Annotated in this window: 56 protein-coding genes, 1 tRNA gene, 1 other RNA gene and 1 riboswitch (1 of these 59 only partly in view); of the genes, 32 read left to right on the forward strand and 26 right to left on the reverse strand. The window is 42.0% G+C overall.

The window, feature by feature from the left end; translation table 11 throughout:
• The first annotated feature begins 382 nt into the window (after positions 1-382).
• The 4 genes from ACM0OR_RS01845 (at position 383) to ACM0OR_RS01860 (ending at position 2380) form a co-directional block, all read left to right on the forward strand.
• The gene (locus ACM0OR_RS01845; RefSeq protein ID WP_190702710.1) at positions 383-655 is read left to right on the forward strand and encodes a hypothetical protein; all 273 of its coding nucleotides are present in this window, start codon (positions 383-385) and stop codon (positions 653-655) included.
• Between the two features lie 14 nt (positions 656-669).
• Positions 670-1341, forward strand: coding sequence for an ABC transporter ATP-binding protein (locus tag ACM0OR_RS01850; protein WP_190702713.1), 672 nt, complete (start codon positions 670-672; stop codon positions 1339-1341).
• 262 nt (positions 1342-1603) lie between these two features.
• Complete coding sequence (locus ACM0OR_RS01855) at positions 1604-2152, forward strand: NYN domain-containing protein (protein WP_414574778.1); 549 nt, start codon at positions 1604-1606, stop codon at positions 2150-2152.
• A 156-nt stretch (positions 2153-2308) separates the two neighbouring features.
• Positions 2309-2380: transfer RNA gene (locus tag ACM0OR_RS01860), tRNA-Asn, on the forward strand.
• Positions 2381-2685: 305 nt separating this feature from the next.
• On the opposite strand, the gene ACM0OR_RS01865 is transcribed toward ACM0OR_RS01860, so the two are convergent.
• A complete protein-coding gene (locus ACM0OR_RS01865) occupies positions 2686-2985 on the reverse strand; it encodes a YkvA family protein (RefSeq protein ID WP_414574779.1) in 300 nt (99 codons plus the stop codon).
• A 214-nt stretch (positions 2986-3199) separates the two neighbouring features.
• On the opposite strand from ACM0OR_RS01865, the gene ACM0OR_RS01870 reads away from it, so the two are divergent.
• The 3 genes from ACM0OR_RS01870 to ACM0OR_RS01880 all read left to right on the forward strand — a co-directional run bounded on the left by ACM0OR_RS01870 (position 3200) and on the right by ACM0OR_RS01880 (position 5711).
• Complete coding sequence (locus tag ACM0OR_RS01870; protein ID WP_190702720.1) at positions 3200-3937, forward strand: MotA/TolQ/ExbB proton channel family protein; 738 nt, start codon at positions 3200-3202, stop codon at positions 3935-3937.
• Positions 3938-4161: 224 nt separating this feature from the next.
• Positions 4162-4815 (forward strand): biopolymer transporter ExbD, encoded by a 654-nt coding sequence (locus ACM0OR_RS01875; protein WP_414574780.1) that lies wholly within the window; start codon positions 4162-4164, stop codon positions 4813-4815.
• A 527-nt stretch (positions 4816-5342) separates the two neighbouring features.
• Positions 5343-5711 carry a phage holin family protein gene (locus ACM0OR_RS01880; protein WP_323265385.1) on the forward strand — a complete coding sequence of 123 codons (369 nt, stop codon included), beginning with the start codon at positions 5343-5345 and terminating at the stop codon, positions 5709-5711.
• 102 nt (positions 5712-5813) lie between these two features.
• On the opposite strand, the gene psb29 is transcribed toward ACM0OR_RS01880, so the two are convergent.
• Positions 5814-6521 (reverse strand): photosystem II biogenesis protein Psp29, encoded by a 708-nt coding sequence (gene psb29, locus ACM0OR_RS01885; protein WP_323265384.1) that lies wholly within the window; start codon positions 6519-6521, stop codon positions 5814-5816.
• Between the two features lie 223 nt (positions 6522-6744).
• Between psb29 and ACM0OR_RS01890 the strand changes: the two genes are divergently transcribed.
• The 3 genes from ACM0OR_RS01890 (at position 6745) to ACM0OR_RS01900 (ending at position 9466) form a co-directional block, all read left to right on the forward strand.
• Positions 6745-8202, forward strand: a complete 1458-nt coding sequence (locus ACM0OR_RS01890) for a GTP-binding protein (RefSeq protein WP_414574781.1) — start codon at positions 6745-6747, stop codon at positions 8200-8202.
• An 83-nt stretch (positions 8203-8285) separates the two neighbouring features.
• Positions 8286-9254: an N-acetyl-gamma-glutamyl-phosphate reductase gene (gene argC, locus ACM0OR_RS01895; RefSeq protein WP_414574782.1), complete on the forward strand. Its 969-nt coding sequence runs from the start codon at positions 8286-8288 to the stop codon at positions 9252-9254.
• Positions 9251-9466 carry a hypothetical protein gene (locus ACM0OR_RS01900; protein WP_414574783.1) on the forward strand — a complete coding sequence of 72 codons (216 nt, stop codon included), beginning with the start codon at positions 9251-9253 and terminating at the stop codon, positions 9464-9466. The genes argC and ACM0OR_RS01900 overlap by 4 nt, the downstream gene beginning before the upstream one ends.
• Here ACM0OR_RS01900 and ACM0OR_RS01905 read toward each other — a convergent pair.
• The gene (locus ACM0OR_RS01905; RefSeq protein WP_414574784.1) at positions 9463-11118 is read right to left on the reverse strand and encodes a mechanosensitive ion channel; all 1656 of its coding nucleotides are present in this window, start codon (positions 11116-11118) and stop codon (positions 9463-9465) included. The genes ACM0OR_RS01900 and ACM0OR_RS01905 overlap by 4 nt on opposite strands.
• Positions 11119-11551: 433 nt before the next feature.
• Between ACM0OR_RS01905 and ACM0OR_RS01910 the strand changes: the two genes are divergently transcribed.
• Positions 11552-12004 (forward strand): SRPBCC family protein, encoded by a 453-nt coding sequence (locus ACM0OR_RS01910; RefSeq protein WP_414574785.1) that lies wholly within the window; start codon positions 11552-11554, stop codon positions 12002-12004.
• 35 nt (positions 12005-12039) lie between these two features.
• Here ACM0OR_RS01910 and ACM0OR_RS01915 read toward each other — a convergent pair whose 3' ends face one another.
• The 7 genes from ACM0OR_RS01915 to mutS all read right to left on the reverse strand — a co-directional run bounded on the left by ACM0OR_RS01915 (position 12040) and on the right by mutS (position 22322).
• Positions 12040-13083, reverse strand: coding sequence for an ABC transporter ATP-binding protein (locus ACM0OR_RS01915; RefSeq protein WP_414574786.1), 1044 nt, complete (start codon positions 13081-13083; stop codon positions 12040-12042).
• A 73-nt stretch (positions 13084-13156) separates the two neighbouring features.
• Positions 13157-14224 (reverse strand): iron chelate uptake ABC transporter family permease subunit, encoded by a 1068-nt coding sequence (locus tag ACM0OR_RS01920; protein WP_414574787.1) that lies wholly within the window; start codon positions 14222-14224, stop codon positions 13157-13159.
• A complete protein-coding gene (locus ACM0OR_RS01925; protein WP_414574788.1) occupies positions 14224-15432 on the reverse strand; it encodes an ABC transporter substrate-binding protein in 1209 nt (402 codons plus the stop codon). The genes ACM0OR_RS01920 and ACM0OR_RS01925 overlap by 1 nt, the downstream gene beginning before the upstream one ends.
• An 87-nt stretch (positions 15433-15519) precedes the next feature.
• The gene (locus ACM0OR_RS01930; protein WP_414574789.1) at positions 15520-16392 is read right to left on the reverse strand and encodes a (2Fe-2S) ferredoxin domain-containing protein; all 873 of its coding nucleotides are present in this window, start codon (positions 16390-16392) and stop codon (positions 15520-15522) included.
• A 75-nt stretch (positions 16393-16467) separates the two neighbouring features.
• Positions 16468-18519: a TonB-dependent receptor plug domain-containing protein gene (locus ACM0OR_RS01935; RefSeq protein WP_414574790.1), complete on the reverse strand. Its 2052-nt coding sequence runs from the start codon at positions 18517-18519 to the stop codon at positions 16468-16470.
• 234 nt (positions 18520-18753) lie between these two features.
• Positions 18754-19164, reverse strand: coding sequence for a DUF1636 family protein (locus ACM0OR_RS01940; protein WP_414574791.1), 411 nt, complete (start codon positions 19162-19164; stop codon positions 18754-18756).
• Positions 19165-19458: 294 nt separating this feature from the next.
• Positions 19459-19603: riboswitch (cobalamin riboswitch) on the reverse strand.
• 145 nt (positions 19604-19748) lie between these two features.
• Positions 19749-22322, reverse strand: coding sequence for a DNA mismatch repair protein MutS (mutS, locus tag ACM0OR_RS01945; RefSeq protein ID WP_414574792.1), 2574 nt, complete (start codon positions 22320-22322; stop codon positions 19749-19751).
• A gap of 11 nt (positions 22323-22333) precedes the next feature.
• On the opposite strand from mutS, the gene ACM0OR_RS01950 reads away from it, so the two are divergent.
• The 3 genes from ACM0OR_RS01950 to ACM0OR_RS01960 all read left to right on the forward strand — a co-directional run bounded on the left by ACM0OR_RS01950 (position 22334) and on the right by ACM0OR_RS01960 (position 25335).
• Entirely contained in the window at positions 22334-22501 is a 168-nt protein-coding gene (locus ACM0OR_RS01950; protein ID WP_414574793.1) for a hypothetical protein, read from the forward strand.
• Positions 22502-22672: 171 nt separating this feature from the next.
• Entirely contained in the window at positions 22673-23275 is a 603-nt protein-coding gene (locus ACM0OR_RS01955; protein ID WP_414574870.1) for a Uma2 family endonuclease, read from the forward strand.
• A 152-nt stretch (positions 23276-23427) separates the two neighbouring features.
• Positions 23428-25335: a GTPase gene (locus ACM0OR_RS01960; protein WP_414574794.1), complete on the forward strand. Its 1908-nt coding sequence runs from the start codon at positions 23428-23430 to the stop codon at positions 25333-25335.
• A gap of 450 nt (positions 25336-25785) precedes the next feature.
• Here ACM0OR_RS01960 and ACM0OR_RS01965 read toward each other — a convergent pair whose 3' ends face one another.
• From ACM0OR_RS01965 to ACM0OR_RS01985, 5 genes are all read right to left on the reverse strand, one after another.
• Positions 25786-26898, reverse strand: coding sequence for an aldo/keto reductase (locus ACM0OR_RS01965; protein ID WP_414574795.1), 1113 nt, complete (start codon positions 26896-26898; stop codon positions 25786-25788).
• Between the two features lie 124 nt (positions 26899-27022).
• A complete protein-coding gene (locus ACM0OR_RS01970; protein WP_414574796.1) occupies positions 27023-27877 on the reverse strand; it encodes a helix-turn-helix domain-containing protein in 855 nt (284 codons plus the stop codon).
• Positions 27878-28007: 130 nt separating this feature from the next.
• On the reverse strand, positions 28008-29600 hold the full coding sequence (locus tag ACM0OR_RS01975) for an alkaline phosphatase (RefSeq protein ID WP_323265375.1): 1593 nt from the start codon (positions 29598-29600) through the stop codon (positions 28008-28010).
• Between the two features lie 369 nt (positions 29601-29969).
• Complete coding sequence (locus ACM0OR_RS01980) at positions 29970-30509, reverse strand: PEP-CTERM sorting domain-containing protein (protein WP_414574797.1); 540 nt, start codon at positions 30507-30509, stop codon at positions 29970-29972.
• Positions 30510-31015: 506 nt separating this feature from the next.
• Positions 31016-31336 carry a hypothetical protein gene (locus ACM0OR_RS01985; RefSeq protein ID WP_323265373.1) on the reverse strand — a complete coding sequence of 107 codons (321 nt, stop codon included), beginning with the start codon at positions 31334-31336 and terminating at the stop codon, positions 31016-31018.
• 580 nt (positions 31337-31916) lie between these two features.
• Between ACM0OR_RS01985 and ACM0OR_RS01990 the strand changes: the two genes are divergently transcribed.
• From ACM0OR_RS01990 to ACM0OR_RS02025, 8 genes are all read left to right on the forward strand, one after another.
• Positions 31917-32408, forward strand: coding sequence for a pentapeptide repeat-containing protein (locus tag ACM0OR_RS01990; RefSeq protein ID WP_414574871.1), 492 nt, complete (start codon positions 31917-31919; stop codon positions 32406-32408).
• Positions 32405-33571, forward strand: a complete 1167-nt coding sequence (locus ACM0OR_RS01995; protein ID WP_414574798.1) for a 5-(carboxyamino)imidazole ribonucleotide synthase — start codon at positions 32405-32407, stop codon at positions 33569-33571. The genes ACM0OR_RS01990 and ACM0OR_RS01995 overlap by 4 nt, the downstream gene beginning before the upstream one ends.
• Before the next feature lie 64 nt (positions 33572-33635).
• Positions 33636-33819: non-coding RNA, 6S RNA (gene ssrS / locus ACM0OR_RS02000), on the forward strand.
• Positions 33820-33995: 176 nt separating this feature from the next.
• Complete coding sequence (locus ACM0OR_RS02005) at positions 33996-35264, forward strand: M16 family metallopeptidase (RefSeq protein WP_414574799.1); 1269 nt, start codon at positions 33996-33998, stop codon at positions 35262-35264.
• 116 nt (positions 35265-35380) lie between these two features.
• Entirely contained in the window at positions 35381-36679 is a 1299-nt protein-coding gene (locus ACM0OR_RS02010; protein WP_414574800.1) for a M16 family metallopeptidase, read from the forward strand.
• A 57-nt stretch (positions 36680-36736) separates the two neighbouring features.
• On the forward strand, positions 36737-36919 hold the full coding sequence (locus ACM0OR_RS02015) for a hypothetical protein (protein ID WP_414574801.1): 183 nt from the start codon (positions 36737-36739) through the stop codon (positions 36917-36919).
• Between the two features lie 41 nt (positions 36920-36960).
• Positions 36961-37905, forward strand: coding sequence for a peptidoglycan-binding domain-containing protein (locus tag ACM0OR_RS02020; RefSeq protein ID WP_414574802.1), 945 nt, complete (start codon positions 36961-36963; stop codon positions 37903-37905).
• A 247-nt stretch (positions 37906-38152) separates the two neighbouring features.
• The gene (locus tag ACM0OR_RS02025) at positions 38153-38506 is read left to right on the forward strand and encodes a phage holin family protein (RefSeq protein WP_190702787.1); all 354 of its coding nucleotides are present in this window, start codon (positions 38153-38155) and stop codon (positions 38504-38506) included.
• Between the two features lie 19 nt (positions 38507-38525).
• Here the strand turns inward: ACM0OR_RS02025 and ACM0OR_RS02030 are convergent, their stop codons facing one another.
• The gene (locus ACM0OR_RS02030) at positions 38526-38972 is read right to left on the reverse strand and encodes a cobalamin biosynthesis protein (RefSeq protein WP_414574803.1); all 447 of its coding nucleotides are present in this window, start codon (positions 38970-38972) and stop codon (positions 38526-38528) included.
• Between the two features lie 640 nt (positions 38973-39612).
• On the reverse strand, positions 39613-40896 hold the full coding sequence (locus tag ACM0OR_RS02035) for an ankyrin repeat domain-containing protein (RefSeq protein ID WP_414574804.1): 1284 nt from the start codon (positions 40894-40896) through the stop codon (positions 39613-39615).
• A 186-nt stretch (positions 40897-41082) separates the two neighbouring features.
• Here ACM0OR_RS02035 and ACM0OR_RS02040 point away from each other — a divergent pair, with 186 nt between their 5' ends.
• Complete coding sequence (locus tag ACM0OR_RS02040; RefSeq protein WP_414574805.1) at positions 41083-41553, forward strand: DUF4079 domain-containing protein; 471 nt, start codon at positions 41083-41085, stop codon at positions 41551-41553.
• A 77-nt stretch (positions 41554-41630) separates the two neighbouring features.
• On the opposite strand, the gene ACM0OR_RS02045 is transcribed toward ACM0OR_RS02040, so the two are convergent.
• Positions 41631-42290 (reverse strand): DUF1997 domain-containing protein, encoded by a 660-nt coding sequence (locus ACM0OR_RS02045; protein WP_414574807.1) that lies wholly within the window; start codon positions 42288-42290, stop codon positions 41631-41633.
• Between the two features lie 179 nt (positions 42291-42469).
• Here ACM0OR_RS02045 and ACM0OR_RS02050 point away from each other — a divergent pair, with 179 nt between their 5' ends.
• Both ACM0OR_RS02050 and ACM0OR_RS02055 read left to right on the forward strand, forming a co-directional pair.
• Complete coding sequence (locus ACM0OR_RS02050) at positions 42470-43126, forward strand: NAD(P)H-binding protein (RefSeq protein WP_323265365.1); 657 nt, start codon at positions 42470-42472, stop codon at positions 43124-43126.
• Between the two features lie 206 nt (positions 43127-43332).
• Entirely contained in the window at positions 43333-44022 is a 690-nt protein-coding gene (locus ACM0OR_RS02055) for a glycoside hydrolase family protein (RefSeq protein WP_190703133.1), read from the forward strand.
• 31 nt (positions 44023-44053) lie between these two features.
• Here ACM0OR_RS02055 and ACM0OR_RS02060 read toward each other — a convergent pair whose 3' ends face one another.
• From ACM0OR_RS02060 to ACM0OR_RS02070, 3 genes are read right to left on the reverse strand one after another with little or no spacing between them, the layout of a single operon-like run.
• Positions 44054-44776, reverse strand: coding sequence for a hypothetical protein (locus ACM0OR_RS02060; RefSeq protein WP_323265364.1), 723 nt, complete (start codon positions 44774-44776; stop codon positions 44054-44056).
• Between the two features lie 57 nt (positions 44777-44833).
• Complete coding sequence (locus ACM0OR_RS02065) at positions 44834-44989, reverse strand: hypothetical protein (protein WP_414574808.1); 156 nt, start codon at positions 44987-44989, stop codon at positions 44834-44836.
• Between the two features lie 7 nt (positions 44990-44996).
• Positions 44997-46118 (reverse strand): Gfo/Idh/MocA family protein, encoded by a 1122-nt coding sequence (locus ACM0OR_RS02070; protein WP_414574809.1) that lies wholly within the window; start codon positions 46116-46118, stop codon positions 44997-44999.
• Positions 46119-46333: 215 nt separating this feature from the next.
• Here ACM0OR_RS02070 and ACM0OR_RS02075 point away from each other — a divergent pair, with 215 nt between their 5' ends.
• On the forward strand, positions 46334-46609 hold the full coding sequence (locus ACM0OR_RS02075; RefSeq protein ID WP_323265359.1) for a DUF5132 domain-containing protein: 276 nt from the start codon (positions 46334-46336) through the stop codon (positions 46607-46609).
• On the opposite strand, the gene ACM0OR_RS02080 is transcribed toward ACM0OR_RS02075, so the two are convergent.
• The 3 genes from ACM0OR_RS02080 to glyA all read right to left on the reverse strand — a co-directional run bounded on the left by ACM0OR_RS02080 (position 46596) and on the right by glyA (position 50399).
• The gene (locus ACM0OR_RS02080; protein WP_414574810.1) at positions 46596-47861 is read right to left on the reverse strand and encodes a competence/damage-inducible protein A; all 1266 of its coding nucleotides are present in this window, start codon (positions 47859-47861) and stop codon (positions 46596-46598) included. The two genes, ACM0OR_RS02075 and ACM0OR_RS02080, sit on opposite strands and share 14 nt — an antisense overlap.
• A gap of 16 nt (positions 47862-47877) precedes the next feature.
• Positions 47878-48924, reverse strand: a complete 1047-nt coding sequence (locus ACM0OR_RS02085) for a glycosyltransferase family 4 protein (protein ID WP_190702817.1) — start codon at positions 48922-48924, stop codon at positions 47878-47880.
• Positions 48925-49115: 191 nt separating this feature from the next.
• Complete coding sequence (glyA, locus tag ACM0OR_RS02090) at positions 49116-50399, reverse strand: serine hydroxymethyltransferase (protein WP_190702819.1); 1284 nt, start codon at positions 50397-50399, stop codon at positions 49116-49118.
• A 550-nt stretch (positions 50400-50949) separates the two neighbouring features.
• Here glyA and ACM0OR_RS02095 point away from each other — a divergent pair.
• Positions 50950-51147 carry a hypothetical protein gene (locus ACM0OR_RS02095; protein WP_323265356.1) on the forward strand — a complete coding sequence of 66 codons (198 nt, stop codon included), beginning with the start codon at positions 50950-50952 and terminating at the stop codon, positions 51145-51147.
• An 82-nt stretch (positions 51148-51229) separates the two neighbouring features.
• Positions 51230-51709 carry a Tic20 family protein gene (locus ACM0OR_RS02100; protein ID WP_190702824.1) on the forward strand — a complete coding sequence of 160 codons (480 nt, stop codon included), beginning with the start codon at positions 51230-51232 and terminating at the stop codon, positions 51707-51709.
• Positions 51710-51712: 3 nt separating this feature from the next.
• Here ACM0OR_RS02100 and ACM0OR_RS02105 read toward each other — a convergent pair whose 3' ends face one another.
• Positions 51713-52486: a fumarylacetoacetate hydrolase family protein gene (locus ACM0OR_RS02105; protein WP_323265355.1), complete on the reverse strand. Its 774-nt coding sequence runs from the start codon at positions 52484-52486 to the stop codon at positions 51713-51715.
• Between the two features lie 419 nt (positions 52487-52905).
• On the opposite strand from ACM0OR_RS02105, the gene rpsF reads away from it, so the two are divergent.
• From rpsF to ACM0OR_RS02125, 4 genes are all read left to right on the forward strand, one after another.
• Positions 52906-53232, forward strand: a complete 327-nt coding sequence (gene rpsF, locus ACM0OR_RS02110; protein WP_190702831.1) for a 30S ribosomal protein S6 — start codon at positions 52906-52908, stop codon at positions 53230-53232.
• A gap of 398 nt (positions 53233-53630) precedes the next feature.
• A complete protein-coding gene (locus tag ACM0OR_RS02115; RefSeq protein WP_190702834.1) occupies positions 53631-54191 on the forward strand; it encodes an Npun_F5560 family protein in 561 nt (186 codons plus the stop codon).
• A 410-nt stretch (positions 54192-54601) separates the two neighbouring features.
• Positions 54602-55300 (forward strand): conjugal transfer protein TrbI, encoded by a 699-nt coding sequence (locus ACM0OR_RS02120; protein WP_414574872.1) that lies wholly within the window; start codon positions 54602-54604, stop codon positions 55298-55300.
• Between the two features lie 337 nt (positions 55301-55637).
• Positions 55638-56879 (forward strand): S-layer homology domain-containing protein, encoded by a 1242-nt coding sequence (locus tag ACM0OR_RS02125; protein ID WP_414574811.1) that lies wholly within the window; start codon positions 55638-55640, stop codon positions 56877-56879.
• Positions 56880-57036: 157 nt separating this feature from the next.
• Here ACM0OR_RS02125 and ACM0OR_RS02130 read toward each other — a convergent pair whose 3' ends face one another.
• Positions 57037-57510: the final stretch of a sensor histidine kinase gene (locus ACM0OR_RS02130; protein WP_414574812.1), read on the reverse strand. 858 nt of this gene lie beyond the right edge of the window; the window shows 474 of its 1332 coding nt (coding positions 859-1332); its start codon lies off the right edge, out of view; its stop codon occupies positions 57037-57039.

A 57510-nucleotide genomic window follows, 5' to 3' on the forward strand; every position in this document is an offset into this window, starting at 1 on the left:
CGTCTAGTACGTCAAACCACCCTCTACTGGGGGCGCGTCCTACTGCGATGGTCATGAAAACAAATCTCCAAATCTTTATAAGTACGGTTTTGTCTGTAGATTTGCATGAGTTAGCTATCTACAACAGAAATGTTACCAGATTGTCAATCTAGTTTACAATTTTTTACTGACTCTAATAATTCTAGGTGCAAATCGCTAATTTTTCCAGTGGCTAATGGGAATAATTTTATTTTTGATACAGAAATTATGAGAGATTAGGTGCTGGAGGGGGAAAAAAGAGCAAAGGTGAACAACTAAATTGCCAATGCCCAATGCCCAATTCCCCATTCTCAATTCCCATAACGCTAAAATGAGTCCTACAGTTATATATAGTTACTGCTAAATGCTTACCATTGACTTAACCATCAGAAATACGCCTTTTCCTGTAACAGTGCAACGTAAGACAGCAGAAGACGCTGAAGCCGTTTATCAGCTAATTTTAGCGGCTATGCGTTCTGGGAATCCTGACATTGTAGAACTTAAGTGTGAAGGCAAAACAGAGAAGAAAATCGCTGTTCGTGCCACTGAAATTACCGGAGTCCAGATTACCGAAAAAGATGGTGTCAGCACCAGTAGTGGCAGAGCTCCAGGATTTTTTGCCTTAGCTGGTGAGTAACCCAAGGTGTACTCATGGCGGAAGCGGGCATTCTAGTTAAAGATTTACAGTTCAGTTGGCCTAATGGTGAGACAGCAATTCAATCTTGCTCTTTGGAAGTACCCAGAGGCGAATTTTGGATGCTGTTGGGTACAAATGGCAGTGGCAAATCCACATTACTCCGTCTGCTGGCGGGACTTTTAGCTCCCAAATCTGGAGATATTCGGGTTTTACATCCTGTTGGTTTTGTCTTCCAAAATCCCGACCATCAACTAGTGATGCCAACTGTGGGTGCGGATGTAGCTTTTGGTTTGGTTGAAGAAAAACTGCCAACAACTGCGGTGAGAGCAAGGGTCAAAGAGGCATTAGGGGCAGTAAACTTGAGTGCTTTTCAACTACGCCCAATTTATGCCCTCAGTGGGGGACAAAAACAACGGGTAGCCATAGCAGGAGCGATCGCCCGTCATTGTGAAATCTTATTATTAGATGAACCTACAGCGTTACTCGATCCAGATAGCCAATTGGACTTAGTAGCTAGTGTCCGCAACCTAGTGAAAAGTAGGGGTATCACTGCTTTATGGGTGACACACAGATTAGATGAGTTGAATTACTGTGATGGTGCTTTCTTACTAGAAAAAGGCCAACTTATAGATAGTGGTGAACCTCAGCGTCTTAAACAACGGTTGATGAATATAAATGGGGAATAGGGAATAAAAAGTCAAAAGATTCTTTTCGCTTGCCTTTTTACGAACCTAACTCTTCCCAGTCCCCAATTCGTCAATAATTTCTAACAACTGCGACGCGCCCTTAAAAGACGCGTCGCAGTTGTTAGAACAGGTTTTTTAGGCAACCTTTGCAATTAAATTACATTATTTTGTTCTTTGTAACATAGTGTTACAAGCAATGCTTCTATTACTATAAAAGTTATGAATGGATCTTGTTAACTCTAGAATATTGTGATTAAAAACCATGCCCCGTTCCCTATCCCCAGCCGTCTTGTTAGTAGACGGCTACAACATAATTGGTGCTTGGCATTGCCTTAAAAAAACCCGTGACACTGCTGGACTAGAGGCGGCTCGCTGGGAACTTGTAGAAGCGATGACAAGTTACAGCGCATTTCAAGGTTATGAAACTCAAATAGTTTTTGATGCCCACTATCAAAATACCTCTAGTAATAGGGAAGTGATCACCCAACTTTTATCGGTTTATTACACTGATTTTGGGCAAACAGCAGACTCGTATATAGAAAAAACTTGTGCATCTTTACGTCCCCAATTTGCACAAGCTCGGATTTCTCGTGTAATTGTTGCCACGTCAGACCGCGCACAGCAGTTGACAGTACAGGGATATGGGGCTGAATGGTTATCAGCACTGCAATTGTGTGGGGAAGTACAAACTACGGTTTGTCGAGTTAAACAAAGGTCTCAAGCACGCACACAATCTAAGAGTAGGTTTTTAGCGAGTAGTATTGATCCTCAAGCAAGACAAAAGCTTGCTCAATTGCGGATGGGATTGTGAAGTAAATCGACGCATTCCGACGGCTCTAGTCTGTCTCTAGAGGGGGTTTTGCCTGCGAAGAATTTGTAACTTCAGCATGAGCCAAAAATTTTTTATGAAAGTACTTGCCATCTCTTAAAGACTACGATAATATTATAAATCGTGAGAGCTAATCATTCCTCAGTAGCTCAGTGGTAGAGCGATCGACTGTTAATCGATTGGTCGCTGGTTCGAATCCGGCCTGGGGAGTTTAAAAAAATAATAAAAACAAGGGCAATCTGTAAAGTTAAACTGCTAACTTCAGACTCTTAACCTTTGATTTGCAGAAATAATCGCTACCAAATCCAAAAATAATCTTTTAGATTCGTCTTTTTTGTGTCTTTATCTCTCCGCCGTGAAAAAATCACTTTTTTAACACCAAATAAAAATATCCCCTACTTTGAGAATACAGATGCGAGCAATTGCCTAGACTGGGGCGTAGTCCATCGCCTAGGTTGAAACGGAGCATCGTCGCACAAGTGGAGCAGGGGTTAAGTTTAGTTTCCTATTGAAAGTTACTTGACAGATACAGCATCAACATCAACGGTGTTGTCACTTGGGTTAGAATCTGTTGAAGTATTAGTTTCACCCTTACGAGCTTTCCAACCGTCAATCACTAGCCCAGATAACTCAGTAACTAGTATTGTCAAAACTAAAACATCATCCAGTTGACCCACAACTGGCAAGAAATCCGGTGCAATATCGACGGGGCTGAGAATATAAACAATCGTACCTAAAATTACCCACCAACGGTATTTGGGGTTACGCAGTAAACCGCGATACCAGTTATATAGAGATTGGATTGAGAAGTTCATGGTTTAACCCTCCAGTTAACTTTCATTTTGACAAATTATGCTATAAACTCCCGGTGGGAATAACCGTCCTAGTTAGTTGGGAAGATGCTAATGCTTATATTGGCAAATACGTAACCGACGATTCTGTACAGGAGTATAGTAATTGTGCATTAATCTTTAAAATTAAAATGCTTTGGGATAGTTGTTTCAGGAATGGAGGGAGGAAATTTAAACAGTGGATATTTTAAATTTGTTTCAAGAAGGCGGGCCAGCCATGTGGCCTTTACTAGCTCTGTCGATTTTAGCTTTGAGTGTCATTTTTGAGAGGCTTTGGTTTTGGTCGCGAATTTTGACACAAGAAAAGGAAATAGTAGAGCGTGTACTGGATGCAGCCCAAGATAATTGGGAAGTAGCGGCAGACATTGCTCAAAGGGCGACAGATCAACCCATTGGGCGTTTTCTCTATGCTCCCTTAAATTTACAAAAAAGTGATACAGAAACATTTCGCCTAGCACTGGAATCTAGCGCAGAAGACGAAATAGCAGGGATGAGGCGTGGGGAAAAACTTTTAGAAGCTGTCATTGCTCTTGCGCCATTGTTGGGACTGTTGGGTACGGTTTTGGGTTTAATCGATTCTTTGAAGTCGATTAACATTGGCGATATTGCCACAGGGGGAGGTGCAACAGCAACTAGAGGTATTGGACAATCCTTAATTAGTACGGCGACAGGTCTAGTTGTGGCGATCGTTAGCTTGGTATTCTACCGTTTATTTCAAAGTTTTGTAGTTAATCAAGTCAAGGTGTTTCGTAAAGCGGGTAATGAATTGGAATTATTCTACCGCCAGTTTCCGGCGCATTTTAGCAACAAGACCTCAGCACTTGTCTCAGAAACTTCACGGGATAGTTTAACTCCACCCAGCAAGCCAACTACCAGCAGATTTCCTCAACCACCAGAACCACCCAATCAAATTTGAATGATGTATTGGGTATTGGGTATGGGGAATAAGTTAAATTTCTCCCTCTGCCCCATCCTGCGGGTTTCGTCTCCGTGGTACTTGCGGCTCTGCGCCCCTATTTCTTTCTAGTTTCCAGTCCCTAGGAGTTGCCAGGAGTTCTTTAAATTTTGACCCTTCACTTCGTTCGAGTCCAAGATGCAAGAATTTTGAATTGAGATGTCCCTAGTTCCTACGCAAAAAAGATGAAAGTTAATCTACATACTCAAATTGAAGAAGCTCAAGTTCAGATTATTCCCTTAATTGATGTCATTTTTTGCATCTTGACATTTTTTCTATTGGCAGCTTTGCAATTTACTAGACAACAAGCCATAAATGTGGATTTACCACAAGCCAGCACAACTACGGCGGCTGGAATAAATTCAGCAGGTGGTAGCCAAATTGTGACAATTGATGCTATCGGTAATATTTACATAGAACAAGAAATGGTACAAAAAGCAGAATTAGAGCAAAAGTTAAGGGAGTTTTTGCAAGCTAACCCTAATGGTGTTTTGATTCTGAATGCTTCACGCACAGCAACTTACAATGATGTCATTGAAACATTAGATTTGTTACGGCAAGTGGGAGGCGATCGCGTGTCCTTGGGAATTATACCTAATTCCTCTTCTACACCCAGCACTATTTCCCCTTATTTCCCTGCAAATCCCAATTTCCCAGTTGCGCCTACAGTACCAATACCAGAAATTAACCCCAACGCCCCAACTAGCCCTAATCAATTTTCTATACCCACAACCCCCAATCAACCACCAACAGGTCAAGATATTTCACCTGTAGTGCCGAATGTACCAGCACCTGAAGTCCCTGCTGCAACACCTGTAGCACCTGAGAATACTAATTAGGGAGTAGGTGACAGGTGATAGGTGACAGGTGACAGGTGACAGGTGAGACAATTGTCTAATCCCCAATTCTCAACCTTTCAATTTTGGATTTTAGGGGATGTTTGAAAAGTTGCAAGGGGTATAAAAATGTCATTCTGACTGGAGCGGAGCGTAAGGAGGAATCTAGGCTTTGTGGCACATACGCCAGATGTTTCTCTACGTTCCCTGCGGGACGCTCCGCGTAGCAAAGCAAGCTACAACATGACAAAGAAACACGCTTTTCAAACAACCTCTTAGATTATTCAATCCAAAATCCGTCTTGAAAAGTTTCCTACGGCGGGAAACCCGCCTACAGAACTTTCCGCAAAATCTAAAATTCTTACTTCCCAATCCCCTGAAACCTAAAGATATCCAAAATAAATTCTGAATAGAGAAAAAAGTCTGGTAACTTACAAATAATCTGCCGATGTGAGTTTTCTCTATCGATAGACTCCATAGACTAACTAATTTATCGCCAAGCACCATTTACGTTTCAGGGGTTAACGGCAATGAATCAAATTGTGACACTGTTAATTGTTTGGGTAGTCACATCTATCAGCTTGTTAATTATCAGTAAGTTGCCTTTAGGCGTTGAAGTAGACACTCCACAGAAAGCAGTTATTTCCGCAGCTGTTTTAGGTATTGTAACGGCAATAGTCAGACCAATTTTAAGTTTGATATTTGTTGTACCCGATATACTCACTTTTAACTTTTTATCGGGTGTTTTTACATTTATGATTGCCGTTGTTTGTTTTAGTATTGCTGCTTGGTTAGTAGAGGGTTTCAGCCTGCGCTTCGGTATGTGGAGTGCTGTGCTAGGGGCGTTTGCACTCACTATCATTAACAGCTTGATTTACAAGTTATTAGGTATTTTCTAGAAATAGAAGTCAAAAGTCTATAGTCCACAGTCCATAGCCAAAAGTTACTTATATCCACATAATTTAACTAATGACTACTGACTATTGACTATTGACTATTAATTACTCATTAGAAGTTGGGGGAGTGACTGGGGTATTCAATTGTTGTTGACGTTGTTCGCGCTTTTTGCGATCGGCTGAAAGCATATCGGCCATCACAATTAGTGCTTGCGTCATTTTGTCTAAATTGGAACGGTATAAGTCTAAATCCTTACTAAGTTTTTCGTCCGAAAGATGCAAGCCTTCAGCAATTGTTTTGAGAGCTTCATTGCGTTGCTTTTCGTCTTTAACTAGCTCAGGGTCTGAAATTTCTAGCAAAGAAAATAAACCGATCGCAAACAACCGACTGTATTTAAAGTTAGAATTGTTGGCGATCGCTTGCAGTTGCGCTTGCAATTGGGCATCTTGCTGTGCATGATTAGTTTGATTAAGCCACGCCACTAAATCATTAGCTGATAAGTTTTGGACTATAGCTTTTAACCTTTCAGCATCCTGTCTGTAGCGTTGTGGGTCTTGCTCTACAGCCTGACATATGGCATTAAAAATTGATTCTTTATCCCGTTCGGGTGTATAGCCTTCCATGAAGCGGTCAAAGGTAGTGACAACGCCCAAGGCATATATAGGATTGTAGCTAAAATCTACATTTACTAACAGTAGGTGCATTTCTACCATCAATTCCTCTACCACCCGACGATAAATTGTGTTAATCGGTCGGGTATGCAGAGAGTAGAAAGTTCGCTTTGTATCAGAGACAGTACGGACGTTATTCACAAAGAAAATATTAAGGGCGACGTTATCTTATTTTCTACTTTAAAGGATACTTTGCCAAGTTAGCTAGGGAGTGGGGTTTTAGCTAAACTTTCTGCTTAAACTTTATTTTTCTCGGCACTCCTATACCTTTGCACCCTCATACCCCTGTCTTCTTACACTAGGATCAAAGGGAAAGGTAATTATTAATTTTGAATTTTGAATTTTGAATTCGGAGTGCAGTGACGTGACTTCCATATTGCCCGAACCGCATCAAAGCAACTCACCCAACTGGGAGGAAGAACTAGATAGTGCCATTTTTAGCTTTGAAGATATTCAAGCGGAACTGAACTATAAGCAAGCACAAACGGCACTACGTAACTTAGTAGCTAGTCTCGACCTCAGACCCCAAGAAAAAGCGGGTTTAGAGTCGGAAATCGCTGATTTGGAAACTATGCTGGGTAAGTTAGACAGTATGGTAGTCCAGATTGCGGCTTTTGGCATGGTGGGACGGGGTAAGTCTTCCTTATTGAATGCTTTGGTAGGACAATCGGTGTTTGAAACTGGCCCTTTGCATGGTGTCACCCGTGCAGCTCAAAGTGTGAATTGGAGTATTAGCGAAGAAGCTATTGGAGAAACAGAACGGGCTTTAAGGGTAACTTTACCTGCTGTTGGTAAATCCCAGGTGGAATTAATTGACACCCCAGGCTTAGACGAAATCGATGGGGAAACTCGTACAGTCTTAGCGGAAAAAATAGCTAAACAGGCGGATTTGATTCTGTTTGTGATTGCGGGTGATATGACCAAGGTTGAGCATGAAGCTTTATCTCAATTGCGGGAAGCAGGTAAACCCATCATCTTGGTATTTAATAAAGTAGACCAATATCCAGAAACCGATCGCCTGACAATTTACCAGAAAATCCGGGATGAGAGGGTGCGGGAATTACTCACACCCCTAGAAATTGTCATGTCCGCAGCATCCCCACTGGTAAAAACGGCGGTATATCGTGCTGATGGGAGTAGGGGTGTACAATTGCGTGCAGGTGCGGCTCAAGTTGAAGAGTTAAAGCTGAAAATTTTAGAGATTTTGCAGCGTGAGGGCAAAGCTCTAGTGGCGTTGAACACTATGCTGTATGCCGACACCGTGAATGAGCAATTGGTGCAGCGTAAGTTGATAATTCGCGAACAGAACGCCAATCAGTTGATTTGGAAGGCTGTCATGACTAAAGCTGTGGCGATCGCTCTTAATCCAGTTACGGTAGTAGATATACTGAGCAGTATAGTTATTGATATTGCGCTAATTTTAGGTTTGTCTAAACTTTATGGCATCCCCATGACCGAAGCTGGGGCTGTGCAATTACTGCAAAAAATCGCCATCAGTATGGGTGGTATCGGTGTCAGTGAATTATTGGCAAACTTAGGTTTAAGTGGGCTAAAAACCTTATTAGGTATCTCTGCATCAGCTACAGCCGGTATTGCCCTTGGCCCCTATATCTCAGTAGCTGTTACTCAAGCTGGAGTAGCTGGTGTATCGTCCTATGGTATTGGTCAAGTTACCAAGGTGTATTTAGTCAATGGGGCAACTTGGGGGCCAGATGGGCCTAAAGCTGTAATTAATCGGATTTTGTCAACCCTTGATGAAACTTCAATTCTCAATCGGATCAAAGATGAATTACTTCACAAGGTAAAATTCAAAGGAAAATAATGTAGTAGCGATGCTACGTCTCTACAAGGTTTCTAGATGTTTAATGAGTAAATATCTAAACAGATGACAAATCCATCATATTTATGAATAAACCTAAAATTTTCATTGACGGGGAATCAGGAACTACAGGCTTACAAATTTACTCGCGCCTCAACCAAAGGAATGACATTGAGTTAGTGAGCATTGAGGCATCTAAGCGGAAAGAGTCTACTGAGCGAGCAAAAATCATCAATTCCGTCGATGTAGTAATTCTTTGTCTTCCTGATGATGCAGCCCGCGAAGCAGTTGGCTTGGTGATTAATAATAAAGTTAAAATCCTGGATGCTAGTACCGCCTACCGCACAGATGCGGATTGGGTTTATGGTTTTCCAGAACTGAACCCAGGACAGCGAGAAAAAATCGCAAATGCTCAGTTTGTCAGTAATCCTGGCTGTTATGCTACAGGATTTTTGGCTTGTGTTCGTCCGTTAATAGCTCAGGGAATTATCCCTAATAATTTTCCCCTCACGATTAATGCCGTATCTGGCTACTCTGGTGGCGGTAAGAGTTTAATCCAAAAGTACGATACCTTTCATGAGCAGCAAAAGGGATCAACTCCAATTTATCCCTACGGTATTTATGGTTTGCAGTTTGGGCATAAACACGTCAAAGAAATGCACCAGCACGCTGGTTTAGCATCGCCACCGTTGTTTGTTCCCGCAGTGGGGGATTTTGAGCAGGGGATGTTAGTACAAATACCTTTGCCTTTATGGACTTTAGAGAATCCCCCAACAGGTGAAGCGATTTATCATGCGATCGCAGAATACTATGCAGGTGAAAAGTTTGTCCAGGTAGCCCCATTTAAAGATTCAGCTTTGCTCAGAGAAGGAACTTTCTTGGATGCAATGGCGATGAACAACACTAATATTGTGCAGGTGTTCGTTTTCGCCAATGACGCGACCCAAGAAGCCTTATTAGTGGCGCGTCTCGATAACCTAGGCAAAGGTGCATCAGGTGCAGCTGTACAAAATCTTAATATTATGTTGGGTGTTCCAGAAGATTTGGGACTTTGAGGGGACTGGGGACTGGGGAAAAGAAAGCAGGGGAAGCAGGGGAAGCAGGGGAAGCAGGGGGAGAAAAATACAATGGCCACTCAGCACTCACTACTCATCACTCACCACTCATTACTTATTACTCATTACTCAGCACTCCCCACTCAGCACTTAGCACTCCCCACTCCCCACTCCCCACTCAGCACTCAGCACTCAGCACTCAGCACTCTTAACTCTTCTCTTTGAAAGAAGAGAGCCACTCTTGGACTTGTTCGCGGGCGATATCTCGACCACCAAGACCAAAGGCTAAAGCAATAGCAACTGCGATCGCACCTAATAGCAATCCAAATGCTAAATTGACAATATCGCTGGCAATGCCAATCTGTTGCAATGCCATTGCAGAAACTAGGGTAATAATGGAAATCCGCGCTGCTTGACCCAAAATTTGGGCTTGGCGATTGCCGGAACTGGTAATGATGTTAAAGGCGAGATTGGCGAGGAATAAGCCAATAGCAAAGACTACTAAGCCAGATAAAATTCGCCCAATAATTACCAGAATGCCAGTTACAAGCGTCGTTAGTGCTGGAATATTCAGGATATTAACTGCTGCTACTGTAGCAAACAATAAAATCCCGACTAAAACCACAATACCTGCAACTTCCGATGGGGTGCGAGCAGTAATCTTAGGTGTAGGTGTACTTTCAGCATCGGAGACTGTTTGTGCTGTGGGTACAGGTAGACCGAGGATGGTGAAAATGTTATTGAAGCCTAAACTGGTGAGGATGCTCGTGACTAAATCGGCAACAAACCGCCCTAAGAAATAGGCTAGGATTAAAATTGCTATGGCTGTGAAGACAGCAGGTAAGACATTGAGAATCTGCTGTAACATTGCGATCGCAGGTAAAGAAATCGCCTCAATTTTTAAAGCATTGAGAGCAGCGATCGCCACAGGAATTAAAATTAAAATGTAGACTATCGTACCTGTGAGGGCAGATAAAGGCTGCATTCCCGAAGCAGAAGATAGTCCAAACCTACTACCTAAATGATCAACACCAGTTGTTGCTAGCAGGTTAACGACAATTCGCCGCACCACATTAGCTAAAAACCAACCAACGGCTGCAATTAACGTTGCTGCCAAGATATTGGGCAGAATTGACAGAATTTGTGTAATTAGAGCCTGTACTGGTTGTAGAGCTTCCTTGAGTCCCAGGGTGTCTAAAACTGGAACTAGAAATAGCAGAAAGATAAACCAATATAAGGCATTACCAATTGTCTGACTCAAAGACAAGCGATCAAGGCTAAGATTATCGTTCGGTTCATCTTGACTCAAACGCTCATCCAGTCTAAGTGCTTGCAACCCGCGTATTGTCACAACCTTAACGATGGACGCTAAGAACCAAGCTACCCCTAACAGAATTCCTGCGCCAACAATCTTGGGCAAAAAGCCAATCAGTTGTTCCAGAAAGCTATTAAGTGGTCGAGAAGCTACCTCTAAACCCAGAGTTTGCAAGACAGCTACGACTGTTAAGAGAATAATGCTCCAAAAGACTAAGTTGGAGATTAATTTCTCTACCTGGGGGACATCCTCACGACCTGTTATCCCAGCCGCAATCTTATTATCTATTTTTGTGCGATTAAGGATTTGCCGCGTCACGACCCCAGCCGCAGCAGCAATCAACCAACCCACCAACAAAAGAGCTGTTGCTCCCAGCAGACGGGGTGTAAACTGAATCACTTGTTGAAAAATTCCTTGCACATCAGCGATTCCTTGGTTCACTCCTGGTTGGTTTAGGGGTAAGCTGGGCGATTGCGCTAACAATGGCTGCATCTTTTGTGACCAATCTACTCCTGCTACCTGGAATATTCCTTGCCAAGCTGTGTTCATGGTTTTTCGGAATGAATAGTGTGCATGACAACACTGGAAATATTTAGTTAATGTATTGTTTAGCACAACATATAATACTAAGTATTTCACTAGTGTTTGCGTATTAACTTACCAGGAAAAGTACGCTTAATGAATAATAAGATTAATTTTTTACTTCTCTTTTGATTAATTTACAGTCTTTAAACTAACGCTTTGTAAGTATTCGCTAACACTACTCATCACTCAGCACTCATCACTCATCACTCAGCACTCATTACTCATTACTCATCACTCATTACTCATTACTCAGCACTCATCACTCAGCACTCATCACTCATCACTCAGCACTCATCACTCATCACTCAGCACTCATCACTCAGCACTCTTAATGACTATTGACTATTGACTATTACTATGCACTAATCTAAATGCAGCTACCACACAAAAATCTAGAATGTCCCAAGTTTTAGAGCAATCAATTGAAATTAACGCCACAGCTACGTCAGTAGAACGCTGTTTTACTGATTTAGGATTGATGCACCGTTGGCTCAACCCTGTTTTGCGTTGTGAACCTGTGGGTGAAACGTGGAGTACAGAGATAGGTAGTAAAAGCCGCTTTTTGATTCAAATACCCCTAATGCAACCCACCTTAAACAGTTTGGTTGTAGAACGCCAACCGGGTTTAGTCGTGTGGGAATTTCAGGGATTTTTTCAAGGACGCGATCGCTGGGAATGTCAACCCACACCACAAGGTACACTATTATTAAACCGATTTGAGTTTGAGATTCCTAACCCTATAGTCAGTTGGGGATTCAACACCTTCGCCGCCAAATGGACAAAAGAAGATATGCAAGCACAGCTACGTCGCCTCAAACGAGTAGCGGAAGAAGTACAAATTAATCCTTAGTAATTACCATGATTTTAGACAAGATTTCATCATCATTAATTAGCAAATTTATCACTTTTAAAAAACTTAATTAGATCAGACAATGTATAATAGGTGTACACAGTTTTATTATTAGTAATACGCCATAAAACTTTCTCTGAGTTGGAGATTATTTCTATAAAGTTTTGTGGTTCTATAGTATTTTTAGCTGAAGAACTAGCAAATTGGTTAACGAAAAATCCCACCCTTTGTAAAGCGCGAACAGTCCACAGTGCAGCAATACCCTCACCTATCAGATTAATTTCTCCCTTGGGGGGTGTATGCAGATGAAACTCCCCAGACAAGATATCAAACTCCACACCTTCACTCTTGAAAGCATCAGCAAAAGCACGACTTAACACTAAATCTTCTGGTGCGCCAACGTGTAAAATACCATTAGTTGTTAATAGCCAAACTTGGTCAGCTAAACGTAAAGCCAAATCTAAATCGTGGGTAGAAAGCAGAATTGCTTGATGAGTGTCCCGTGCTAACTGACGCAACAATTGCATAATTTCCACCCGTCGTGGTAAATCTAAAAATGCCGTTGGTTCATCCAATAGCATCACCATCGGCGACTGCGCCAAAGCACGCGCAATCATAATTTTTTGACGTTCACCATCACTAAGTTCGCTGACTTGACGTGAAGCTAAATGTAACGCACCTACAGATTTTATCGCCCAATCTACAATAGCTTCATCTTCTGGGCTTAACCTTCCCCACCAGTCAGTATAAGGATGTCGTCCCAAAGTCACCAGAGTATAGGCTGATAACATACCCACATCAACCCTTTCCGTCAGCACCAAACTCAACCGCTTGGCTAAATCCTGCGGTGCTAACTTATAGATATCATCACCCAAAAGTCGCACCTCACCCCCTAGAGGTGGTTGCATTCCCGCAAGCGATCGCAGTAAGGTAGACTTACCCGCACCATTCGGCCCCAGTAAACACACCAATTCCCCAGCTTCCAGACACACAGAAATATCCGACGCAACACACCGCACCCCCTTCCCCGACTTATAACCAATACTCAACCCAAAAGTAGTCAACACCGCATCACCCATACTCAATCCAACCTCAAAAAAACTCTCCGCGTACCTCCGCGCCTACCTCAGCACACCTCTGCGTTAAAAAATCCTAATTACGCCTCAAAATCACCCAACTAACCACAGGAGTACCAATCAAAGCCGTAATAGCATTCAAAGGTAAAACCATCTGACTCACCCAAACTTGAGAACACAAATCCGCCACCAAAGCCAAAATTGCCCCCATAAATATCACACTAGGGATTAAAATTCGATGGTCGGAAGTCATAAACAGACTGCGACACAAATGAGGAATAGCCACACCCAAAAATGCGATCGGGCCACAAAAAGCCGTAATAGCACCTGCTAAAATAGAAGCACTAGTAATAACAGAAAATCGAGTTTTCTGCACAGTTAAACCCAGACTCCGCGCATAAGATTCACCCAATAAAAGCGCATTCAAAGATTTTGATTGCAACACCGCCATCAATAAACTTAAAAGTATCACCGGAATCAAAACAATTAACTGTTTCCACGTCACTCCAGCGAAGCTACCAAAAGTCCACATAATATAACTTTGAATCCGTTCTTTAGAACTAAATTGCAACAAAATACTCACAATTGCACTAGTAGCATAGCCAAACAACAAACCTAAAATTAGTAGTGTCATCGTATCTTGTACTCGACGAGAAACCACTAACATCACACCTAAAACCGATGCTGCGCCGAAACTAGCGGCTATCACCAACCCAAAATCAGTAATGATTCCCAAATCATTTAATAAAGTCGGTGTAGTCACACTTGCAGTTAGCACCACCAAAGCTACACCTAAACTCGCACCAGAACTAATTCCTAAGACAAAAGGCCCCGCCAAGGGATTTTTAAATAGAGTTTGCATTTGCAACCCACTCACACCCAAAGCCGCACCTGCTAAAGTTGCCGTCAAAGCTTTAGGTAGTCTAAATTTGAGAATAATATGAGCATAAGTCACCTTTTCTGATTCTTTTCCCAGTAAAATATTGATAACTTCCTGAATAGGAATAGAGACAGAACCCAAAGCTAAATCTAGTAAAAATGCAAAAACAAAACCTATAATTAGCAGTGAAAAAGCTAAGGTTTTGATAGACGTAGATTTGGCATACAATGACAGGTTTGTCGGGAGATATTTTTTCAGTAACATTATTGAATAAATTTGCGGTAGTAAAATAGTTGATGATTAGGTAATATTTCTGGATGTAATATTTTAATTAAATCTGAGAGAACAATATCAGGGTTACTAATTCCTCCCTCCCAGTAATCATTACCACCACTATCATTTACACGAGCATTGTTATTATAAAGATTGCCTGTTTTCACAGCTTGAAAATCAGCATAGCGACTATCTTCAGCTACGACATCTTTCAAACTCTGCCAAGATTGGCTAAAATTCAACCAATAATCAGCATTAGCTGCACGTTCTAAAACCACTTCAAAAGAAAGGGGGAGACTACCAGCAGATTTATCATCACTCCAAAGATATTTTCCTCCAGCATCAGCGAGATATTTGGCTACATAACTTTGACCAGACGGCATAAACCAAGTACCTTTAAAGTTAAAGCCAACAAATACAGTCGGACGCTGTTTTAAAGATTTAGCTTTTTCGGCTATTTGTGTATATTTATTTGCAATTTCATTAAATATCTTTTCTGCTTGTGCTTCTTGATTAAAAAACAAAGCTGTAAATTTCAACCATTCACTTCTTCCCAATGGTGTGTCTTCCATATACTCAGCATTTATCGCCACCTTCAAACCCACCTCTGTAAGTTTGCTATAACTATCAGTCTGGGAATTTCCTGTACCGAAAGTTGTCACTAAGTCAGGATTTAATTCTAATAATTTTTCTATATCCACATTGGAATTATTTCCGACTTGTGTAATCTTTCCGGCTTTGATTCTCTCAACTACACCAGGAGTATTGACTTGATTGCTATTACTAATCCCAATCAGTTTATCAACTATACCTAATTTGTCTAGGTGGGGTAAATGTGTAGTTGATAGAGAGACTATAGAGTTAATGGGAACTGTAATTACCTGTGCTTGATTAAATCCTTGGGGTGTGGGAGTTCCACATTGAACTAAAACATATTGAAACTGGGTTTTTGCATTCTGCCAGGGGTTTTTGATAGTGACTACTTTGTAGTGTTGATGATATTCTACTGCAAAGCCTGTGGCATGGGTGATTGTAATTTTATTGGGGAAGTAATCTTGATTGGGGTTGTAGTTTTGAGTGCAGGTATTAGTTGATGTGTGAATTGTGGTGTTATGACAGGCGATGATGAGGGTGGCTATGAGGAATAATTGGCAGAGGAAAATGATTGTTTTTTGGTGGGTGAGTTTTACCAATTTCATGGGTGTGAAGGAAGGATGGTTTTTATCTCACGCAGAGGCGCAGAGACGCAGAGAGTTTGAGAGATATTTTGGCGTGAGAAATCTGGGTTAGGGGGTTTGGGGTGGGTAGAGGTTTTCGGTGATTTTGTTACCTTTAACTAGATGTTCGTTGACGATATTTTCGGCAACATTGGGGTGAACGCGAGTGTACCAAGTTCTATCATTGGAATAAAAAACAACTGGGCCGAGTTGACACACTTCTAGACAGCCGGAGGTTCTTACTTCGATGTCTAAACCTGCGTTTTCTACTGCTGATTTTAAGGCATCAAATGTAGGTTGCCATTTACGGGAAGGAAGACAGCGTGTAGAGGTACAAACAGAAATATAGGAATGTTTGAGAGGATTTTTGGTAAATGGTATCGGGTTTTTACCTAATACATAAATATCTCTCAATTCTTGATAAAGAGTTAATTTATCTAAATTTGGTTTACCTTCCGGTAATAAGTTTTCACCATCCACGAAAGGATTAGGTAATAAAATCGTCATCAATTGTTCATTAGCACCATTCCAAAATTGAATCCCCCAACTACGAGGATTACCTCCAGTATTAAACCGACGATAAAAAGCTGCACGACTAACTTGACGCTGCGTTCTCACTTCCACAGAAGTCTTACACAAAGGCCCACCAAAATTAGTATCAATACATAAATGTAAATGCCAACCCTCAGCCGCTACAGTCAAATATCCATCATAGAGAATACAAAGCTTTGGTGGTGCATTAAATTCCAACTCCAAAACACTACCTTGAACAATATGACCAACCCCAACCTGCTGCCAATTCTGTTCAAACAAAGTATAAACTAACGACGCTAAAACATCACTTCCACAATCAAAATACTCATACTCAACAAACCCCCCCGTAGCTAAACTTTCCCTCACCACCTCATTAACTGGTGTCACCCAACAATTAAACTCAGACATACCATATCCTCCTCGTTTTAAACTCTCTAATTTCTCTCTGCGCCTCTGCGCCTCTGCGTGAAAAAGTTCTTCCTCTTAAAACCGAGAACTCAACCCAACCTGAAAAACCCTCCCCCCATCAGGAAACCCAGGAAACAACTGATAACGCTGGTCAAACAAATTATCCAAACTACCAGTCAACACCAAACTATCACTTATCGGCACACGCATCTTAAAATCAAAAGTCGTATACCCCGACAGAAATTCCGTATTAATATTATTAGTGGGATATCCATTTAAAGAATTCATCAACACCCCCAAATACCAACCTTGAGGATTTTCATAAGACACTCCCAAATTTAACTTATCAGCACCTGCAAACCGCAACTCCTTATCAATTTCCGCCGGATTAGCACTTTCTAAAATACGCGGATCATTAGCCGTATAATTAACAAAAGCATAGATATTACTCGCTAACTGTAAATTTAACGAAGCCTCAATTCCCGTAGTATGAACTAACCCGATATTTTCCCAAGTACCTGTATTACCATTCACAGGCGGAGTGAGCCTTTTAAAAGCGATTGTATCAGAAACTCTGTTACTAAAAAATGTCAGCCTCAACAAGCCAATCTTTCCTAATTTTTGGTCAATACCCACATCAAAACTATCCCCTTTTTCTGGTTTCAGTTCAGGATTACCAATGTTAGTAGGATTATTATTAAATAAATTGGCTATCGTAGGAGCGCGGAAATTTCTGATATAGTTAGCTCTGAGTGTAGTTGAGTCTGATACAGCTAACTTTGCCCCTACAGATGGGGATGTAAATGAACCATTCACCAAGCTACTAAAATCTTGCCGTACTCCTAAATTCATGCTCAAGCTAGGAGAAAAATTAATTTCATATTTACCAAAAATTGCCCCTTGGCCTATCGCATCATCATAGTTTTCTCTGGTGATATTTGTACCATAATTAAATGTGGTGTTGCGTACATTGGTATTTCGGTAATCAAAACCATAAACTAAGGTTTGATTCTTGGTAAAGTTCCAGCTATGTGTGGTTTGAATACCATAGGAATCCTGTTTGGTATCAAAGCGATTTTGAGATGTAATTGCACCGCTACGATTATCAAAACGAGTATTGAGAAAATCAGCGTAAACTCTCGCTGTTAACAGTGAATCATCTCCGCTTCCTAATTTGAAATTCCAGGTTAAATCAGTTAGAACTTGGTCTGTATATTTACGATTATTCTCAGTCAGAGAGTTAAAAAACCCCTGTCCAAATTGGGGTACAGGAATCGGTACGCCTCCCGGCACTCCCTGTTCTTTACTTAAATATAAAGTTGATAGAGTTAATGTATTACGTTTACCTAAATTTGCCTCTAGTTTGACGTTAAAGTTATTAAAGAGTGCATCATTATTCCTTCTCGTCCCCTCAAAATTGGCTTCAGGAATGGTGAAAGGATAATTATTTTGTGCTTGGGTACGGTTGTAACCTACTACCCAAGAAATATCACCAGACTTACCACTATTTTGAATGCTTTGTTGGTTGAGTCCATATGAACCAATGTTGACTTTCGTTTCCGTGGTGATTTTCTCTGTAGGACGACGAGTAACAATGTTAATTACCCCACCTATCGCATCAGAACCATAAAGAGTTGAACCACCTCCGGGTAATACTTCAACTCTTTCAATATTGTTAGTTGTAAATTCTGACAAGTCAAAACCACCACCACCAAGATTATTAATAGGTCTACCATCTAACAAGATTAATACTTGACCTGTATTAGAACCGCGAATAAATTGACCGCTTAAAGCATTTACTTCTGTCCCAACAGTACCGTCACCTAAAATACCAGGGAGAAATCGCAGTGCTTCTTTCACTGTTCTCGCACCTTGCGCTTCCATTTCTTCGCCAGTAATGACGTAAACCGGACGAGTGGAATCTTTTACCGTACCTTCGCGACGAAAGGGAGAAAAGACAGGTTCATTGAGGAGTTTGTCAATAACTGTGAGTTCAATATCTGGTTCTTGTTCTTGTGTAACTTCTATGGCTATGGTGCTGGAATTTTCCCACAGCATCCCTACGGTGATAGTCAAACTAGAAACAATAAGTTGAGTTCCCCATCTGGTAATAAACTGAGTACGCATTGGTAATTTAAGCCACCTGTATCACTAAAAATTGGTCGCAAGCAAAGATTTGAGCTTTTTTAGTAAAAAACCCTCAACCAGTAGGAAATCTGCTATTTATGATAATGATTATGATTATCACATAGATGGGGTAATTTACAAGCTAGTTTCAAAGGTTTGTAGTAAGCACTTTAGTGCTGAGAGTCTTGAGGACTAAAGTCCTTACTACGAACTTTATACACTAATGGTCATTAATTAACAGCAATTTACGGTTAATTTTGCCCACTTATTTAGGGGTGGGATTTTTGCTAAAATGCCTCTTTTTAAAGGTTCTGGTCGTTCTGACCAGGGTAGTAAACCATCTGGTTTATCATAGTATTGAGTAGCACATTGCAGCACCGCAGATGCACTACCATCTACTGGTAAATTGCCGAAAAGATAGGTTAATTTTCCTTCTCCTTTGAAGGCGATAACGCAAGCATGGTTGCAAGCACTCATACATTCAACGCCTTGAATGGAGAATTGATGTTGCAATTCCCAGGTTTGTGCAAGTTCTTGAAGTTGTTGTAATAGTCGCTGTCCGCCACTTTCACCAACTCGCTTGCCATCTTGCCATATACTGGCGCAGGTCGTGCAGACAAATATCGTATGCTGTTTTTGATTCATTGATTTTCAGACGTTGCTGATTAATGGGGCGATTTTTGTTTCGCGCATATTGCAAGCAGAACCCGCAGGATAGGCTCGCTGAAGATAATGTAAATATGCGAAGGGAGATATCAGATACAACTGGGTTTTCAGCTTTGTATCTAGAACCTTCTATGGAAGAATTTGTATGCGTAGGAAACTGTCTAAAATTTCATAGAAATTTGTAGTCTGTGGAGTATGTCTGACGGTATGAGACAGTAATCCTGTTGAATTGGGAAAATATTCATTGCAATATTCACCTGTACCTCGCAGATGGGAACTTGTTTTATTGGCGGCGGGCATTCTGACTTTGAGATTTACATCTCATCACAGCTGCGGGACAGTGCCGGATTTACACCGAATCTTTCCCCGTTACCTCTGATGGCTGTTCCCCATCAGAACCGAATATGTAGCCATCATACAGCAATTTTAGCGATCGCACTGATTTCTTCAAAGAAAACAAGTCTCGCTACCACAACAGCACTCTTTAATCTATGCACCTAACAGGCTGGAACTTGCAATCTGAATAATAGGATAAAATTGTCAAGAAATATTAATGATTTTACCTACTCTAAATTCTGCAACCCGATCGCAATTTTACTGTGTTTTTCGATTTGCCCCATTACTTGTTTTGCTCTTTGAATTACTACCGCAGGTAAACCCGCCAACCGTCCCGCTTCAATCCCATAGGATTTATCAGCACCTCCCGGTTGGACTTGGTGTAGAAAGATAATTTGATCTGGTAATTCTTTCACTGTCACCTGATAGTTAGCAACATTAGGTAACATCGCCGCTAATTCATTTAATTCATGATAGTGAGTTGCAAAGATTGTCCGCCCCTGGATTTCTGTAGCTAGATATTCGGCTACCGCCCAAGCAATAGACAGCCCGTCAAAGGTAGCTGTTCCCCGACCAATCTCATCTAACAAAATTAGGGATCTAGCTGTGGCGTGGTTGAGAATATTGGCTGTTTCATTCATTTCCACCATAAAGGTAGATTGACCTGTCGCTAGGTCATCAACTGCACCCACGCGGGTGAAAATGCGATCGCATACTCCCAAATTTGCCGACTTAGCCGGGACAAAACTGCCAATTTGCGCCATTAGCTGAATTAATCCCACTTGACGCAGATAGCAACTTTTACCACTGGCGTTTGGCCCAGTTAAAATAACCAGGTCTGGTAGAGCCGTAGTATTTTCTGTACTACTTCCTAATTCCGTTGAGTTGGGGACAAAAAACCCCGCAGGTAAAGACTGTTCTACTACAGGGTGGCGACCATCAACAATTTCTATTTCCCGTCCAGGAATCATTTCGGGACGACAGTAACCTTGCTGTACTGACAATTCAGCCAAACCACACAACACATCGGCGGCGGCGACGGCGCGGGAAAGGGTGCGAATTACTTCCGCTTCTTGGGCTATCTCTTGCCGCAGTGCTACAAACACCTCATATTCCAACTGATTCAAATCATCTCGTGCTGTGAGAATCCGGGCTTCTCGTTCTTTGAGTTCTGGAGTGATGTACCGTTCCTCATTGGTGAGGGTTTGCTTGCGGATGTAATTATCGGGTACTTGGTCAGATTTGGCACGGGAAATACTAATGTAGTAACCAAAGGTTTTATTAAATCCTACCTTCAGTGTAGGTACTCCTGTTCTAGCCCTTTCATCTACTTCTAAATTCGCAATCCATTGCTGGTCTGCTTCTACCGTCGCCTTTCTTTCATCCAACTGAGGATTAACCCCAGCACGAATTAAGCCCCCGTCCTTCAGGTGTATCGGTGGTGATTCTACCAAGTGGGCGTGGATATTCTGCGCCAATTCTTCTAAAATTGGTGGCACTTTTTGCAATGCTTTGAGGAAGGGAGAACGCGCATCAGCTACTAATTGGGCTAATTCTGGCAAACGTGCGAGAGAATCAGCCAAAGCCGCTAAATCTCTCGCGTTAGCAGTTCCTGAACTTGTTCTACCTGTGAGTCGTTCTAAGTCGTAAATCTGCCGCAATAATTGTCGCAAATCTTGACGTAAAGGTGTATTTTCCTTGAGTTCTTGAATAGTATCTTGCCGCGCCCGAATGCCTTTAATATCTAGTAATGGTTGCAACAACCACCGCCGCAAAGCTCTAGTACCCATTGCAGTGCTAGTTCTATCTAATGCCCAAAGTAGAGAACCGTGAAAAATGCCATCGCGGACTGTTTGGGTAATTTCTAAGTTGCGGCGGGTTTGGTGGTCAACAATTAGGTAATCGGTGATGGTGTAGGTGCGGAGTCTTTGCAGAGAGATAGGTTTTTCTTTTTGGGTATCTTCCACATATTCCAATAGCCCACCCGCCGCCCTGACAGCCAAGGGGAGATGATCGCAACCTAAACCTTCTAGCGATCGCACTTTAAATGTCTGCAATAATTTACTTCTAGCCTCACCCTGAGAAAAGGGAACTTGCGATCGTAAACTATAACAAAATGATGGTGGTAAACACTCTGGTAAATGGGGCGAAGTTTCCCCAGGACGCAGCAAAGTACCCAAATCAGGCGCATTGGTGGGAACTAATACCTCGGAAGGCTGCAAGCGCATGAGTTCCTGGGTGAGATGTTCTAAATCACTATCTTGGGTGGTGAGAAATTCCCCGGTAGAGATATCTGCATAGGCTAAACCCCAGTGATTTCCCGCAATTACTACAGCCGCCAAGTAATTATTACGACTTGATTTCAGCATTCCTTCTTCTAGCAATGTCCCAGGGGTGAGGATGCGCGTCACCTCCCGCCGCACCAAACCCACAGCCTCAGAAGAGTCTTCCACTTGGTCACAAATCACTACGGCGTAACCTTTCTCTACCAGTTGGGTAGTGTAGCGTTCCCAAGCGTGGTGGGGTACACCAGTCATGGCGACGCGACCAACTTCACCGCCGTGTTTGCTAGTAAGAACTAATTCTAATTCTCTCGATACTGTGACCGCATCTTGGAAAAAAGTTTCAAAAAAATCGCCTACTCGATACAGCAACAGCGCATGAGGATGTTTATCTTTGACCTCAACATAGTGCTGATACATTTTACTCAGCTTCCTACGGTCTACCTGTCGCGTGTCGGTATGCGGCCCTGTGGAATGATTGGGTTCTTTCGGCTGGATATCAGAGTCAGAAACGGTCATAGGTAGGATAGATGCTAGAATTTACGCACGCCAAAGCCACAATATCCGATGATAACGTGATGTGGAAATTTCAGGGCGATCGCGTAAGGTTTTTTTATATCACTTATCTCCTATTCTCAGAAACTCTTTTAGGTTACTGGTGGTCTGTCCCATTAATCTTGCTGGGTAATACTAGATAATGCTTAAATAGCAATATGAGTGTATCCCTACCCAGAAACTGAAATATATCAAGCTTGAGGGCTTGGAAGGGCGGATGAATGCACAACTCATGGCAATTGTGGCTCAAGTAAATCGTGAGCGCATTCACTTCCCGCCAGTTATTAGCCTTAAGTATGTCACAATACGAATTTATGACTTATAGCCCACCTAAACTCCTCACTTTCGAGCAATTTTTAGTCGAGTATGGGGACAACCCCCGTTACGAACTCATTGACGGACAACTACGTGACATGGAAGCAACTGGCCCGCATGAAGAAGTTTCAGGAAATATTGCGGGGAGAATTTATGCTGAAATTCTTCGTTCTAATTTAAACTGGCTGATTCCAAAAACTTGTTTGATTAAGCCACCTGCGGCTGAAGCAACAGCACTCCGTCCAGACGTTATTGTTTTAGATAAAGCAAAACTTACTAACGAACCACTTTGGCAAAAAGAACCGATTATTTGTAATGGCAATACTATTGAGTTAGTTGCTGAAGTTGTGAGTACAAATTGGCAGGATGATTATGCCAGAAAAGTTGAAGAATATGCCTTTCTGCAAATACCAGAATATTGGATTGTAGATTTTCGCGGTTTGGGTGGCTTGCAATTTATCGGTAATCCCAAACAACCTACCTTCACAATCTGTCAACTAGTGAATGGCGTATATCAGCAGCAACAATATCGTTTGGGAGATACTATTTTCTCTTCTCTGTTTCCCAACTTACAACTTAAACTTGACAATATTATGCCATAGTGACCTTAGTCCTGATTTTTTTAAGGACTAAAGTCCTCTCTACGAGACGCTACGCGAATACTACAAACTTGTTTATCCATCAATTCAAACTTGATCACCTACTACAGTGAAAATAGCAGTATTAGCAATCTAACTCAAGTAGGTATAAGATCATGGTGCGTTTAAAACCGTGGCAGTGGGTAGTATTGGCCGTCCCCATCGCCTCCATCATCATTTTCTTACTGGTATCCGCCGGGATGCAGATCCATGAGTGGGGACTCAATTGGATTTGGGGTGTGTTCACACTGGTATTTGTGGGTTGGCGTTGGTTATTGGTGCGGTGGACTCAACCCGCAATCAAACAAGTAGAAGCTGCACTTGCCCAAGTCCGTGAAGAATTAAAATCGACAGTTGCAGATACTACCACACCAGTCAGCAGTGATGCTACACAGCAAGCCGAAGCCGCACTCCAAGAAATCCTGACAGTTGCTCAAAGCGATCGCCCGATTTGGGAAGATTGGCCAACTTTTTGGCAACGTTGTCAAGATTTGGTGGTGGCTGTAGCCCGGATTTATCATCCAGAAGTGCAATATCCTTTACTAAATATCTACCTTCCCCAAGCTTATGGACTGATTCGGGGAACAGTGGATGATGTAGATCAGTGGATGCAAAAGTTATCACCGGCACTCAATCAGGTGACAGTTGGGCAAGCCTATCAAGGCTACGAAGTCTACCGCAAGTTAGAACCATCAGCGCGAAAGCTTTTACGGGCTTGGGGTTGGGCGCAGTGGCTGTTAAATCCGGTGGCGGCTGTGGCTAACCGTGCGACTAAGGGCTATTCTAATCAGGCAAATCAGCAATTATTAGGGAATTTGGGTCAATTATTCCGAGAAGCTGCTTTGAGGAATTTGTGTAGACAGGCGATCGCTCTCTACGGTGGTGAGATCCTACCCACAGCCGCAGTTTCTACACCAACTCTACCGAAAACCAAAACCCAAACTCTGCAAAACATCCTATCCGAAGCTGAACCCGTCGAGAAAGTCGAGCAAAAACCTCTCAGTATTTTACTCGTGGGGAGAACAGGCGCAGGGAAAAGCAGCTTGATTAACACCATATTTCAAGGGGATCTCGCAGAAGTTGACGTTTTACCCAGCACAGACCAAATTCAAGATTATCATTGGCAAACCCAAGACGGCGAAACCCTCCATCTCTGGGATACACCTGGTTATGAACAAGTCAAGCGGGAAGATTTACGTCAAATGGTGTTAAACTACGCCACTAACGCTGATTTGCTACTTTTAGTGACTCCCGTGCTTGATCCCGCCTTGCAAATGGATGTAGACTTTTTGCAAGCAATTAAGGCAACCATTGCAGATATCCCCGCGATCGCAGTTGTCACCCAGGTAGATCGTCTGCGTCCCATCCGAGAATGGCAACCCCCCTATGATTGGCAATGGGGCGAAAGACCAAAGGAAATCGCCATTCGAGAAGCTATAGCCTATCGTGCGGAATTATTAGGTGAATTTTGTAATTTAGTTTTACCTGTGGTTACTAGTGATTTGCAAACAGGGAGAATTGCTTGGGGAATAGATGCTTTATCTTTAGGATTAATAGAAGCGATCGCACCCGCAAAGCAACTCAGACTAGCCAGGTTTTTGCGTAACCTAGAAGCCCGTACTGTAGCTGCTGCCAAAATCATCGATCACTACACCTTCCAAATGGCAAGCACCCAAGGATTAACTGCACTACTAAAAAGTCCTGTATTACAGTTTATCGCTACATTGTCAACAGGTTCTCCTACTTTGGCTTACATCCTAGCCGAGCAAATTCCAGTAGAACAGTTACCGATTGTCATTGGTAAACTCCAGATGGCTTATGATTTATTCTCCCTGTTGCGAACAGAGGACTCTCACCCAGTTAAATTCGACCTATTATCTCTGTGGCCGCTACTTTTAGAAAACCCTACCACTCCGGATCGTAATGCCTGGGCATTTGGTCACGCCCTTGTAGAATACTGGACGCAGAATTTAACTATACAACAACTCCGGCAACGCTTTGACTACTATTTGCAGCAAGCTTGATGACTTTTCACGGAATCTGGAAAACCCCTCTCCAAACCTCTCCCCTACAAGGCTACCGTGTACACACAAGTCTTAAAATCCCAGTCACCACTCGCTTTATAGCCCTGAAATGTCATTCTGAGTGGAGCGGAGCGGAAGGAAGAATCTCGGACTTGCACCGTAGTCTCTAGATGTTTCATTTCGCTGTCGCTACATTCAACATGACAGTTGAGAATTTTCTCAAGGTTCTGAAATGTATGTGGGTAGCACTTGTGTGTACACCGTAGCCTACAAGGAGAGAGGCTTTAACTTTTCCCCCTTCCCTACTAGGGAAGGGGGTTAGGGGGTTAGGTTTCGCGTTAGCTTTTCCACATAACGTGAAAAGTCAGGCTTCTCTCCCCTCCCTTACCCTACGGGTTCTGCCTTGCAGTATGCGTTTGAATTTTATCCCTCAATTCACTATCATCTTTACTAAGAAACGCCTCCACCCATTGACTGAATTAATACATCGGGTTTGTATCCAATCGGCTTAGATCCAACCGTTACGCCGCCGTGAATCATACCTTGAATTTCTGAACCAAAGAAGCTGTAAGGAAATTGCGGTTCGGGGCGACTGATCGCTTCCAGACGATCAGCTAGTTCAGTAGGAATATCAAAAGAGAGTGCTTTGAGATTATCTTCTAGTTGCGATCGCTTAGTTGCTCCAATAATCACCGATGCAATCCCAGGACGATATGCTGTCCAGTTGACCGCAACTTGAGCCATACTGCGCCCTAGTTCCTGCGCCACTGTTTCGAGTTCTGCTACAATTTTCCAGTTGCGATCGCTAAATTTCTGAAACGCTGGATTTGAGACACCTTGAACCGTCTCTAGTCTTCCTGCTCCCGTAAATCCTCCCTCACTGGCCTTGTACTTCCCACTGAGAAGACCACTCCCCAACGGACTCCACACCATCGTCCCCATTCCCAGTTCTAGACCGAGGGGAATAAATTCCCGTTCAATGTTACGCTCAATCAGCGAGTATTCGAGTTGGAGCGTGCAAAGTGGTTCATAATTGCGCCACTCCGCTATAGTTTGCGCTCGTGCTACATACCAGCTTGGCGTATCGCTCAGTCCAATGTACCGCACTTTACCCGAACGAACTAAATCATCCAGTGTTCGCATAACTTCTTCGACTGGGGTAATCATATCCCAAGTATGGAGAATATAGAGGTCGATATAATCAGTCCCTAACCGTTGCAGTGAACCTTCTACCGCCCGCAAAATATTTTTTCGTCCGTTCCCGCCTGCATTCGGGTTTCCTGGTTCGGCATTGTAACTAAACTTAGTTGTGATGACAACGCGATCGCGGAGGTTACGCTCTGTCATAAATTTACCTAACCAAGTTTCGCTAGTACCATTTGTATATAAATCTGCCGTGTCAATAAAGTTACCACCTGCATCAACATACGTATTGAACATTTGGCGGGCGGTGTCTTCATCTGTTCCCCAACCCCATTCAGTCCCGAAGGTCATTGCACCAAGGGCAAGACGGCTAACGCGCAGTCCAGAACGTCCTAGGGTGTAGTAAGTGTTGAGAGACATATTCGTAACTCCTTAATGAGTATAAAAATGGTTGATTCTCTTGTTAAATACAATTTAGAGAATATCCCGCCAGCATTCATGCCTGATTCTTGCGGGGTTATATCAAAATCATGCTCAATTAAATTTAAATACTGTTGCGAAATTGCTTTGGTGTTACCCCGGAAAACTTACGAAATTGGGCAGTAAAATGACTGGGATTAGCAAAACCTACCTGATAGGCAATTTCTGCCGATGAAAATCGCGTCACTTTTAGCAATACTTTTGCCCGTTCGATTCGCCGTTGGAGAATATAGCGGTGTGGCGGTTCTCCTATTAAGGCTTTAAAGGCACGGGCAAAATGAAACTGACTCATGGGGACTAATGCAGCTAGTTGTGCGATCGCTAAATCACCAGCTAGATTGTCTTCAATATAATCTTTGATTTGCTTCAGCTTTAACGCATCAATGGCATCAGTTTTCGTGGGGGTAGATTTACTCAATACTCCACTGTAGTTTCGTAGTAGATGCACAGCCAGCAAATTCCGCAACGACTCGACATATAGATTGCCTGCCAAACCACTACTGACTACCTCAGACTTCAACAACTGCGCCACATTTAAAATAATTGGATCTAGAAAAATCACCCGGTGTTGCAACTCAAACGGAGTAGACAATCCGCTTTCATCTGCTAGTCGGTTGAGCAAGCGCGGCGATAGCATCAAATTTACGTATTCACTCTCCTTTTCCCGCCGATGCCATACCAACTCACGCTCCGCATACACAAACACGCTGCCGGCAGGCATAGAAGTAGTTTGCGGCTGACCCCCATCTACTGACCAAGTAACACGTTCATGGGGAATAAACGCCACACTAATAGCGTGTTTGGGCATCGCAAAGTCAAAATCTCCCACCGTTTCCAATCGACCATACTCAACAATCAATTCATTCCATTCGGCTTTGAGAATTGCAGCTGTTTGTTGGGGCTTGGGTTGCTGTATCAAAGAATTAAATAGATATTTTATACCTTAATATTTATATACCTTAAGTAGTCTCAATTTTGGAGTTCCCTCATACTAATGTTTGAACCTCTCCCGTAGCGTTGCGGGGAGAGGGGTTAAATCAGGTTGATAATTAGACGACTTGCCGAACTCCAGGAATACCGTTGTCAACCACAAACGAAGCACGGTTACTAATCGTACCAAATGGCGTTAATACATTTGACATCACCAGATAGTCTGACCTCCAAGTGCTAGGAGTCACTGTACAACGCACATATCCCCGTTGACCGTTGTAGAACTTAATGTGGGGGTTATCTGGTAAGTATGCTTGAACATTCGGATTTATATCAACACCATCACCACCTGAGCTAATTGAGGTGCTGACAAACTCACTACCCAATGTGGCAGATTCGGGATTATCAAAGTTAGCTTTGAGATTCATTGCCCAGTTAGAATGCACATCCCCTGCTAAGGAGACTGGATTAGATGGTTGACGCTGTGCCAGAAAAGCCATCAGGCGATCGCGCGAAGCCACATACGCATCCCATTTGTCCATGCTGACAACTTGACCTTCTCCCGGTAGGAAATCTCTCTGAGCAATGGGAACTTGCTGCGCCAAAATATTCCATGTCGCTGCTGATTTATCTAAGCCATCATACAACCAACTTTCTTGCGCCTGTCCCAGAATTGTGGCTTGGGGATCAAAAACTTCTGGACAACGTTCCTTGCTACCATCACCACAGGGTTGATCAGTGCGGTACTGCCGAGTATCTAAAACATTGAATGTAGCCAGATTCCCAAAGTTTAACCGACGGTAAAGCTGCATATCAGGGCCGACTGGTCGGGAGAAGGGACGCAGGGGCATATGTTCATAGTACGCCTGATAAGCGATCGCTCGCCGTTGTGCGAAGATAGCTGGATCTTGATCTGGTTCAGTATCGATTTCTGAGATCAAGTTGGCGTAGTTGTTTTCTACCTCGTGGTCATCCCAAGTCACAATCCAGGGGAAGGCTGCATGGGCTGCTTGGAGATGAGGATCGGTTTTATAAAGAGCATGACGGTTGCGGTAATCTTCCAAGGTGAAAATTTCTGTACTATTATGCTGTCTAGGCCGAGTTAGATTAATCCCTCCCTCATAGATGTAGTCACCCGCAAAAAATACTAAGTCGAGGTCATCCTCAGCCATGTATTTATAAGCAGTGTAATATCCTTGCTCATAGTGTTGGCAGGATGCTATGGCAAACTTCAATAGATTTGAGGAACTACCAGACGCGGGAGCAGTCCGAGTCCGACCAATGGGGCTGGCTTCGCTACCAACGTTAAAACGATACCAATACCAAGTATGAGGTGAGAGTCCTTCCACTACCACCCGCACAGAGTGAGCCAGTTCTGGAGTTGCCAGTACAGTCCCTCTGGAAATAATGCGCTTCATGTTGGAGTCGGTGGAAACTTCCCAGCGAATTGGTACATTCACAGGCGGCATTCCACCGCCATTTATAGGTTCGGGAGCTAGTCGAGTCCAGATGACGATGCTGGTGTCATAGGGTTCGCCTGATGCCACACCCAGTTTAAAAGGATAGTCGGAAAATCTACCTTTAGCGATCGCTTGTTGATGAGGAAATTGGCTGGCAATAGCTAAACCTGTAAATGCTCCTGCTCCGATAATTAGGTTACGTCGTTTGATGCGACTTTGCAGGAACTTCTGAACATTATGGTAATCTACCATCCTCTTACTCCTGACTAAAAATAAGTTAAAGGAATGCAACAGCTAACACAAAAAAGGCAGGGTAGTTTCTCCCTTACCAAACTCATGTTTAAATTCCCAGCTTCTCAACTGGTATCAATGTGTTAGTTGTTATATCTGCACGTCAAAATTTACTAAATAGAGATTAATTTTTGACAAAGAAAGAGTTAATAGAAATTTAATTTTTTGATATTATTAAATTTATTCAAATGCCAAAATAATATTTAAAGTAAAGTGTACAAAAAAATGAAGAATGAACTATGTAGCTATCATTCTTCATTTTGAATAATACCATTACAATTATCTATTTTGCCATTGTGTGGGGATAAATTTTGACCCATTTAAGCAAGATTAAGCTTTGGTATTTCCCATTGCTATGTTTTTTCTTTTCATCATCAAGGTGACACTACCAACTAATAAAAAGCCTCCTACTATTGTAGGCTCAGGTACTTTTCTATAAGAAACCGTACCTGATATAAATTCAGCGTCTGGGGAATTTATGGAGTAACGTGTAAAATCTTCCCCAGCGATTTCATATCTGATAGAACTAGCCGGATTGGCTTTATCATCAAATTGATAGTTTAATACTAAAGATGTTCTGCCTGTAGAAAAAATCGTGGGATAGACTATAGGGAATTCTGGGTAGTTAAGATCATCTGTTTCGGTGTAAACATTAGAATCACCGTCAAATTGGAAGGAAAGGGACTTAAGGATTGCTACATCATCGATGAAAGTTGAGTCATCAAAGCTAAAAAATCCATTTCCTCTCGTGGTAGGACTATCAACTGTAAAAGCATAATGAACAATCGCCGCAGATGCTGAATTTACATCTACACTAGCCAAACCCAAAGCTAAACTAGCAGCAAGGACTAATTTTGAACCCAATTTCATCTCTGTTTTCCTCACTATAAACTTCTGTTAGCGATGCACACTACAAACTATACAAGCGTTATATCTCGCGTTTTACTTACCCTTTTTGATTTGCAAATGGGAGTTCATCACCGATAAAATCCGTGATAAAAATTAAGCTATTCTCCCTTTTGAAAACAAAGACATAAGGGACTATTTTTTTGGAACTAATCTATATTGAGGTTATGAGTTTAAGTAGAATTTAATTAGAGGTAAAATATAGAAAATAATTAATACATCACTGTGATAAGTTGTGAAGTAAGGAGAAAGGCGCGAATAACCAGATCTATGTAAAGAAACGTAAAGCCAACTAAGATCCAATATGATTTCAGTTAAAAATTATTTGTAGAGATAACTGGTCTTACAAGACGCGATTTATCGCGTCTCTACATGAAGATAATGGGTTTAGGAACTTTAAATTAAAAACTGCTCTGGCTGAAGATGATACCAAGAGCAGTATATGAGGATTAATAAGAAAACCGAATAATCTAGACATCCTCTGGCTCAAGTTGTGCCACTGTAACTGCATTGACAGCAAAAGCAAAAACTAATGGCATGGGACATCTGAGTACAAAAGTAGAAATAACTGCTATCACCGTACTAATCACTGCTGAAGTTGACCAAATTTTTTCTTCAAATGTCAGTCCCTTCTCAGATTTAATTCCTCTGAGGACATGATTGGGAATTGGTTCGGGCATGACACATCCCGGAGGAAATGCCCAGTAATTGTTACGCCGCTCTACAAATAGTTCTGTCCAGCCATTTTCTTCGCACCATGCTTCGATCCAGTCAATAGAGTAGTGTGTCATAATTGCAGTTACTTATTCGGCTTGTTGAATTTGTCTAGTTAGGGACAATAAATCTGCTCAAGATTTATCAGAAGTTCAGCAGTCACTATAAAACTACGGTTAATACTCCCCATATAGAGCTTGTTAAGCATTCCGAAACATCATCAAATTGTTTTCGATCACGCTTAATGCTCACCATGATTAAAAGACTAACAGCCTATCTTCCCTGCTAAACGGAAACGACAATAAACTTTACTTGGGAAATATTAACTTGAAGAAATGTAAATTTTATAGCGATCGCTAAATCTCAATTAAACCTATTTATATCGTAAAACGCAAACATTGAAATCAAGAATTGTAAATTAGTGGGTGAGCAATTGCTTAATTTTTTTACGTAATTGAAATATATCTGACTAGAGAATCATTTCTCCACTTATCTAGCTCACCCTATAGTCATAAATAGCGGCATATTTTAGCTGTCAGGACACGCCCATCGTAGGCGAGAGCCAAACTTTTATGACAAAATGTTAAGGTGTTAGTGATCCAAAACACCTGAAGATGGGGAATATACAAGATGAAACACCAAATTAATTACCTCAAGATGTTTTGGCGGCAAGGCTTGGTGTTATTGTTGGGGATCATAGTCTTATGCTTGCCCTTTCCAGCATGGGCAGTAGATTGGACGCATCCTTTATCATTTAGCAATGCAGAATTATCTAGACATGATTTTTCTGGTGATAGTTTACAAGCGGCGGAGTTTTCTAACGCCAATTTAGAAATGACTAAGTTTGTTGGTGCTGATTTGCGGGGAGCAGTATTAAGTGCTTCTGTAATGACAAACGCAAATCTCCACGGAGCAGATTTAACTAATGCAATGGTGGATCAGGTAAACTTAACAGGTGCTGATTTAAGCGATGCCGTTTTTAAAGAAGCTATTTTACTCCGTGCCATCTTTAATAATGTGAACCTAAAAGGTGCAGATTTTACAGATGCAATTTTAGACAAGGCACAAATCAAAGAACTTTGTACAAAAGCTAGCGGAGTAAATTCTCAAACAGGCGTAGAAACTCGTGATTCGTTGGGATGTTCATGAAGCGTATAGGTGTAATTGGTGGTGGACAGCTAGCCTGGATGATGGGGGATGCAGCAAATAAGCTGGGGGTAGAGTTGATAGTGCAGACTCCTAGCAGTCAAGATCCGGCTGTAGCGATCGCCCATGATACTGTATTGGCAGAAGTTGCTGATGCTGATGCCACAAAAGTTTTAGCAGCTAAAAGTGATGTTATCACCTTTGAAAATGAATTTGTCGATTTAGAGGCTTTATCTCTGCTAGCAAAGCAAGGTATCTGCTTTCGTCCCAGGTTAGAAGCTTTAGCACCACTATTAGATAAATATCATCAGCGTTGCTATTTACGCGATTTAGGGCTACCTGTACCGCAATTTTTCGCAGTCGAACAACAAGAAGATTTAGCCGCGAAAATTGCAGACTTAGGTTTTCCCCTAGTGCTGAAATCTCGCCGTCACGGTTATGACGGACAGGGAACTTTTATCATTCGTGATTTAGCTACCTTGCAAGAGAAACTAGAGTTAAATCACAAAAATCCAACTCTATTTTTAGTAGAAGAATTTATCCCCTTTGAACGGGAACTAGCGGTAATTGCTGCCCGTTCCGTAGATGGTGAAGTTGTCATCTATCCAGTGGTAGAAACACAGCAAGAACAACAGGTATGTCGGCGAGTGATAGCCCCTGCGGATATTACACCCGAACAAGTCGCCACAGCAGAAGCGATCGCCTATAAATTATTAAACAGCCTCCAATTTGTCGGCGTGTTTGGCATCGAACTATTTCTCACAACTGACGGGAAAATATTAGTCAACGAAATAGCCCCCCGTACCCACAATTCCGGGCATTTTTCCCTAGACGCTTGTACAACTTCCCAATTTGAGCAGCACCTGAGAGCAGTTTGTGGTATGCCTTTGGGTAATCCGGCTTTGCAGTGTACAACTGCTGTCATGGTCAACTTATTAGGTTATGAAACCTCTCACAGCGACTACCAAAGCAAACGCCAGCAATTAGCAGCAATTCCCCAAGCACACGTTCATTGGTACGGTAAAACAGAATCTCGTCCAGGACGCAAACTAGGACACGTCACCGTTTTGTTAGAAAATCATCACCAAGCGATGACCTACGGTCGGTCAAAGACCATCGCCTCTGAAGTCGCCCACACCGTAGAATCTATCTGGTACTCCAGTTGATGACTGAAATGATGCCCCATTTCCAATTTGTACACAATCGGTTTTGAAAAGCTATAATGAGTGAGTTGCACTGCGACGTTGGTGACTGCCATCAAGTTTTTTGATCTATGTCTTTAAGAAAAAGGGAACTAAATGTCTCTCGTGGCAGTAAACCGGGCGTGTACCCGGAAACTTTAAACGAGTAAAATCTGTTCCCCCCTGGTTTAACCAGGTCATAAACTTAGGTAAAACGGCGTTGCGGTGAACTCAAAATTTAAAACTCCCAAATTTTTATAAAAATTTGGGAGTTTTAATATTTTCAGAGTTATCCATCATCAACTTCAAAAATGTTTAACTCCAGTTGTATCAGATGATTCTTAATTGGGTACAAAACAGAGTTAAGATAACTAAAAAATAACTTAAATTTTAGTTAAAAATAGAAAAATTGTTACAACCGCAACTAACAAATCCTGTATTTCCAGCGTCGGTTTTCCGGCTAGATAACGGTTTAACGTTGATTCATCAAGAAATTCCCACTACTCCTGTAGTTGTGGCTGATGTTTGGGTAAGGGCTGGAAGTATACATGAGCCAGAACCGTTGTTTGGTATGGCACATTTTTTAGAACACATGATCTTTAAAGGTACAGCCACCCTAGAGCCGGGAATGTTCGACCATAATATTGAAAATACAGGTGGTGTAAGCAATGCGGCCACAAGCTACGATTATGCTAATTATTCCCTAACTACGGCTACTACTTATATAGAAGATACTCTGCCTCATTTGGGAGAACTACTACTCAACGCTGCAATTCCAGAGGATGAGTTTGTCCGTGAACGGGATGTAGTATTAGAAGAAATTCGCGCTTCCTATGATGACCCAGACAGTGTAGGTTTTCAATCTCTGCTGCAAAATATCTACCAAGACCATCCTTATGGACGCTCAATTTTGGGTAATGAGCAAGAACTAATGCAGCATTCTCCAGAAGCAATGCGTTCTTTTCACCGGACTCACTACCAACCAGAAAATATGACAGTAGTGATGGCTGGGGGTATTAACCAACAGCTAGCATGGGATTTGGTTAACAAATCATTCTGTAATTTTGGTGAACGTGAAGACTGTCCGCCAATGAAACCATTAGCCAAGCCAGTCATTAGTGGAGTTCGCCGCCAAGAATTGTCTTTACCAAACTTAGAACAAGCAAGGCTGTTAATGGCGTGGCTAGTACCAGGAGTAGAACAACTGCGTGCAGCCTATGGTTTAGATTTATTGTCAGTATTATTAGCAGAAGGGCGAACTTCGCGCTTAGTACGTGATTTGCGAGAAGAACAGCAACTAGTGCAGGGAATTTGCAGTAATTTTTCTCTGCAACGAGAAGCCAGCTTATTTACAATTACTGCTTGGTTAGAGCCAGAATATCTAGAAATAGTAGAGAATTTAATTCTTAGCCATTTGGATGATATCTTCAGCCAAGGTATTAATGAAAATCAACTAGCTCGCACCCGTAGGCTGTTATGTAATGATTATGCCTTTTCTACTGAAACACCAAATCAATTGAGTGGGATGTATGGCTACTACAATACCATTGCCCAAGCAGAATTATCTGTCACCTATCCTCAGCAAATTCAATCATTCACTCCCCACGAATTGCAACAATTAGCTAAACAGTATATTTCACCGCAAAATTACGCGGTGACTATTATTAAACCGTGTTAACTGGGGACTGGGGACAAGGAAGACAAGGAAGTAAAAAGGTAAAACAAAAGAATCTTTTGAAGTTTGACGTTTGACTTTTTTATGCCCAATGATTATTGACTAATAACTAATAACTAATGACTCAAACTGTGAATCCTGCTGTGTCTAACAACTCCCTTATCCATCGCACTGTATTAAACAATGGCATTGTCGTGCTGGTAGCAGAAAATCCTGCTGCGGATATTATTGCAGGGCGAATTTTTATTCGTGCTGGTAGTTGCTGTGAACAACGCGAAAAAGCAGGTTTAGCGCATCTACTAGCAACAGTCATCACTAAAGGATGTGATGGACTTTCTAGTATGGAAATTGCCGAAGAAGTCGAATCTGTGGGAGCTAGCTTGAGTGCAGATACATCGACTGATTATTTTTTAATGTCGTTAAAGACAGTGACAGGGGATTTTCCTCAGATATTATCACTGGCGGGGCGGATTGTGCGATCGCCTACTTTCCCCACCACCCAAGTAGAACTAGAACGACGTTTAACCATCAATAGCATTCGTTCCCAAAAAGAGCAGCCCTTTACCCTAGCTATGGAGCAAATACGGCGGGTAATTTACCAAAATCATCCCTACTCCCTGTCGGTAATGGGGGATGAAAACACTGTGAGCAACATCACCCAAGAAGACTTGGTAGAGTATCACCAAACCTATTTTCGTCCAGACAATATAGTTATTAGTATCGCTGGGCGAGTCACGTTAAATGAAGCAGTGGCCTTAGTAGAAGAAGTATTTGGTGATTGGCAAAATCCAGAGCAAGCCCTACCAGAAATTAATCTCCCAGAAATTGCAGTAGAGCCACAATCCCAGCTTAAGCCCATACACACCCAGCAATCTATTGTCATGCTCGGTTATTTGGGTGCAGCAGTGAATGATGCTGATTATGCCCCTTTGAAATTGCTATCTACTTATTTGGGTAATGGTTTATCTAGCCGCTTATTTGTGGAATTACGAGAAAAAAGGGGACTAGCTTATGAAGTATCGGCATTTTACCCAACTAAGCTATATCCAGCCTCATTTTTAGTTTATATGGGGACAGCCCCAGAAAATACCACTATAGCCCTAGAAGGATTACAGACAGAGGTAGAGTTACTGTGTACCACCGAATTAACTGAAACAAGTTTGCAAGCAGCGAAGAACAAAATTTTAGGGCAGTATGCCTTGGGTAAACAAACTAATGGACAGATTGCTCAGATATACGGTTGGTATGAAATTTTGGGTTTAGGAATCGACTTTGATAGGCAATTCCAAGAACTAACAACGGCTGTCACCGTCCAAGATGCTTTAATAGCAGCGCGTCGCTATCTCCAGAAACCTTATTTATCTTTGGTAGGTCAAGAAGGAGCAATTAACCGTGCGGTGCTGAGTTATGAGTTATGAGTTATGAGTTATGAGTTAATACGGTTACGGTTCATTGAAGAGGAAAAGTAGGTTGGGTTGAGCAACACCGAAAACCAACAAAGTCTTGAGGCTGTTGGGTTACTCTTCGAGTTCGCAGAGCGTTTCGCAGGAAAGGCTTGCGCCTATGTTCCTCAACTGAAGTGTATTGACTCAGCACTCAGCACTCAGGACTCACTACTCAGCACTCAGCACTCAGCACTCACTACTCAGCACTACTAAAAGTTGTAATATTAGCAACAGAAGTTCTGGGAGTGATTTCCATGAAAGGCAGCCTGACAGCAAGTATTTTAAGCTACTTAGAGTTACTAAAGACATTTCGCTGCTTCAGCAAAAGTAAGTTTTATTGGCTACTCCTGTTTTCCTGTATGTCCGTGTTCTTTGGCTCATCGACGGTGGTAGCAGTTAGAGTACCCCAACAAATTGCCCAACAAGTTGGGATAAACCGTCCTACTCTCAAGGTTGGTAGTCAAGGCGAAAGTGTGACGGAACTTCAGGCGACTCTAAAGCTTTTGGGCTTTTATTCTGGTGCAGTTGATGGTAACTATACTGAACCTACCGCCAATGCTGTTTCTCGGTTTAAACAAACAGTGGGTTTGAGTCCAGATGGTATTGTTGATGCTGCTACCTGGCAAAGACTTTTTCCCAATCAACCATTTGTAGTATCAACACCCAACTCAACAGCCAATACCACAACTGCTTTTCCTGTTCCTACTCAAGCTGCTACAACTACTAATACTAGACCTGAACCAAGACCCACTCCTCCCCGCCCTGTTCCCAATCAAGTAGTGAATACTAAACCTGTCACCAACCAGACAAACACCAAACCTGTTAATAATCAGGTTGTAAATACTAAACCTATTGCCAGACCTAGCAATACTTCTAGACCTAGCACTACTTCTAGACAAAACACAACCACGACAACTCGTCCTAACACGACTCCAGCCGCTAACCGCATTCCTGGTGTGCAGTACACATCAGAAGGATGGCCGATTTTGCGCGTGGGGATGAGTAATGCAGAAGTTACCAAGTTACAAACCAGGTTGAGTCAACTGGGTTTTCTTAAAGGTGGTGTAGATAGCTATTTTGGTGTGATGACTGAAAATGCTGTGAAAGCAGCACAAAAACGCTACGGTATCGAGCCTGATGGTGTAGTTGGCGGTGCAACTTGGGAGGCTTTATTGGGGCGTTCTCCCCAACGGCGTTAATATCATGTCTGCTAAGGGACTTCCAAGCAAAAAAATATCCTGTCACTTTTATGGTATGGGAGCAGGGGAGGGATAATCGTTTTGATTTCAGAAATTGGATAATTTATTTTTTGGAGTTCCCTAAAAGAATTAGCATATCTCTGTAATGCTTGGTGGTTGGTAATTGCTCATGGGAAAAATAAATTAGCAATTACCAACTAACAATTTTTGTATATTTCCTCTTGAGGCCGATTTCTTTCAACAAAATATGAAAAACTTTCTATTGACGTGGTTGGGTACTGCGGTGGCTTTGCTAATTACAGCCCATATTGTACCGGGATTTGAGGTGAAGAGTTTTGTCGCTGCTCTGGTTGCTGTAGCAGTAATTGGGTTAGTCAATGCCTTTGTCAGACCAATTTTAAGTATTCTGGCATTTCCCATTACTCTACTCACCTTTGGTTTATTCACATTTGTTCTGAATGCTTTAATCCTTTGGCTAGCAAGTGTCCTCACACCTAGCCCTGACTTTATCATTAGAGACTTTTTAGCGGCTTTTTTAGGCTCAATTGTACTATCTGTAGTTTCTAGCGTAATTAGCTATATTCTCAGAGCTATGGAATAGTTATTGGTGATTCTCCCCTCTATCCTCTACTCTCCAGTCCTTGGGCGACAGCGATTGTTACTGCGCCTGGTTGTCCAGGTAAGCGGAAAATTTGTTTAGGAACTAAAAGCTTGACTGCCAAATTAAGGTGAGAGGCTGCCAAAATAGCAGATGCTTCAGCAACACTAGGCGTTCCGACTATTTTAGCGATCGCTACGGTAGGATGAGGTACAGCAACAGTAGACAAAATCTCGGCAGAAAAGGTTTTCAAGGGAAAGTTATAGCTATGACAAAAATCTCTTAAACCCGGTTCTGATGCTTTTATATCAATAGTAGCAAGACCGACTATCTCTGTTTGCAGAAGTCCATAATTTTGAAAAACTTGCTCAATTGCTACTAATAATAACTCAGAGGAAATACCTGATTGACAGCCAAATCCTAGCCACAGGTTTTGTTGTACAGGCTGTTGATCAGGGATTATTTGCACATTAGTAACTAAATTACTATCAAGTAGAATTTGAAACTTTTAGCCTTTCGGTATTTAATTATCAGTTAGTAAGTTGTGCTTTTTAGCGTTTATTAAAATACCTAAAAACTGATAGTTAGAATACTGTTATCAGAAATGAAAAACTATATATTGAGCATATCTAGCACAGTAGGAAACGCCGGGGTGAAGACAAAGTAAAAACTAGGAAGTAAATTACTTCTCTAGTTGTGCTTCTTTGGCATCCCTGAAGCATCAACATTTTACTTAGTCTACTTCGGTGTTTCAATTTCTTCGCATTTTTGCCGTAGTTACTTTATACAAAGCTACGACTGATTTTCATAATTTCAGTTTCTCATTTCTGAAGCAGACTTCTTTAACCTCCTTAGTATTTAATTTAATACCGTGTTTTTTACTAGTTGTCAAGTTGTCTCAAGCAAGTTTTAAGATACAAAAATTCTAGCCAAAATTTGTCTAAAAAATAACAGATTTTTTGACTTTTATTGCTAATTTCTTGCCGAAAATTTAGCAATTCAGAAAAGGACATCTCGTGTTTTCAGAACAAAGTAACTAATTAGACACTAATTAGCATCATAATTACGTTAACGTAGCCCATTACGAATTACGAATTACGAATTACAAATTATTCCTCCGCTCCAGCCTGCTTGAAAATTTGCACGATATTTCTATAGCCATTAAATTCTGCCAGCATCAAAGCCGTATAACCACCACGGTTTTTTAAGTTCATATTTGCCCCAGATTCCAGCAATACTTGCACCGCTTTACCATAGCCCCCAGCCGCAGCCCACATCAAGGCTGTAGCTCCTGCCGAATCTTGATAATTAATATTTGCACCCTTAGCTAACAATAGCTGAATAATTTTAGGATAGTTACGTTCTGCTGCCTTAATTAAAGCGGTTTTGCTATCTTTCGCTGGAATATCAACATCAGCACCATAATCTAAGAATACCTTGACTGCATCTGTCTGTCCTTGGGATACTGCCAAGGTTAAAGGTGTTTCACCGATTTTATCGCCATGCAAATTTGCACCATAACGCAGCAGTGCTTCCACTATCTGACTATGCCCCTGCAATGCAGCTACTAGCAAAGGTGTGTCACCGAGATGATTTTTGATGTGGGAATCTGCACCGCGACTAAGCAAAATTTGCACTACATCAAGATAGCCTTCCACAACAGCGAGGTGTAAGGCTGTTTCGCCGTCTTTATCTTGATGATTAACTTCAGTACCTTGATCTAGTAATATAGCTGCGATCGCAACCTGTCCAGCCGCCACAGCTGCCAATAATGCCGTACCACCATCTTGGTTTTGTAAATTCACATCAGCCCCACCCGCCAGCAATGCTTGGACTACCTCTACACGTCCCAAGTCAGATGCAATCATCAGCAGGGTTTCGCCGTCCTCATCTTGGGTGTTAGCATCCACACCACTTTCTAAAAGCAGTCGCACTACTTTCTCGTGTCCATGCTTGATTGCCAATTTTAAAGCCGTATCTTCGTCATTGTCTTGGCAATTCACATCAGCCCCACCCGCCAGCAATGCTTGGACTACATTAGTATGACCCTTGAGCGCAGCTGCCATCAAAGCCGTACTACCATCTTCATTGGTGGCATTAATATCAGCCCCCCTAGAAACTAGAAGTTGTACAATATCTAGCTGATTAGCACTAGCAGCTAACATCAAAGCCGTCAAGCCGTAGCGTTTTCTAGCTAAATTGATATTTGCTCCCGCATCCAAGAGCGATCGCACAATTTCGGTATAACCTAGATTAGCAGCAAACATTAACGCTGTAGTGCCATTGCGATCGCACACATCCACCATCGCAACCGCAACCAATAGGGCATCCAACTGCTTCAAATCACCACTTTTAGCAGCTTTCAGCAGCAAAGCATCATAGTTTTCAATCATGAATCCATTCCAACCGGGAAATCTTGTTTATTCAGTCCCAAAATTTAGTCTGAAATGCTTTAGGTACTTTGGCAAGATATTGGGCATGGGAAATATAATCTACCTTGTCTCTCTTGTCTCCCTTTGCCCACGGTACGTAGAATTGTGCTAATTTTTATTAAGATTTAAGAATTGGGCGAGAACACGATGAATTTGGAACTGTCTGCCTCAGTTAAATATTGGCTGAATTTCTTTCACCCGTTGATTATGTGGGTGTTACTAGCACTCTCACTGTATGCTGCTTACCTCGGTCTACAAGTACAGCGTACACGCAACGCACAAGGTGAAGTAAAAAAAGAACTAATTAAAGGTAAATATAACGTCAAACACTACCAAATTGGCTCGTTAATTTTAGCTGTAATGGTAGCTGGTGCAATTGGTGGTATGGCTGTCACCTTTATTAATAACGGTAAATTGTTTGTAGGCCCGCACCTATTAGCTGGATTAGGTATGACAGGTTTAATTGCATTTTCTGCTGCCCTATCTCCCTTTATGCAAAAAGGAGCAAACTGGGCGCGGGTAACTCACATCTTATTAAACTTCGTGATTTTAGGACTGTTTACCTGGCAGGCTATCACAGGTGTAGAAATCGTTCAAAGAATCCTTTCTAAAGCTTAGTCATTAATCCTTTCTTCTTTGTGTCTTTGTGCCTCTGTGGTGAAAAATAAAGTTATTTTTACCACAGAGTTAAAGAATTATCGTCGTTTCTTGCAATTATTTGGGAAAGGAATCCCAACAGATTGGTGAAAATCTTCTTGGACTTTGCGAGTGAGGCGGCGGGAGACTTGGCGGACGATTTGGTTGAGCAAGCGATCGCCTGTAGACTGAACTAAAGACTTGGGTAAACGCTGAATAAATCGCGGAAAATGCAGACAAACAACTAAATCTAATTCCCATTCCACTTGCGTGACTTCACCCAAATCTTCTTTCAACTGTAATGATGCTCGGTAGTCTACATCATAACCAGGTGGTTGATAATCAGGAACAGGAATTGTGCGAATCCGATAAACTCCCTCGTCGGCGGGTAAAAGTTCTAAACCAATTTTCGGTTCAACTTCATAACCAAAAGAGCCAAAACGACCAATAATTAAGGCATAACCGTTTTCTCCCAAAGGCTGTACCTTCATTGGTTCAGCACACCGCGAAAACCAATCAGCATGAGCATTTAGATACTCAGAAACCGTCTGTGCTGGGGCGGACATTGCCATACAGTCGTTATAACGACCATAAAACTTGGTTAGAGTCCCTATAGTTTTGTCTGTACCCGTGTCTTCGTTTTCTGGGAGGTTTGTAGTAACGGGGACAACTGTTTCTGTGATTTCCAGAGATTGATATTCGCCGTTTGTCGAAAGCATGAAGCATTCCCCTCTAGCTTGGCGTTTGTCTATAATTAATGATTCCCAGGTTGATTGGGCGGATTAGCATTAAACTTCCATTTTGACCGAAAGCTTATAAATCTGTCATACACTTCATAAAATAACTACAATATAAAACGGATCAATCACATAACTAGTTTCCCAGGATAGCGTTTCTTATGAAAGCATTTGTAGCAGGGGCAACAGGTGAAACAGGTCGCCGCATAGTACAAGAGTTAGTCGCGCGTAACATTCCTGTGCGTGCTTTGGTCAGGGATATACAGACAGCTAGAACCATTTTGCCACCTGATGCCGAGTTAGTAGTAGGTGACGTATTAAATCCACAAAGCTTAACTACCGCCTTGGGAGATAGTACCGTGGTACTGTGTGCAACTGGCGCAAAACCCAGTTTAGATCCCACAGGCCCCTATAAGGTAGATTTTGAAGGCACTAAAAATTTAGTTGATGTAGCCAAAGCCAAGGGAATCGAACATTTTGTTTTAGTAACTTCTTTGTGTGTCTCCCAGTTTTTCCATCCGTTGAACTTGTTTTGGCTAATTTTGGTATGGAAAAAACAAGCAGAGGAGTATTTGCAAAAAAGTGGTTTGAACTACACAATTGTTCGTCCTGGTGGGTTAAAAAATGAAGATAATCCCGATGCGATCGTCATGCAGAGTGCTGATACATTATTTGAGGGTAGTATTCCTCGCCAAAAAGTCGCCCAAGTTTGTGTAGAAGCTCTATTTAAGCCAGCCGCACACCATAAAATAGTTGAGATAGTCGCCAAACCTGAAGCTAGCCCTAAAAGCTTTGAAGAATTATTTCAGCAGTGCTAAGTAAAGTGCTGATTTATTTCACCATCTGCTAAACGCCGCGCTACCACTAACACCACTCACTACTCACTACTCACCACTCAGCACTCACCACTGATTTTGTGAACTTTACCGAAATAGATGCGTCAACTTTTGTTGTTAGCTAAGAGAGTGAATTTGAAAGGAGTAAAACTCTGAAAAGCGTTGAACTCAAAGGTATTGAAAAATTTATTGGCCCTATAGCCGCACTTCTCGGCTTTGTCTACTTGTTTCAATGGTACGTGTTTGGGGATTTGCGATCGCCTTCTGATCCCATCTTTGGCAATAATTTACCACCGTTGGTGATGGAAGGCGGTGATCCCTACGTTCGTGCTTTGATGCGAACCATCTCAGCTAGTGAAGCCAATAGCAAACGTCCCTATTCTCTGTTGTATGGTGGACAGCAAATCACTGACCTCAGTAAGCATCCTGAAATATGCGTCACTATTCCCGTCGGGCCAAACACAGGTAATTGTTCCACAGCTGCTGGCAGATATCAAATGATTAACACCACTTGGTATCATATTGCTCCTCGTTATCACCCCAAGCCAGGACAAATGATGTTTTGGTCTAATTATAGTTTTGAGCCACAATATCAAGATGTAGTAGTTTACCGTTGGTTGAATGATTCCAAAGTTTGGGGAATTGATATTTCTCAACGATTGCGTCAAGGTAAATTAAACGAAGTTTTGCGGCGACTCTCCCCCACTTGGACAAGCTTAGGCTATGGCATAGAAACAAACTCTATTAGTAAGTCTTTGCCTAAGATTTATCAGAAAATGTTGCAAGAAGAATTAACAACAGCCAGTCAACCAGCCGCAGCCAACGCCGCTACTCCCAATCCCCAGAACCTTAAAGAGAAACAACCAAAACAGCAGTAAGGGAGGGAATGGGGAGTAGATATTTATATTTTTATTTGCTGTAGTAAACTCTAGCGTTACCGAATCCGCGATCGCGAATAAAATTGTTCCATCGTTCAGCTTCAGTGCGCTGAGTAAAAGGGCCTACTGCCACGTGTGGACCTAAAGGTTGTTTTCTTTCTGTCACAAAACCGTATAATCCTGGAAACTGTCTAATCTGGTTGGCAATTGTCAATAACTCTTCTGACTTAGCAGGAATTGAGACATAATATCTAGATTTGATGCTGACATTATTGTCATTACCAGGAGAATATGGTAATTCTTGCGCGTTATCAAAACCCGCAATTTTTGCACCATAAATACCCAGTGAATCTAATTCTCTAATTCGCTGTTGAGCATTAGATTGCTGATTAAATACTCCAGACTGAATTACAGAACGCCCATTATACTGTCGAATATATGCAGTAGGTTCAACGCGGCGTACTTGTTGCAGAGTCCAGTTGCTAGTATCCTCAACGTAAACTGAGTAACGCTGGAAACTTTGATTGTACTGAGATTGTACTGGTTGATATTGATTAAATTCTAGAGGCTGATTTTGGGGGTAGTTTGGTGGTGGTGGTAAAGTTTCAAATACTGATTGAGCTAGCAACACTCCATCACTATTATTGATTTGCCCTTGTACATGACTGCTATTAACAATCAGTGCCAGAAAACTACCTAAGTATAAAGACATGACAGGCAATGCAATATATTTGGCTGTTATTTGACTAGACATAGTAGTAACCAAAGGGACAAGAATAGTTAAAGTTCGTTTGCCCTTGTGGTGGCATCACTATACTGCTTTAATACCTATCGCCGCAACAAATCCAGCGATGAGAAACATTGCTCCAACTTCGTCAACAACCACCATCGCCATAAATCCAGTGCTGTACACCTTCAATAAAACCAACTGCCGTCTAGACAGTTGGTGAAGGCTCGATAAATCCAAAAAAACTTCAAGAATTGCCAGCAGGAGAAGCAGCATTAATTAGGTCTGGCTTCTCTTCAACAGGCGGATACTCAATAGTTTGCTCCGATGTAGGACGCTGATCACGCTCAAAAGTTGGTACTTGCACAGGTTGATCTGTGGCAATAGATTGATAGAGTGCTTCAATGATTCGCACATCAATTAATCCTTCGATGCCATTAGGTTCTGGTTCTTTATTTGACAAAATACAGTCTGAAAAATAGGTGAATTCAGCTGCTAGCTGATCATGAGGTGCAGAAGTACGCTCTTCAGTTTCGCCATCAATTGTGAGATAGTTCTTGATTTCCCCTTGCCATGTATAGGCAGGTTCTACAAACAAATCGCCTTGAGTTCCCACAACTTGATAATTAGAGACTTTTGCTGCTCCAAAGCTACAGGTAAATGTCGCTAGTCGCCCATTAGGAAAACGAAGGATGGCACTTGTCGCTTCTTCCACTTCACTGAAGCGTTGTTCTCCCTTACTAGCGGCTACAGCAAAAACTTCGCTTGGTTCTTCTTGAAACAAATAGCGTGCGGCATTAATGCAGTAAATTCCAATATCGTAGAGTGTGCCACCACCTGTGATCTGACGTAAACGGATGTTGCCCTGTTCTACTTGCTGAGTAAAAACTGAGTTGAAAACTCGTGGTTCACCAATTTGTTGCGATCGCACAATTTCGACTGCCTCTAAATTAGCTGGTTCGAGGTGTAATCGGTAAGCAATCATCAACTTGACACCATTATCGTTCGCAGCTTTAATCATGGACTCGCACTCTTGTTCTGTCACAGCCATTGGCTTCTCACACAAAACATGAATGGCTTGATTTGCTGCCCGCACAGTAAAATCGCAATGTAAGTGATTCGGTAGTGCAATGTAAACAGCATCAATTTCATCGCTTGCTAGACAGTCCTCGTACTCTTCATAAGAGTACGTATGCTCAACACCATACTGTTTGCTGAGTTCTTCAAGTTTTGTCGGATCATCTGAAACCAGGGCAACTAATTCGGAGTTTTCAGTATGAGCAAATGCAGGTAAAGCAGCTTCTTGAGCAAACCAGCCCAAGCCAACCACAGCATAACGGATTTTGCTGTTTCCGTTTGTAGTTGTCATTTTTAGACCTCTGAATGAAAAACTTGGCTCAAAATTGCTTTTCAAGTTTCGTCAAGTTTTTCAAGTATTCCATCCTGCGAATGAAATAAACGATCATCATACTTAAGAAATATGAGGCTAAAGGTTACATTACATTGCTTAATGCTTCAATATCAACCTTGAATAATACCGTTCCCTTAAAATAAGATTAAGTAAAACAAGGGAGGAAAAATACTATGTCAGTTAAACTTTTACCTGACCTTGGAGATTTAGCGGAAGGATTAGGAGTCACAGGCATTGTAGGAATAATTCTTGTACCAGTATTTTTGCCCGTTATAGGTAGTTTTGGTAGGCCAATAGCTAAAGCGGTTATCAAAAGTGGAATCGCTTTTTATGAAAGAAATAAAGAAACTTTCACAGAATTGGGCGAAACCTGGGACGATATCATTGCCGAGGCAAGGGCTGAAGTTAGTGAAGAACGAATAAAATCGGCTGAACCTACTGATGCTTAGTTTGAATTGTTAACAACCGCCGCCGTAATAAATCCAGTGCCGTACACGCACTCAAATGACGAATGAAAGAGCGATCCCGCATTGTGCCAAACTGATATTTAAAACTTGTGACTTCATCATTTGGCCCCGCTAACCCGATATATACCAAACCCACTGGCTTAGTATCCGTTCCCCCGGCGGGGCCAGCAATTCCAGTAACACTTAACCCCCAAGTTGTGGAAAGGCGAGTTTTTACACCTATAGCCATTTGTTCAGCCACAATATCACTGACTGCCCCAAATTGTGATAAATCATCTGGTTTAACTCCCAATAACCCCACTTTTACTGAGTTATCGTAGGATATTACACCACCCCAGAAGTAATCAGAACTACCTGCGATCTCTGTCAACATTTGCCCGACACTTCCACCAGTACAGGATTCTGCAACTGATAGCGTTTCTCCTGCTGCCCGTAATAACTGACCAACCACAGAAGCTAAGGTGTCGTCATTGACACCATAAAAATCTAATCCAGCAATTTCTTGAATTTGTTTTTCAATGGGTAAAATCAAAGCCTCGGCGGCTGCTTGTGAAGTCGCTTTTGCAGATACCCGTAGCCGCACTTCTCCCTTACCTGCATAGGGGGCTACAGTAGGGTTAGGCATATTTAAATAAGCACTGACTTTTTCTGCTAAAGCCGATTCCCCAATCCCCCAAAACTTCAAACTCCGACTGTGAATAATTTCTTGACCCCAGCCTTGACTTTTCAAAAAGGGTACAGATGTTTCTTCCCACATCCGGTGCATTTCCCTAGGAACGCCAGGAAAGGTAAAAATTGTGATTTCAGGACGGGGTTGCCAAATAATACCCGGTGCTGTGCCACTGGGATTAGGTAAAATGTCTGCACCTTGGGGAATTAAAGCTTGTTTGCGGTTGCTGGGGGTCATTACCCGGCCGCGTTGGGCAAATTTCTGTGTGATATCTTCAATAATTTCTGGGCGTTCTACTAAAGGAACACCAAAAAAATCAGCGATGGTTTCACAGGTAAGATCATCTGGTGTAGGGCCTAGTCCACCAGTGAAAATCAGAATATTAGCTCTGGAAATAGCCATTTCCATAACTTGCTTGATGCGTTCGGGGTTATCCCCTACTACTGTTTGATAGTAATGAGGAATGCCTAATTGGGCTAGTTGTTGAGCTAGATATTGAGCATTTCCGTTGAGGATATCTCCCAGCAGGAGTTCAGTACCGACACAAATAATTTCTGCACTCATTTAATTGACTAATAATTTATTTTTGCTGGGAGAATTTGCGGACTCGCCAAATAACGTAACTTAATAGCGAAGTGGCTGCACAGATGTAACCAATACTGCTGGGTACACCAGCGACACCTAACGCCAAACTCCCCACCCACAAGGTCAGAGAGTAAATGAATAATACTGACCAACGATGGGATAAACCAGCCTGTAAGAGTCGGTGATGTAGATGACATTTATCTGCAACCCAAGGGCGTTTACCTCGTCGCAGACGTGCCAAAATCACTGCGGACATATCTACAATGGGGACTGCCAAAATCAAGTATGGCAAAAGAACGGCAGTGAAAGCGGGTATTTTGACTAAACCTATGACACCTACAGAGGCTAAGGTGAAGCCCATAAAATATGACCCCCCATCCCCCATAAAGATTTGAGCAGGGTTGAAGTTATAACGGAGAAATCCTAAAGCTGCGCCAGCTAAAGCAGCAGCAATTAAGGCTGCTGCTGGTTGGTGCATAAATAAAGACACCAATAGCATGACTACAGCTGCAATACCAGAAACCCCGGCTGCTAAACCGTCTAATCCATCAATCCAGTTGATGGCGTTTACCATCCCGACTAACCAAACTACTGTGATGGGCAAACTCAGCCAGTTGAGGTCAACTATACCAACGGTAGGAACGGTAATAAAATCTATGCTCACACCTGCTTTCCATGCACCTGCGGCAACAACAATTTGTATCAGCAGGCGTGTTAGAGGCGATAGACTTAATAAATCATCGGCTAAACCAATCAAAAAAAAGCCAAGACCACCTACAGTAACGCCCCATATTTGCCATTCTTTATCAGGGGGCAGATTGGCAAAGCCACCCAACCACCAAACAATCATTAAAGATAGCATTGTGCCTGCGAAGATAGAAACTCCTCCCAGGCGCACCATCGGACGGTCATGAATTTTGCGATCGCCAGGTTTATCTACACGTCCACTTCTAATACCAATATTTTTGACATCAGGTGTAGTCCAGAGAACGACTACGGCGGCGACAAGAAAAGCGAGCAGATGATAAATCTGAGCAGGCATCTGTAATTTTTAGGAGTTTATTAACAAAAATTGGCTAAGGACGTTTCCTTCCTATTTTTACTACATTTGAGACCCTAATCAGCATAAGAATTGGGGGCTGGGGAGGCAGGGGAGCAGGGAGTAGGGAAAAAAGGGGAAAGTCTGCCCCCTTGCACTCTGCCCCAATTCCTCTTATCCCCATGCCCTATGCCCTACGCTAAGGCTGGTACAGGAATCTCCAAGTGGGGATATAAGGGGAAGCGATCGCACAATGCGGCTACCCGGCGTTTACAATCTTGAGCTACTGCTTCTGATTCTGGGTTGAGCAGGCGATCGGCAATAATATTACCAATTTCGGTAAATTCAGTTACTCCCATACCCCGTGTTGTCATGGCGGGAGAACCTAACCGTAAACCACTAGTCACAAATGGTGATTGGGGATCAAAGGGGACTGTATTTTTGTTGGTGGTAATATTTACCTGACTCATTAACTGATCTGCTTTCTTACCTGTCATATCAATAGAACGCAAATCAACGAGCATTAAATGGTTATCTGTACCATCAGATACCAGTTTTAATCCTCTGTTTTTTAGTTGAGTCGCTAAAGCACGGGCATTCTCAATTACTTGCCCGGAATAAGTTGTAAATTCTGGCTTTAAGGCTTCACCAAAAGCAACTGCTTTACCTGCAATTACGTGTTCTAGGGGGCCGCCTTGAGTTCCAGGAAACACGGATTTATCTAACTTTTTACCAAGTTCTGCATCACGGGTCAAAATTAAACCACCTCTGGGGCCGCGCAGGGTTTTATGGGTGGTGGTGGTGACGACATCACAGTAAGGAATCGGGTTTGGGTGTAAGCCACTGGCGACTAAACCGGCAATGTGGGCAATATCAGCTAGTAAGTAAGCACCAACTTCATCTGCAATACTGCGGAATTTTTCAAAATCAATGATGCGAGGATAGGCAGAATAACCACAAATCAAGAGCTTGGGACGTTCCCTCAACGCCAGCTCGCGAATTTGGTCGTAGTCTAGCTTTTCTGTTTGTTGACTTACGCCGTAGTGACGGACTTGAAACCATTTACCCGACACATTCACTGGTGAACCGTGGGTGAGATGTCCGCCGTGAGACAAATCCATTCCCATGATTGTGTCGCCTGGTTCTAACAATGTCAGGAAAACAGCAAAATTCGCCTGCGCGCCAGAGTGGGGTTGTACGTTAGCATGAGCCGCACCAAATAGCTGTTTGGCTCGGTCAATCGCTATTTGCTCGATTTTGTCAATAAATTCACAACCGCCGTAGTAACGCTTACCGGGTAAACCTTCGGCGTATTTATTTGTTAAGACTGAACCCTGAGCCGCTAAAACAGCCGCAGAGGTGAAGTTTTCGCTGGCGATTAATTCCAAGTGGTCACGTTCACGTTGGAGTTCTTGATTAATTAATTCTGCGATCGCGGGATCGGAGGTAGCAAGTAAGTCTGAATTTGTCCTAGTCACTTCAACTATACCTAATGGAAGTTTGTACAAAAGCGGATTTGGTTTGCAGGTAGCTTCTACATTTAAGAATCAACAGTCAATATTTCTATGTTATTGATCTGCTATGCAAATACGATTCATCGCATCTGTATCATCTTTTATTATTAGCTACCAGCCAAGTTCCATAGATTAATCATCATAAACCTCTTTACGAAAATATGAACTTTTATACTTTTGATTATTTGTAGCGGTTCTTATACAGTGAAGGTTAAGTAATGATGATATTTCCAAGTGTTTACCCAAGCGAGTTTAGGGGCTGTGGTAAAATCTTGGGTATCAATGCTTAGTACACCTAAATATTTAACATCTGCTTTTTATCCCTAGCATAATATTTAACTCGATGCTCAGTAGGGGAATAATATCCAAAAGAGTTTTTGCATCTGCTGTGAGATATGCAGTATTGGGCTAAAAAGGGAACAGTGAAACTAAACTACCTTTGTTGAGCTAGTGTAGCTTGATTAAGCCTAGGAATAAACCTTGCAGCAGTAGAGTTTTAAAGGGGGGGTTTTATATGTTGGTCATTTTAATGGATGAGCAAATCCTAGCTCCTGAGCGAGTTTGCCAGTCTTGTTTGCTTGCTGATGGTAGTGGTCAACCCCGTTGGCGTAGGGGACAGCTATCTTGTGGTCAAGCTATTCGCAAACTCGCACAACAGCACCCCGAACAGTATGAATGTCTGATGGGCTTCCGCATTGCCCATATAGAATAGTCATACTTTTCTAGCAAGGCTGAGTAACTGCGTTATCCTAGGCTCAAGTAACTCTAAAAATTTAGCCAAAGGAGAATGCACAATGGCGTGGCGCGGGACTACAACAATTGCCGATAGAATTTTTGCTTGTTTACCTTATCTTTTGCCTATAATTGATGGTCTAGTGTTCGGGAGTTTTTTGTTAAGACAATTTCCAGCACTACAAGTCCTTCTATTACCATTGCAACCAGTATTGATAGTTTACGGTAGCTTAGGACAATTGGGTCAACTGCTCGTTTTCTTTGCTTTATTCATATTCGTAGTCAGAAACGAGAAAATTAGTCATTTTATTCGTTTCAACACCATGCAGGCAATTCTGCTGGACATTGTGATATTTTTGTGTACTATACTAGTGCGAATTTTAACGCAAATTCCTAATACTGGCTTTGCCATCGAGACAATAGCAAACACAATTTTTCTGGGGATCGTAGCAGCCGTAGTCTATTCAGTTGCTCAGTCATTACTAGGACGTTATGCAGAAATTCCCGCCATTTCTGACGCGGTGTATATGCAGGTACGCTGATACTTAATGGGATGCCACTGTGTTTTCTAGGCGACCGATACCTTCGATTTCCACACGGACGCGATCGCCTACTTGCAATGGGCCAATACCTTCTGGCGTACCCGTTAACACTATATCTCCGGGTAGCAACGTCATAACCTGACTGATATAAGACACTAAAAAATCAGGAGGAAAAACCATCTGATCAATACGCGCAGATTGCACTGGATGAGAATCATCATTCACAAACGTCTGCAATTTAGCACCAGGATTTAATTCTCGGACAATCCAAGGCCCTAGAGGACAAAAAGAATCAAAACCTTTAGCTCGCGTCCATTGACCATCCTTTTGTTGTAAATCCCTTGCTGTCACATCATTGGCGATTGTATAACCCCAAATTTTAGTTTGGGCTTCCTCTTGCGTGCAGTTACAAGCGCGATCGCCAATTACTAATGCTAATTCACCTTCATAGTCTACTCGTTGCGACTGAGGAGGATACTTAATTGCTGTCTCCGAGGGAATAATCGATGTTGGTGGTTTAAGAAAAATTAATGGTTCAACGGGTACTAATGTTCCCATTTCTGCCGCATGATCCGCGTAATTCTTGCCTACCGCCACAATCTTCGAGGGAGCGCAAGGTGCAAGAATTTGGTAATTTTCTGCTTCTAAAACTAACTCTGTGGGTTGTCCGTGTAGCCAAGGTGGAGCATCCAACACCTGCACGTTCAGGGATAGTTGTAATAACCCATAGTAAATCTTTCCTTCTTGATTTTGAACTCGCACATAGCGTTGGGCCATAACCTTGATCAATATCCTCTTGTCTAAAGTTAAAAGTAGAGATTGGAGACTGGGGACTAGGAATTTTAGATTTTGCGGAAAGTTCTGTAGGCAGGTTTCCCAACCTAGGAACGCCACTTGCTACAAGCCGGGAAACCCAGCCAACGCAGTGGCTCAACTTTTCAAGACGGATTTTGGATTGAACAATCTAAAATCCATTCATTGGACATCCAAAATTGCAAAGCTGGGGACTGGGGACTAAAGTTGCCAATTCTCATCAACAAGGTTAATTTTGGCAGATGGAGCTGATGATTAAAATAGAAAACTGGTAAGATTATAGTTCCTTGTTGCTTCAGATGTTCATTGATACTAGTAACTTTAACAAAGTGATTGTATAAATTAGCATTAGCAGCCAGATGTCCAAAAGGAGAATTACATCCATGTCCATAGTTTACGAAACACTATATATTCTGCGCCCAGACCTGACAGATGAACAGGTAGAATTAGCGATCGCTAAATATCAGAACTTGCTCAAAGATCAAGGTGCTGACAACATCGAAATCCAAAATCGTGGTAAGCGTCGTCTTGCTTATGAAATTAACAGGCATCGTGATGGCATCTATATTCAAGTAAACTACACTGGCCCTGGAACAGTGATTGCTCCCTTAGAACGCGCAATGCGTTTGAGCGAAGACGTAATTCGCTACCTCACAACCAAGCAAGACGTGTCCGAGGCTGAAGCCGAGGAAGTTGCTGTCACCGCTTAAGGCGATTTTAGTGAGTAGTGAGTAGTGAGTGCTGTTAGTTTAGCGAGACGTAAGTCAGTCCTAGTTAGCAAATCTACACTACGGTACTTCATGAGAGTCGCTACCAATCGCAAAACTGCAAGGACGCAGTATATTCCTGATGACGATAAACCCTCCTACCGGAGGGGCTTCACAAGGAACAAGATTTTTATTCAGCACTCATAACTCAGCACCGGCTAAACGCCGCGCTACCGCTAACATAACTCAGCACTCAGCACTAACAAACAAAAAAATTTTTACCTTCTGCCTTATTTTGTGATGGAGTTGGGAATGCTAAATTAACATTACTTGCCAAAAGCAGGTGATCGCAGTTATATCCAAGGTTGGAAAATATTCTTCAATCGGAGCTTTAAGCCAGCGTGAGCCAAACTGAAATACCCAACATCCAAGCTCTCTCTACAGAAATGTCGCAGCTGCGCCAAGAGTTACAGCTACGCGATCAATTAGTTCAGCAACTATCTCAAGAACTTTTCCGGCTAGTCAAGGGTAATACTAATTTTATCCCTCCTCGATTAGAGGCGGAACAGGATTTAACTCAATTAAAAGCTTTGCAAGAACAGTTACAAGCTGTTGAGCAGCAAGTAACTTTCTATCAAGAGCAAATCACATCTCGTGATTTGGAAATTTACCAACTGCGCCAATCGGTGCAAGAGTTAACTGACCGTAGTCGGATGTTAGAGCAAGTAGTACAGGAACTACCTCAAATTTACAGGCGTAAATTTGAAGAACGGATGACTCCAGTCAGAGAAAAAGTAGCTACCTTACAGAGAGAAAACCGTCAGCTACAAGCTGAACTTCAGAGTGTAAGTTATCGCTTGGCTCTTAAAACCCGTACTTCTAGTCATAGTGGTATTGATTTACCAAACTTTCCTCGTCCAATATCTGGACAAGGTAATGTTTCTGCTGTGCAGAATGCTTGAAATAGCAAAAATTTAAACGTAATTATCTAACATATTCCTAAAATCGCAGTTTTGTTGAAAACTGTCCATTTTTATATTGCTTAATCTTAAAATTTAATTTTTAATATTACTTATCATTGCCAGAGCCTTGCCACAATACTTTTACGAGAAGAGTGGGGTTTTCTTGGCGAGAAGTCTTTGGTCAAAATAATAACGCCAGTAGAGACGTTGCCATATCTCTACTAAAGTTCAGATCAGCCCAAAATTCTCATGTAGAGAAGCGATTTATCCCATCTGCTCAGACTAATTCTCTACGCAAATAACACTTAAATGAACCGTATTGCCCTATGCACAGGTTTAAAAGCAGTCAGAAACAATCTCAGTAAATGCTCGTCATGAAACCTATCACAGCAATCAAACCTCAAAAGTTTATGAACCACCTGAATCAATGGAAATCTGGAGCAGCCGCAGTTATGGCAATGACAATTACCACAGGTGTCATTACCCCGATAATTGCCTTTGCTCCTGCGGCTAATGCTCAATACAATATTGGACAAACTAGAAGAGTTGCTATCCCTGCTGGAGTTAGTTTTCCTGTTAGACATGACAAAGAGAAAGTTGTTGTTAGCCGGGGAGAAACTATACAGTTAACCTTGAAAGTTGCTAACAATATTATTGATGGAAATAGAAATGTTTTGATTCCTGCTGGTACTGAAGTTATTGGACAATTAGAACCAGTATATTTTGATGGACAATATTCTACAGACAGGGACAATAAAGATAACGTCAGAGGAGTAAGATTTGTCGCTAGAGAATTAGTCTATACTTCAGGCATAAGACAAACAATTAATGCTAACTCTCAGACAATTACTCAAACTGAGAAAATCAGCAACAATGATTCTAGTAAAGTATTAACAGATGCCGCGATTGGTGCAGGTGCTGCGGCTGCAATTTCACTGATTACAGGTAATAGAAGAATTGAAATTGGAGAACCTTTAGGTGGTGCAGCCGCAGGTGCTTTAGCTAGCGTACTATTACGAAAAAAAGAAACTGAAGTATTTGTAATTAGACCAGAGCGTGACTTGAGACTAGCACTTAGTTCTAACTTGAATGTGGATTTAATCCGCTAGTAAGCTGCACTTAATTTTAGTTTTGACTGTCATGATATTCAATTAGCGATCGCTACTTTTATTCTAAGTAGGCGGTCGTTGATTTTTTTGGCAAATAAAATCATCGTTTATTAAACAATAGATATCTAATTCTCACCCTCAAAAAGTTAGCCATATCGCAATAAGTGATTACACTATTACTTATTACATATATTTTGTGATATAAATCTCTACCTTATTTAGAATATCCAGACAAAATAATATTTCTAATCATAGAGACATATGGGAAACTTTTTAATGTATAAATTGTCTAAGTAATTAACAAGATAAACAAATAATTGTGTGGAGTCCTAAATATATGTTTAAATTAAATCGTTGGCAATCTAGCACTGCTGCACTTATGGCTTTGAGCATCACAGCAGGAACTGTTGCACCTTTTGTTATAGCTGCTCCATCTTTTGCTCAAACTACTTTTTCTGATGTTTCATCTAACTACTGGGCAGCACAATTTATTCGAGAATTATCACAGCGAGGTGTAATTGCTGGTTTTCCTGATGGTAGCTTTCGTCCAGAAGAACCAGTGACACGCGCTCAATTTGCCGCAATGGTGAACAAAGCTTTCCAAAAAGCACCCGAACGTCAAGCAATTGGATTCGTAGACGTACCCAGCAACTATTGGGCATATAGTGCTATTCAGCAAGCCTACACCATCGGTTTTTTATCAGGATATCCCGGTAATAGCTTCAGACCCAATGAAAACATTCCCCGCCAGCAAGTTTTGGTTGCTCTAGCCAATGGTCTAGAATATGCTCCTGGCGGTAACGTTGAAAGCACTCTGCAATATTTCAACGACGCTTCTAACATAGCAGGCTATGCCCGTAGCCCTATCGCCGCCGCGACTGAAAAGCAAATTGTAGTCAACTATCCCAATGTCAGGTTTTTAAGTCCCACCAACACCGCTACACGCGCTCAGGTAGCAGCTTTTATTCACCAAGCATTAGTTAGTTCTAATCAAGCTTCAACGATTAATTCACCCTATATTGTAGCTATTCAACCTACAACCCCAACACCGATTGCTGTCACCATTCCTCAAGGGACAGTTATTCCTGTGAAGTATGATAAGGCGGAAAAAATTCTGGTGACAAAAGACGAAACAGCACCTTTGACACTGACAGTAGAGCAAAACGTCGTTACTCAAGAAGGAAATGTAGTTATTCCTGCTGGTAGTCAGGTCGTGGGTCAACTCAGACCTACTCAGAGTGGTTCTCAATTTGTTGCCCAAAAATTGGTTTTAACCACAGGTCAAGAGTATGACATTAGTGCAACTTCCGAAGTTATTACTAAAACTGAAACCGTCAGAAAGGGTACTAGCACCGGTACAATTCTCAAAAATACTGTGTTAGGTGCAAGTGCAGCAGCTGCGGTATCTGCAGTTACAGGCGATCGCGCGATCGCTACAGAAGAAGTCTTAGGTGGCGCGGCTATTGGTGGATTAATTGGTTTATTCTTCGGTAGAAACAGCGTAGACTTAATCGCCATTGACCCAGACACAGACTTACAAATGACAATTAATCAAAATTTACTGGTTTCGTTGAAATAGTTAATCTGACTTTTCACGTAATGTGGAGAAATTTATGCTGAACCTAACCCTCTAACCCATTCCCTACTAGAAAAGTGAAGATTTAAAGCCTCTCTCCTTCCAAGTTTGGAGAGGGGTTTTCCAAATCTCGTGAACAGTCAGGATAGTTGACCATTGACTAATGACTAATTGGCAACCAAATAATCACACTTGTTCCTGGCGCATTTGGTGTAGCGATCGCCGAGTTGATAGCCGGGCTGAAAACTTCTATTTGTCCGTGCATCTGCTCAATTAGTTGTTTCGCGATCGCTAATCCCAAACCTGTGCCGGGAATTTCTGTTTGGGCTTGCACTCCTCGATAATGTCTTTCCCCTAGATGGGCTAAATCTTCGGGCGGAATACCAGGGCCAGTATCACTAATTGCTATGCCTTGAAAATTAGCTTTTTCTTGCCCTAATTCAATATAAACCTTACCGCCTGAAGGAGTATACTTGAGTGCATTATCAATGATATTACTCAATACTTCTTGTAAGGATTTAAGATTAGCTCTAACTAACGGTAAACCCTGGGGAACTTCCAATATTAATTCTAGATTCCTCTCTTGAGCGATCGCTTGAGCAGAAACTAGCAATGGTGTTAATAATTCAGCCAA

Source organism: Anabaena sp. CCY 9402-a (genome assembly GCF_963920945.1).
Taxonomy (GTDB): domain Bacteria; phylum Cyanobacteriota; class Cyanobacteriia; order Cyanobacteriales; family Nostocaceae; genus Trichormus; species Trichormus minutissimus.

What these genes read in the sequence shown, in the direction of transcription:
- ACM0OR_RS01845 (WP_190702710.1), top strand. Translation starts at nt 383, where the DNA reads ATGCTTACCATTGACTTAACCATCAGAAATACGCCTTTTCCTGTAACA.
- ACM0OR_RS01850 (WP_190702713.1), top strand. Translation starts at nt 670, where the DNA reads ATGGCGGAAGCGGGCATTCTAGTTAAAGATTTACAGTTCAGTTGGCCT.
- ACM0OR_RS01855 (WP_414574778.1), top strand. Translation starts at nt 1,604, where the DNA reads ATGCCCCGTTCCCTATCCCCAGCCGTCTTGTTAGTAGACGGCTACAAC.
- ACM0OR_RS01865 (WP_414574779.1), bottom strand. Translation starts at nt 2,985, where the DNA reads ATGAACTTCTCAATCCAATCTCTATATAACTGGTATCGCGGTTTACTG.
- ACM0OR_RS01875 (WP_414574780.1), top strand. Translation starts at nt 4,162, where the DNA reads ATGAAAGTTAATCTACATACTCAAATTGAAGAAGCTCAAGTTCAGATT.
- ACM0OR_RS01880 (WP_323265385.1), top strand. Translation starts at nt 5,343, where the DNA reads ATGAATCAAATTGTGACACTGTTAATTGTTTGGGTAGTCACATCTATC.
- argC (WP_414574782.1), top strand. Translation starts at nt 8,286, where the DNA reads ATGAATAAACCTAAAATTTTCATTGACGGGGAATCAGGAACTACAGGC.
- ACM0OR_RS01905 (WP_414574784.1), bottom strand. Translation starts at nt 11,118, where the DNA reads ATGAACACAGCTTGGCAAGGAATATTCCAGGTAGCAGGAGTAGATTGG.
- ACM0OR_RS01910 (WP_414574785.1), top strand. Translation starts at nt 11,552, where the DNA reads ATGTCCCAAGTTTTAGAGCAATCAATTGAAATTAACGCCACAGCTACG.
- ACM0OR_RS01915 (WP_414574786.1), bottom strand. Translation starts at nt 13,083, where the DNA reads ATGGGTGATGCGGTGTTGACTACTTTTGGGTTGAGTATTGGTTATAAG.
- ACM0OR_RS01920 (WP_414574787.1), bottom strand. Translation starts at nt 14,224, where the DNA reads ATGTTACTGAAAAAATATCTCCCGACAAACCTGTCATTGTATGCCAAA.
- ACM0OR_RS01925 (WP_414574788.1), bottom strand. Translation starts at nt 15,432, where the DNA reads ATGAAATTGGTAAAACTCACCCACCAAAAAACAATCATTTTCCTCTGC.
- ACM0OR_RS01930 (WP_414574789.1), bottom strand. Translation starts at nt 16,392, where the DNA reads ATGTCTGAGTTTAATTGTTGGGTGACACCAGTTAATGAGGTGGTGAGG.
- ACM0OR_RS01935 (WP_414574790.1), bottom strand. Translation starts at nt 18,519, where the DNA reads ATGCGTACTCAGTTTATTACCAGATGGGGAACTCAACTTATTGTTTCT.
- ACM0OR_RS01940 (WP_414574791.1), bottom strand. Translation starts at nt 19,164, where the DNA reads ATGAATCAAAAACAGCATACGATATTTGTCTGCACGACCTGCGCCAGT.
- mutS (WP_414574792.1), bottom strand. Translation starts at nt 22,322, where the DNA reads ATGACCGTTTCTGACTCTGATATCCAGCCGAAAGAACCCAATCATTCC.
- ACM0OR_RS01950 (WP_414574793.1), top strand. Translation starts at nt 22,334, where the DNA reads ATGCTAGAATTTACGCACGCCAAAGCCACAATATCCGATGATAACGTG.
- ACM0OR_RS01955 (WP_414574870.1), top strand. Translation starts at nt 22,673, where the DNA reads ATGACTTATAGCCCACCTAAACTCCTCACTTTCGAGCAATTTTTAGTC.
- ACM0OR_RS01960 (WP_414574794.1), top strand. Translation starts at nt 23,428, where the DNA reads ATGGTGCGTTTAAAACCGTGGCAGTGGGTAGTATTGGCCGTCCCCATC.
- ACM0OR_RS01965 (WP_414574795.1), bottom strand. Translation starts at nt 26,898, where the DNA reads ATGTCTCTCAACACTTACTACACCCTAGGACGTTCTGGACTGCGCGTT.
- ACM0OR_RS01975 (WP_323265375.1), bottom strand. Translation starts at nt 29,600, where the DNA reads ATGGTAGATTACCATAATGTTCAGAAGTTCCTGCAAAGTCGCATCAAA.
- ACM0OR_RS01980 (WP_414574797.1), bottom strand. Translation starts at nt 30,509, where the DNA reads ATGAAATTGGGTTCAAAATTAGTCCTTGCTGCTAGTTTAGCTTTGGGT.
- ACM0OR_RS01985 (WP_323265373.1), bottom strand. Translation starts at nt 31,336, where the DNA reads ATGACACACTACTCTATTGACTGGATCGAAGCATGGTGCGAAGAAAAT.
- ACM0OR_RS01990 (WP_414574871.1), top strand. Translation starts at nt 31,917, where the DNA reads ATGTTTTGGCGGCAAGGCTTGGTGTTATTGTTGGGGATCATAGTCTTA.
- ACM0OR_RS01995 (WP_414574798.1), top strand. Translation starts at nt 32,405, where the DNA reads ATGAAGCGTATAGGTGTAATTGGTGGTGGACAGCTAGCCTGGATGATG.
- ACM0OR_RS02010 (WP_414574800.1), top strand. Translation starts at nt 35,381, where the DNA reads ATGACTCAAACTGTGAATCCTGCTGTGTCTAACAACTCCCTTATCCAT.
- ACM0OR_RS02020 (WP_414574802.1), top strand. Translation starts at nt 36,961, where the DNA reads ATGAAAGGCAGCCTGACAGCAAGTATTTTAAGCTACTTAGAGTTACTA.
- ACM0OR_RS02025 (WP_190702787.1), top strand. Translation starts at nt 38,153, where the DNA reads ATGAAAAACTTTCTATTGACGTGGTTGGGTACTGCGGTGGCTTTGCTA.
- ACM0OR_RS02035 (WP_414574804.1), bottom strand. Translation starts at nt 40,896, where the DNA reads ATGATTGAAAACTATGATGCTTTGCTGCTGAAAGCTGCTAAAAGTGGT.
- ACM0OR_RS02040 (WP_414574805.1), top strand. Translation starts at nt 41,083, where the DNA reads ATGAATTTGGAACTGTCTGCCTCAGTTAAATATTGGCTGAATTTCTTT.
- ACM0OR_RS02045 (WP_414574807.1), bottom strand. Translation starts at nt 42,290, where the DNA reads ATGCTTTCGACAAACGGCGAATATCAATCTCTGGAAATCACAGAAACA.
- ACM0OR_RS02050 (WP_323265365.1), top strand. Translation starts at nt 42,470, where the DNA reads ATGAAAGCATTTGTAGCAGGGGCAACAGGTGAAACAGGTCGCCGCATA.
- ACM0OR_RS02060 (WP_323265364.1), bottom strand. Translation starts at nt 44,776, where the DNA reads ATGTCTAGTCAAATAACAGCCAAATATATTGCATTGCCTGTCATGTCT.
- ACM0OR_RS02070 (WP_414574809.1), bottom strand. Translation starts at nt 46,118, where the DNA reads ATGACAACTACAAACGGAAACAGCAAAATCCGTTATGCTGTGGTTGGC.
- ACM0OR_RS02075 (WP_323265359.1), top strand. Translation starts at nt 46,334, where the DNA reads ATGTCAGTTAAACTTTTACCTGACCTTGGAGATTTAGCGGAAGGATTA.
- ACM0OR_RS02080 (WP_414574810.1), bottom strand. Translation starts at nt 47,861, where the DNA reads ATGAGTGCAGAAATTATTTGTGTCGGTACTGAACTCCTGCTGGGAGAT.
- ACM0OR_RS02085 (WP_190702817.1), bottom strand. Translation starts at nt 48,924, where the DNA reads ATGCCTGCTCAGATTTATCATCTGCTCGCTTTTCTTGTCGCCGCCGTA.
- ACM0OR_RS02095 (WP_323265356.1), top strand. Translation starts at nt 50,950, where the DNA reads ATGTTGGTCATTTTAATGGATGAGCAAATCCTAGCTCCTGAGCGAGTT.
- ACM0OR_RS02100 (WP_190702824.1), top strand. Translation starts at nt 51,230, where the DNA reads ATGGCGTGGCGCGGGACTACAACAATTGCCGATAGAATTTTTGCTTGT.
- ACM0OR_RS02105 (WP_323265355.1), bottom strand. Translation starts at nt 52,486, where the DNA reads ATGGCCCAACGCTATGTGCGAGTTCAAAATCAAGAAGGAAAGATTTAC.
- rpsF (WP_190702831.1), top strand. Translation starts at nt 52,906, where the DNA reads ATGTCCATAGTTTACGAAACACTATATATTCTGCGCCCAGACCTGACA.
- ACM0OR_RS02120 (WP_414574872.1), top strand. Translation starts at nt 54,602, where the DNA reads ATGAACCACCTGAATCAATGGAAATCTGGAGCAGCCGCAGTTATGGCA.
- ACM0OR_RS02125 (WP_414574811.1), top strand. Translation starts at nt 55,638, where the DNA reads ATGTTTAAATTAAATCGTTGGCAATCTAGCACTGCTGCACTTATGGCT.